This window comes from Rhodoferax sp. LS1P39 (genome assembly GCF_056521425.1).
Genome location: NZ_JBWMAV010000013.1, coordinates 80,908 through 136,294 on the forward strand (window position 1 = coordinate 80,908; position 55,387 = coordinate 136,294).

A 55,387-nucleotide genomic window follows, 5' to 3' on the forward strand; every position below is an offset into this window, starting at 1 on the left:
ACCACCCCAGGCAAAGCCGCGAACTGCGCCGCAATCACCCGCTTCTTCCCGGGCTCAAAAGGCTCAAGTTTTTCCATAATTTGCCAAAGCGAGATCCGGGATGGCACCGGAGGTTTTGCAATTGATTACCTAGCGGGGTGTTGCATGTTGGACAAAATGGTGGGTGCTGTGGACTTTCAAAGCAAGGCCCTGGTGCTGCGCGCCGAACGCCAGCGCACCATTGCCAGCAATATTGCCAACGTGGATACCCCCGGCTTTGTGGCGCGCGACTTCAACTTCAAGGACGCCATGGGTGCCGCCACCGCCAGCCAGGGGCTGATCGCAGGCCACAGAACCGACAACCGGCACCTGAATCTACCCAGCCTGGACGGCAGCAGCCTGGGCAGCGCCCAAAACCGCGGCTACAGCGCGCAAAGCCAGCCCAACCTGGACAACAACACGGTAGATCTGGACCGCGAGCGGGCCAACTTTGTCGATAACGCGGTGCGTTACGAGGCCACCCTGCGCTTTATCAACGGCACGGCCAAGACCATGCTCAGCGCTATCACCGGCCAATAAGGAGTCTCGCCATGTCCATGTTTTCGATTTTTGGGGTCTCTGGCAGCGCCATCAGCGCCCAGTCGCAGCGCCTGAACGTGGTGGCCAGCAACCTGGCCAACGTCGATGCCGTGGCCGGGCCCGATGGCCAGGCCTACAAGGCCCGCCAGGTGGTGTTCCAGACCACGCTGCTGGGGGCCGAGAGCGCCGCCGGGGTGCGGGTGAAAGAAATTTCCGAGAGCCAGCAGCCGGGCCGCAAGGTGCTGGACCCCACCCACCCCTCGGCCGATGCCGAGGGCTACGTCACCCATTCCAACGTCAACGCGGTGGACGAGATGGTGAACATGATCTCCGCCTCCCGCTCCTACCAGAACAACGTAGAAGTGATGAACACCGCCAAGTCCTTGCTGCTGAAAACGCTGCAAATGGGCCAATAACTTTACTGAAAGCACGCCATGGCCCTGGATGTCACCGCACTGAACGCCGCCAGCAGCTCGCTGGTGGGCACCACCAGCACCAACAGCACGAGTGCCGAAGCCTCGCAAGACCGGTTCCTGAAGCTGCTGGTAGCCCAGCTGAACAACCAGGACCCGATGAACCCGATGGACAACGCGCAGATGACCAGTCAGCTGGCGCAGATCAACACCGTCTCGGGCATCCAGACGCTGAACGACACCATGAAAAGCATGGCCACGCAAATTGCCGCCCTGCAATCGCTGCAAGGCAGCGCCACCATTGGCCGCGAGGTGCTGACCGAGGGCGACACCCTGACGGTGACCAACGGCGTGGGCCAGGGCGCGTTTGATCTGGCCAGCGCCGCCGACGCGGTAAAAGTGGAAGTACGCACCGCCGGGGGCACTTTGCTGGGCACGCAAAACCTGGGCGCGCTGGAAGCCGGTCGCCAGGCCGTTTCCTGGGATGCGTCCAAGTACACCAACTCGGGCGACCTGACATTCAAGGTCATCGCCACCAAGGGGGCCACCGCCGTGACCACCACGTCGCTGGAGCGCAACAAGGTGGTGTCGGTCAGCAACGACAACAACGTTCTCAATCTGCAACTGCAAAACGGTGCTTCGGTGGCTTACAGCGCCGTCAAAGCCATTTTGTAACCCTGCCGTCTACCGCATTTTTAGGAGCCATCCATGAGCTTTCAACAAGGTCTTTCCGGTCTGAACGCCTCCAGCCAAAACCTGGACGTGATCGGCCACAACATCGCCAACGCCAACACCACCGGCATGAAGGCCTCGCGGGCCGAGTTTGCCGAGCTGTACGCCTCGTCGCTGGGCAGCTCGGGCGGCATCAGCCAGGGTATCGGGGTGGAAGTGCAGACCGTGTCGCAGCAGTTCACCCAGGGCAACATCAGCATTACCGGCAACGCGTTGGACGTGGCCATCAACGGCAACGGCTTCTTTCAGGTCGAGCTGCCTAACGGCAACCTGGCCTACAGCCGCGACGGCGCCTTCAAGCTGAACAAGGAAGGCGAGATCATCACCAACTCGGGTGCGCACCTGATGGGCATTACCGCTGCGGCCGATGGCTCGATCCCCACCGGCGGGGCGGTCGGCCCGCTGACACTGCCCACCGGCGGCGAGATTGCCGCCATCCAGACCACCAAGATGGACCTGAGCTTCAACCTGGATGCCGAGGCCGTGATCGCCACCGGGGTCGCCCCGGCCGGCCTGGTGCCGCCACTGGCCACCTATGGCACCTCCATCACCGCCTACGACGGCCAGGGCGTGGGCGTGCCGGTGAGCATTTACTTCACCAAAACCGCCGTCAACACCTGGGACGTGTACTCCAGCGTGGACGGCGCAGCCCCCACCCTGACCACCACCGGCCTGACCTTCAACGGCACGGGCAACACGCCCAACGCTACCATCGGCACGCTGACCCTGCCTTCGCCGACCAACCCGGCCAGCACCTTCAGCGTGGCCATGAACGTGAAAGATGCCACCCAGTACGGGGCCAAGTTCTCCATCGCCAAAGCCACCCAAGACGGCCAAGCCCCCGGCACACTCACCGCCATCAGCATCGACGAGAGCGGTGTGATTCTGGGCACCTACTCCAACGGCAAGGCGCTGGCCGCCGGGCAAATCCAGCTGGCTACCTTCACCAATGTGCAGGGCCTGGCCCCGATTGGCGGCAACGTCTGGCTGTCCACCCCGTCCAGCGGCGACCCCTCGGCCAAAGGCGTACCGGGCACCGGCAACCTGGGCGGACTGCGCTCGGGCTCGCTGGAAGACTCCAACGTCGATCTGACCAAGGAGCTGGTCAACATGATGACCGCCCAGCGCGCCTACCAGGCCAACGCCCAGACCATCAAGACGCAAGACCAGGTGATGTCCACCTTGGTCAATCTGCGCTAATCCACGCCAACCTAGCCGCGTAGCCCGCCATGGACCACATCATTTACACCGCGATGACGGGGGCCAACACGGCCGCCAACCGGCAGGCGGTGCTGGCCAACAACCTGGCCAACGTCTCCACCAACGGGTTTCGCGAAGAACTGGCCACCTACCGCTCGGTGCCGCTGAACGGCCCCGGCTCCAGCACCCGCGTGTTTGCGCTGGAAACCACCACCGGCCACTCCAACCTGCCCGGCCCGGTGCAGCGCACAGGCCGCAACCTGGATGCCATGGCCCAGGGCAATGCCTGGTTCACCGTGCAGGGCCTGGACGGCACTGAGGCCTATACCCGAAGCGGCATTTTTGAAATATCGCCCACCAACACCCTGGTCACACCCACCGGCCTGCCGGTGCTGTCGGACGGTGGCGCGCCCATCGACGTGCCCCAGGGTGCCGACATCACCCTGGGCACCGACGGCACCATCAGCGCCAAGGTGGCGGGGCAAGCCTCCACCAGCCTGGGGCGGCTGAAGATGGTCACCCCCGATGCCGACAACACCTTGAAGCGCGGCGACGACGGCCTGTTCCGCGGTGCTACTGGCGACCCGCTGCCGCAGGATGCCAACGCCAAGCTGCTGGCCGGGGCCATCGAGGGCAGCAATGTCAACGCCGTGGCCACCATGGTCGGCATGATCCAGACCGCCCGCCAGTTCGAGACGCAAATGCGCCTCTTGCAAACCGCCGAAACCAATGACAAAAGCGCCAGCCAGTTGCTGAACGTTCAAGGCTAAATTAAGGAGCCCCCATGATCAATTCACTCTGGATCGCCAAGACCGGCATGGAAGCCCAGCAAACCCAGCTGGATGTCATCTCGCACAACCTGGCCAACGTCTCCACCACCGGCTACAAACGCGCCAACGCGGTGTTTGAAGACCTGATCTACCAAAACCTGCGCCAGGTGGGGGCCAACAGCACCGAGCAAAACCAGCTGCCCACCGGCCTGCACCTGGGCCTGGGCGTACGCACCGTGTCCACCACCCGCTCGTTTGCCCAGGGCAGCCTGCAGCAGTCGGGCAACACGCTGGACGTGGCCATCAACGGCAATGGTTTCTTCCAGATCAACCAGCCTGACGGCACCATCGGCTACACCCGCGACGGCTCGTTCCAGGTGGATTCGCAGGGCCGTCTGGTGACATCCGCCGGGCTCACCGTGGCCAGCGGCGTGACCATTCCGGTCAACTCCCAAAGCGTCACCATCAGCACCGACGGCAGCGTCACCGTGGTGCTGCCGGGCAACCCCACGCCGCAACCGGCGGGCAATATTGCCATGGCCAACTTCATCAACCCGGCCGGCCTGGAGCCCAAGGGCGGCAACCTGTATGCCGAAACCGCCGCCTCCGGCCAGCCCACCACCGGCACGCCGGGCGTGAGCGGCATGGGCGTGGTGCGCCAGGGCTTTGTGGAAACCAGCAACGTCAACGTGGTGCAGGAGCTGGTCACCATGATCCAGACCCAGCGCGCCTACGAGATGAATTCCAAGGCCGTACAGACCTCGGACCAGATGCTGCAAAAGCTGGCCCAGTTGTAGGAGATTGACGATGCGCACCGCCCTCACTGCTGCTGCCTTCGCAGGGCTTTTCCTGTTGAGCGGCTGCGAAACCCTGGCCCCTTCGCCCAAGGTGGATTTCGCCCAGTCCACCGCGCCCCGTCCCATGCCCGCCGCCCCGGTAGCCGCCAACGTTCGGCCCACCGGCAGCCTGTTTGCGTCGGCCGCCTACCGCCCCGTATTTGAAGACCGCCGCCCGCGCCTGGTGGGCGACAACCTGACCATCCAGATCGTGGAGAACATCAGCGCCAGCCAAAAGTCCACCAGCACCGTGGGCCGCACGGCAGATACCTCCGCCGGCATCACCGGTCTGCCCTTCCTGAAGGCCCCGCTGCTGGACAAGTTCAACATCGGTGCCAATTCCAGCAACGACTTCTCGGGCAAGGGCGGCACCGAGAGCGCCAACACCTTCACGGGAGCCATCACCGTCACCGTGGTCGAAGTGCTGCCCAACGGCCACCTGGTGGTGGCCGGTGAAAAGCAGATCGGCGTGAACCAGAACGTGGATGTGCTGCGCTTCTCCGGCACCGTAGACCCGCGCGCGGTACAGCCCGGCAGCGTGGTGGCCTCCACCCAGGTGGCGAATGCGCGCATCGAGTCCAAAGGCCGCGGCCAACAGGGCGAAGCCCAGGCCATGGGCTGGCTGGGGCGGTTCTTCATGAATGTGATGCCGTTCTGATACCTCCCCTGACCGGGTGGGGCATTTGAATGAAATCGGCACCCCGTGCTTATGGATTAAGCACGAGCAGCTACTGAAAAAATAGCAAACCCAATTGACCGGAAACCACCGCCTTTTCCGCCGTTCCAGTCCGCAGACGCACCGCAAAATAATGCTAAAGGTTCCTCCATTCCGGTCGAACCAGACGTAGAACAGGTTGTTCGCCATGCCATTTTTCCGCCTCCTGCCAATGCGCCGTGCCGCGACATGGGGCATGGGGCTGTGCGCGGCCTTGCTGCTGGCGCTGCCCGCGCAGGCTTTGCGCATCAAGGAAGTGGCCGCCGTACAGGGCGTGCGCAGCAACCAGTTGACCGGCTACGGGCTGGTGGTGGGGCTGGACGGCACGGGCGACCAGACCACCCAGATGCCCTACACCTCGCAAAGCCTGTCCAGCTATTTGCAGCAAATGGGCATCACCCTGCCCGCCAACCTGGCATCGTCGCTGCAGCTGAAAAACGTGGCGGCGGTGATCGTGACCGCGCAGTTGCCTGCGTTTGCCCAGCCGGGCCAGACCATCGACATCAGCGTGGCCAGCATGGGCAACTCCAAGTCGCTCAAGGGCGGCCTGCTGATCGCCACGCCGCTGCGCGGGGCCGACGGCGAAATCTACGCCATGGCCCAAGGCAATATGGTGGTGGCAGGTGCCGGTGCTGCTGCGGGCGGTAGCAAGGTACAGATCAACCACCTCAGCGCAGGCCGCATTCCCGGTGGTGCGCAGGTAGAGCGCAGCGTGCCCACGCCGCTGCAAGAAGGCGACTTCATCACCCTGGACCTGAACTCCAGCGACTTCCAGACCGCCCGCCGCGTGGCCGCCGCCGTCAACAACAAAATGGGCAACGGCCTGGCCAACGCGATGGATGGCCGCACCGTGCGGGTGCGCGCACCCAACGACCCGAACGCCCGCGTCAACTTCCTGGCCGACCTGGAAGAGCTGACCATGGAGTCGTCCGCCCCGGCGGCCAAGGTGGTCATCAACTCGCGTACCGGCTCCATCGTGTTGAACCAATCGGTCACGCTGGGCCCCTGCGCGATTGCGCACGGCAATTTGTCCATCAGCATCAGCACCACGCCGTCGGTGAGCCAACCCAATCCCTTGTCGCAAGGGCAGACGGTGGTCACCGAAAAAAGCAACATCCAGATCAAGCAGGAGCCCGGCATCCTGATCCAGGTGCCGCCCGCGCCCCAGTTGGCCGACGTGGTGCGCGCCCTGAACGCCCTGGGTGCCACGCCGCAGGACCTGCTGGCCATCCTGCAAGCCATCAAGGCCGCAGGCGCTTTGAACGCTGAACTGGAGGTGATCTAAATGGCACTGACCCAAGTTTCCAACAGCAATGTGCTGGCCGCCGATGCCAAGTCCCTGAACGCGCTGAAGCTGCAGGCCGGGCAAGACAGCCCCGCCGCCATCAAGGAAACAGCCAAGCAGCTGGAGTCGCTGTTCATGCGCGAGCTGATCAAGAGCATGCGCGAGGCCACCACCAAATCCGGCCTGTTCGACAGCCCCCAGGGTGACCTGGGCAGCGACCTGCTGGACCAGCAGTTGTCGGTCACCATGTCGGGCCAGCCCGGCGGCCTGTCAGAGGTCATCGTGCGCCAACTCAGCCGCCAGACCGTGCCCGCCGACGGTGCTGCACCCAAGATGCTGACCCCCACCGCGCCGGTAGCCCCCATCAAACCCGCCAGCGTCAGCCAGACCGGTTTTGTCGAGCAGCACAACGCCGCCGCCACCGCCGTGGAGCGGGCTACCGGCATCCCTGCCAGCTACATGCTGGGCCAGGCCGGGCACGAAACCGGCTGGGGCCGCCGGGAAATCAAGAACCCCGACGGCAGCACCTCGTTCAACCTGTTCGGCATCAAGGCCGGAGCGGGCTGGACCGGCAAGACCACCACCATCACCACCACCGAGGTGGTCAACGGCGAGGCCCGCAAGGTCAGCGCCAAGTTCCGCGCCTACGACTCCTACCAGGACTCGTTCAACGACTACGCCCGGCTGATCAACAACAGCCCGCGCTATGCGGTGGCGCGCCAGCAAACCAGTTCGTCCCAGGCCTTTGCCACCGAGCTCAAACGCGCGGGCTATGCCACCGACCCCGACTACGCCGCCAAGCTGAACCGGGCCATCACCGTGACCCAGCAGCTGCGCCGGGCCTACGCCTAAAAGCACGCCATGAGCAACCTTCTCAACGTCGGCGCGCGGGCCCTGCTGGCCAATGAAGTGGCCTTGCAGACCATTGGCAACAACATTGCCAACTCCAGCACGGTGGGTTATTCGCGCCAGAACGTCATACTGCAAACGGTGGAAGGCCAGTTCACCGGCGGTGGCTACATCGGCAAGGGCGTGGACGTACTGACCATCCAGCGCAACCACGACGAGTACCTGACCCGCCAGGCCGCGCTGTCCAAGTCGGTGGCGGCCTCCGACATCACCCGCGCCAACAAGCTGCTGCAGCTGGAAGACATCTTCAAGGGCGGCACCAACGGCCTGGGCGCGGCGGTTACCGACATGATGAACGCGTTCTCCGACGTGGCCAGCGCCCCCACCGACCTGACCGCCCGCACCGTGGTGCTGACCCGTGCCGACGAGGCCGCCGCCCGCTTCAACGATGCCGCCACCCAACTGGCCAACCTGCAGACCGGCCTGACCACCGAGTTGGTCAACGCGGCGGCGGCGATCAACACCATCACCACCAACCTGGCGGCTGTGAACGGACAGATCCAGAAAGCCCAGGGCAGCGGCCACGCGCCCAACGACCTGCTGGACAAGCGCGACAATCTGATCAGCCAGCTCAACCAGTACATCCAGACCACCCAACTCGATGCCGACGACGGCACCGTCACGGTATTTGCCGCCAGCAGCCAGCCGCTGGTGCTGGGCACCAAGGCCTCGGCGCTGCAGGTACAACCCAACCCCCAGGACGCATCGCAAAGCCAGATCACCATGGTGCTGGGCAGCCAGACCGTGGTGCTGTCGGAAAGCATGCTGGGCGGCGGCTCGATTGCCGGGCTGCTGAAGTTCCAGAACGAAGACCTGGCCCAGGGGGCCAACCTGCTGGGCCGCATTGCCACCAGCATCACCACCGTGGTCAATGCCCAGCACAAGCTGGGGCTGGACCTGGACGGCAACCCCGGCGGCAACCTGTTCAGCCCGGTGAGCATGCCCAATGGCGCGGCGGCCACGTCCAACACCGGCAGCGGCAGCGTGGGCATCAGCGTGGACGCGCCCACCGTAGCCAAGTTGCAGGCCTCGGACTACAAGATCACCTTTACCTCGGCCGTGGCTTTCACCGTACAGCGCCTGTCCGACAACACCGTGGTCAACCCCGACCCCGTAACCGGCAGCTATGACGGCCTGGCGATTGCCGTGGGTGGCGCACCGGTAGCGGGCGACAGCTTTTTGCTGCAGCCGTTTCGCGCCGTGGCCAACAAGATCAGCACCGCCTTCGGCTCGCCGCGCCAACTGGCCGTGTCCAGCCCGGTGCAGGCCGCCATGGGCATTACCAACACCGGCAGCCTGGCGGTGGCCAATCTGGCAGCCAAGTCGGTGCCGATACCAGCCAACATCACGCTGAATTTCACCGGCACCAACACCTACACCCGCAGCGACACCGGGGCCACGGTCTACACCTATAGCCCCGGCACGCCGATTGCGTTCGACCCGGCCAACCTGGCATCGGGCTGGTCGCTGACCCTGTCGGGGGCGGCCCAAAACGGCGACACCTTGGTTCTGGGCCCGGCCAATCTCGCCTACGCCAAGCTCAACGCCGGCAATGCCGACGCACTGCTGGACCTGCGCGATGTGGCCCTGTTCGACGGCTCCAGCCTGGCCGACGGCTATGCCGCGCTGATGTCGCAGGTGGGCGTGAAGGTGCAAAGCGTGCAGTACACCGCCGAGGTGTCCAAGTCGATTGCCGACAACCTGGAAACCTCGCGCACCGGGGTCTCGGGCGTGAACCTCGACGAAGAAGCCGCCAAGCTGCTGCAGTACCAGCAGGCCTACCAGGCATCGGCCAAGATGGTCCAGATCGCCCAAACGATTTTTGACAGTCTGATGGCCAGCGTGGGCCGTTAGGAGAACTAGATGAGCAACAGCTTCACCCGCCTGGCCAGCGCCACAGGCTACGACAACGCGCTTCGCAACCTGACCACCCGGTACGCCACCATGTCCGCGCTGCAAGAAAACCTGACCTCCGGCAAGAAAATCCTGCGCTCCAGCGACGACCCCACCGGGGCCGCCCAGGCCGAGCGGGCCAACACCCGCATCGACCGCATCAAGACCGAGCAGCGCGCGCTGGACACCCAGGTCAGCGCCATCACCCAGGCCGAGGCCACGCTGGGCAATGCCGGTGACCTGCTGCGCGAGTTCCGTACCCTGGTGGTGCAGGCGGGCGACGGTGCCAACAGCCCGGTGGAGCGCGAAACCATTGCCAAGCAGCTGGTCGGCATCCGCGACGAGCTGATCACCCTGGCCAACAAAAAAGACAGCAACGGCATGCCTTTGTTCAACGGCCTGGGCAGCACCTCGGCCCCGTTTGAAACCAGTGCCAACGGCGTACCGCCCGACCCCGATTACAACTACAACGGCCTGCCCGGCCAGACCGCCGCCAGCACCGTGGCCATCCCCTTTACGCTGGATGGCCGCGCCGCCTGGATGGACGTGCCCGAGGGCAACGGCGTGTTCACCGTCAGCCTGGGAGCGGCCAACACCGGACGGGCGTTTACCGACATTGGCGTGGTCGTCAATGCCCCCCTGATGGCCGCCCAGGGCACCGACTTCACGGTGAACTTCACCGCGCCCGTGCCACCCGCCACCGGGGCCACCACCTACACCGTCACCAACAACACCACCGCCACCACCTCGGCGGCACAGACCTATACCGAAGGCCAGTCCATCGTGATGGGCGGCATCGCTATGGTGGTGCGCGGCACCCCGCTCAATGGCGATACGCTGGAAGTCAACGCCAACGTCACCGCCAACCGGCCCAGCATTTTTGACGTGATGGACCGCACTATCGCCAGCATGTACGCCGTGGGCTCCACCACCGTCGGCGCCAACAGCAACGATGCCAATTTCAACCAGGAACAGGCGATTTCGCTGGCCCAGCTCGATACCAGCATGGAAAAAATCAGCGCCAGCCGGGGCAAGGCGGGCGACCTGCTGACCCGCGCCGACCGCATCACCGACACCCAGGCCGATAACACCATCCAGGCCAAGACCGACAAGTCCAACGCCGAAGACATCGACATGATTGCCGCCGCCGCCGACCAGACCAACCAGCAAACCGCCTACCAGGCCGCATTGAAATCCTACGCCTCGATCCAGAAGCTATCATTGTTCAACTACATCAGTTGAACGGGTTCGTCCCGCGTTAGCCATGGCCTCTTCCGTCCTGGGCAGCATCACCCTGGGCTACCGCCCGCTGTGGAATGCTGCGCGCAGCTTGGCAGCGGTGCAGCTCTTTATCGAAGGCCGGGCCGATGCCAGCATCGACTCCGAGCGGCTGGTGGGCAGCCTGCAAGACCAAGGCAAACCCGGCGCGCCGCCGCTGCTGCTGTCGGTCAAATCCCCCGCCCTGCTGCGCGACCTGCTAGACCACGCCCCGGCACGCACCGCCGCCCCCTATTGGATTGAGGTCCGCGGTGAATGGATGGGCAGCCACGCCATGCCGCAGCGGGTGCAGCGCGCCCACCAGCGTGGCCTGCGCCTGGTGTGGCGGGCCGAATCCGACCAGCCCCCCGGCCCCGAGCTGGCCCCCTGCTTTTTCACCCAATTGCTGCGCCTGTCGCCCCAGGCCGCGCTGGCCGCCCTGCAGGCCGCCGCACGCAACCGCGCAGGCACTACGCCCACCGGAACCAGCCCGGTGCAGCCCGGCATGCTGTATGAAGGCATCGCCAGCCGCCTGCTGATGGAGCACTGCCTGGACCAGCAGCACGCCACCGCCCTGCTGGGCTGGCCCGACGAAGACATCCTGCACGCCCTGCAGCGGCAGGCCACCGCCCCCGACTACCAGGCCATGGTGCAACTGGTGCAGGCCGTGGACGACGACGTATCGGTCGAAAAACTCGAATCCCTGCTGGGCATGGAACCCATCCTGACCTTCCGCTTCCTGGCCTACGCCAATTCGGCCGCCGTGGGCCTGCGCACCGAGGTCGAATCCCTGCGCCACGGCCTGATGCTGCTGGGCACCAGCCCGTTCAAGCGCTGGCTGGTCGAGCAACTGCCCCAGGCCTCGCGCGACCCCAACCTGCGCCCGGTCAAGGCCGCCATGGTGCTGCGCGCCCGGCTGATGGAAAACCTGATGGACTCCGGTGCCGAGCACCAGCTGGCCCGCGAAATCTACCTCTGCGGCCTGTTCTCGCAGATCGACGTACTGATGGGCGAAACCCTGGGCAGCGCCCTGCACCGCGTCCCCCTGAGCAGCCGCATCTACAACGCCACCGTGCGCAACACCGGCCCCTACGCCCCCCTGCTGCACATCGCCAGCGCCCTGGAATCCGACAACGGTGCCGCCATCCGCACCCTGTGCCACGAGCACGGAATGGACCTGGAAGATGTCAACCGGGCGCTGCTGCGCAGCCTGGGCTAACTGCCCGGTGTCTCCCGGCGAGAAAGCAGGTCTTTGGTGAGCTCTGTGCGCAGCGCGCTGGCGCATGCGCGGACCGCTTCATAGTCGCCTGGGGAAAGTGCCGAATCTGACCCGCGTGCCGACACCACCTCGGCAATCTGGGTCTGGAGCGCCTTGTACGCATTCATGGCGTCTTCCGTCAACAGCATGCCGCCGGGCACGGCATCCTGGGCCCCAAAGTACCAGCCGCGCAGCCCGGTGGAGAAATCGATTAACGCCTGGCAATCCACCGATGGGTCCTGGGGCCACTTGGGCAACACCTTGGTCTGCTTCCAGAGATCACTGTACGAGGTGATCCGCAGGCTGCGCAGTTCGGTGTCCACCGCGCCCAAGAACGCCAGCGACCTCTTGAAATCTTCCAGTTGCTTGGCCAGCTCGGCCTTATGCGACTCTTCCATCTGCCGCAGCGCCGAGTCATGCTGCTTTTGCAGCACCCCCACCGCCTCCTTGCCCAGGTAGGCCATCACCGCAGCGGCGGAGGCGGCCACGCTGCTGACGAGAGACAACAGATCGACGAGTGTCATGGGGCCTCCTTTCGGCCCTCCTGCGGACCTGGCTTGGCCCATCGAAAATAGCGCTAAACGCCGCGATTTACAAGCAGCCTCTACCCTCCATTCCGCACCCGCGCAAACACCTTCCAGAACGCCGCGTCCTGCGTGTTCGCAAAATTGATGCGCATCAGGCTGCTGGGTTGGCGGTTGGCGTGGAACAGGGCTCCGGGGGCCAGCATGTAGCCCTCGTCGAGCATGCGCTGGGCCAGGGCGTCGGTATCCACGCCGGTCTCGACCCAGCCGAACAGCCCGGCGGGCTCGGAGGCGAAGCTGCAGCCTGCGGCCAGGGCCAGCTTGGTGCTGCGGGTGCGGGCCTGGTCGAGGCGGGCGCGTACGCCTTCGGAGTGGCGGCGCAGCTGGCCCTGGTCGATGCACCAGGCAAGGGCTTTCTCCAGCAGGGACGGGGTGGTCAGCGTGGCCAGCAGCTTGGTGTTGGTGAGGCGGTCCACCAGGGCGGTGGGCGCGGCCAGAAAGCCCACGCGCCAGCCGGGGGCCAGGATCTTGGAGAAACCGCTGGCGTACAGGGTGCGCTGCAGGCCGTCCAGTACACACAGGCGGGTGGCGTGTTCGGGAGCCAGGTGGCTGTAGGTGTCGTCTTCCACGATGTAGAAGTCGTGCGCGTTGGCCAGGGTCAGCACCCGGTGCGCGCTGCCCGGAGTGAGGCAAAAGCCGGTGGGGTTGTGCAGCACGCTCACGCTCACAAACAGCTTGGGGGCATGTTCCTCGCAATAACGGGCCATCACCTCCAGGTCCGGCCCGTCGGCATTGCGCGGCACCGGCAGGATGCGCATGCCCATGGCTTCCAGCCGGGCGAATTCCACCGCCCAGCCGGGCTCTTCCACCATCACGCAGTCCCCCGCGCGCAGCAGGGTGCGGCTGGCGATATCCAGCGCGTGGGTGGCCCCCACGGTGGTGATGATCTGCTCGGGCGCGGCGGGTACGTGCAGACCGAGCAGCTTTTTGGACAGGCTTTGGCGCAGGCCCAGGTCGCCCGCCGGGTCGCCGTAACGGCGCGAAAAGTCGGCCGTGCCTGCTGCCACCCGGCGCACGGCTGCGGGCATGAAGCTGTTGGCCAGCCAGTCGGGGGGCAGCACGCCCATGCCGGGCTGGGGGGTGTCGCTGTCGCCCTGGAACATGCCGCGCATCAGGGCGGTGGCATCGATGGGGCGGCGGGGCGGGTTTGCTATATTTTGTGTAGCTTCTCGTGCATACATATCGGGCGCAGAGGCCATTTCTCGCACATAAAACCCCCGGTTCTTGCGGGCCTCGACCAGGCCCAGCGCCAGCAGCCGGTCGTAGGCCGCCACCACGGTGGAGGCGCTCACCTGGTGCTGCTGGGCACACTGGCGCACCGAGGGCAGGCGCGCACCGGTAGCCAGCAGGCGGCTGCGGATGCGCTCGGCGAAATGGCTGGCGAGCTGCTCGGTGAGCGACTGGTCAGAGGTCTTCATCAGCATGGTGGCGGCTCCTGTGTGCTGGCCTTAGAGGCAATACAGTCTGAAAACTGATTGGATAAAGTGTACTGCTAGTGTGCTGGTATTGCGACTACATTGAATGCACTATGACCCTGCACACCGCCACCCTGTCTGTACCGATGCACCACGCCGAACGCCGTGGCCTGTGGCTGGGCCTGCTGGGCGTGGTGATTTTTGCGCTGACCCTGCCGATGACGCGGCTGGCGGTGGGCACACCTGCCGACCCGCAGATGTCCGGGGTGTTTGTGGCCATGGGCCGTGCCGCCCTGGCGGGCGGTTTGTCAGCCCTGTTTTTGTGGCTCAGCCGCGCGCCCTGGCCGCAGCGGCAGGACTGGGTGCAACTGCTGTGCACCACCTCGGGTGTGGTGTTTGGTTTTCCTCTGCTTACGTCCATCGCCATGCGCCACGTGGAAGCGGTACACGCCAGCGTGATCATTGGCGTGCTGCCGCTGGCCACGGCGGTGGTGGGGGCCGTCATGTACCGCCAGCGCCCGTCAACCGGCTTCTGGCTGTGTGCCCTGCTGGGCAGCGCGATGGTGGTGGCGTTTGCCATGCTGCATTCGGGGCAAACCGGTCTGCACATCCAGCCCGCCGACGGCCTGCTGCTATTAGCCATGCTGCTGGGTGCCGTGGGCTACGGCTTTGGCGGGCGCCTGGCGCAGCGCATGCCCGGCGAGCAGGTGATTTGCTGGGTGCTGGTGCTGGCTCTGCCCGTCACCCTGCCGGTGGCACTGTGGACGCAGCCCGCGCAGCCGGTAGCCCTGCACGCCTGGGCCGGCTTTGCCTACCTGGCGGTGTTTTCGCAGTGGCTGGGCTTTTTTGCCTGGTACCGGGGGCTGGCGCTGGGCGGCACGGTGCGCGTCAGCCAGGTGCAACTGGTGCAGCCGTTTTTGAGCATGCTGTTTGCCGTGCCCCTGCTGGGCGAAACGCTGGACGTGGTGACGCTGGGCTTTGGCCTGGCGGTGATTGCCACCGTGTTCGCCAGCAAGCGCATGCCGGTTCGTTGATTTTCAGGAGTTTGTATGGATACCCAACTCTTCGCCGCGCTGACGCTGTTTGCCTTCGTCAGCTCCATCACCCCCGGCCCGAACAACCTGATGCTACTGGCCTCGGGCGTGAACCACGGTTTTCGCGCCACGCTGCCGCACATGGCGGGCATTTCCACCGGCTTCTTTATTCTGCTGGCCTCGGTGGGCCTGGGACTGGGCCTGCTGTTTGCGCAGGTGCCGCAGCTCTACCTGGTGCTGAAATGGCTGGGCGCGGCCTATCTGCTGTATCTGGCCTGGGGCGTGGCCACCGCCGGGGCACCGAAAGATGCCGAAGCTAGCCACCCGCTGGGTTTCTGGGGCGCGGCGGGCTTCCAATGGGTGAACCCCAAGGCCTGGGTGATGGCCGTGGGCGCGTTCAGCAGCTATGTGCCCGCCCACAGCGGCAGTGCCGTGGTGGTGGGTGCGGCGGCGTGGTTTGCCATCATCGGCATCCCGGCCATCAGCCTGTGGGCGCTGTGCGGCAGCCGCCTGCGCCACTGGCTGCGCATCCCGCGCTACCGCCGTATTTTTAATGGCGTGATGGCGGTTTTACTGGTCGCCTCGCTCGCGCCTATGCTGGCTTAGCTGACAATCTACCTCTACCCCTTTTGACCAAAGACCACCATGAGCAACCCCTGGACCCTTGCCGCCCGCACTGAAAAAATGAACTCGTCGGTGATCCGCGAAATCCTCAAGGTCACCGAGCGCCCCGGCATCATCAGCTTTGCAGGCGGCTTGCCCTCGCCCAAGACCTTTCCGGTAGCCGAATTTGCGGCGGCCTGCGAAAAAGTGCTGCGCGAAGACGGCAAGGGCGCGCTGCAGTACGCCGCCAGCGAAGGCTACGGCCCGCTGCGCGAGATCGTGGCTGCAGGCCTGCCCTGGAACGTGGAACCGGCCCAGGTGCTGATCACCACCGGCTCGCAGCAGGCGCTGGACCTGATCGGCAAGGTGCTGATCGACAAAGACAGCAAAGTGCTGGTGGAAACGCCCACCTACCTGGGCGCGCTGCAGGCCTTTGCACCCATGGAGCCCAACGTGGTGGGCGTGGCCAGCGACGACCACGGCGTGGACCTGGACGACCTGGCCGCCAAAGCCCCCGGTGGCCGCTTTTTGTACGTGCTGCCCAACTTCCAGAACCCCACGGGCCGCACCATGACCGAGGCCCGCCGCGCCACGCTGATCGAGCGCGCCGAGCACCTGGGCCTGCCACTGGTAGAAGACAACCCCTACGGCGACCTGTGGTTTGACACGCCCCCGCCCGCGCCGCTCACAGGCCGCAACCCCGAGGGCTGCATCTACATGGGCTCGTTCTCCAAAGTGCTGGCCCCCGGCCTGCGCCTGGGCTACGTGATCGCCCCCAAGGCCATGATGCCCAAACTGCTGCAGGCCAAGCAGGCCGCCGACCTGCACAGCCCCAGCTTCAACCAGCGCATGGTGGTGGCGGTGATGCAAGACAACTTCCTGGCCCGCCACGTGCCCACCATCCGCACGCTGTACAAAGCCCAGCGCGACGCCATGCTGGCCGCCTTAACCCGCGAAATGCCTGCGGGCACGCACTGGAACGTGCCCGACGGCGGCATGTTCCTGTGGGCCCGCCTGCCCGAAGGCGTGCACGCCGTGGACCTGCTGCCCAAAGCGGTGGACAAGGGCGTGGCCTTCGTGCCTGGCTCTGCGTTCTACGCCGACAACGCCGACCCGCACACCATCCGCCTGTCGTTCGTCACCGCCAGCGTGGAGCAGATCAACATCGGCATCAAGGCGCTGGCCGACGCGATCAAAAATTTGTAGCACACCCCCAGGCTGCAGTGCTTCGCATCTTTCTCCAACCCCCTTGCAGGGGGCGATACCAGTGGCCTGGCAAAGCCAGTTCCACGGTATCCCTGGGGGGGGCGTTCAGCCTGTTGCGCCGCGCTTGAATACCCGCATTGACCCGACTCACCATGACTCCGCATACCCGCCCGTTCCAACAAGTCGACGTTTTCACCCCCACCCCCTACCAGGGCAACCCGCTGGCGGTGGTGCTGGACGGTGCAGGCTTGAGCGACGCACAGATGCAGCGCTTTGCCAGCTGGACGCACCTGTCGGAAACCACGTTTCTGCTGCCGCCCACCGACGCGGGCCGGGCGGCGGGGGCGGACTACCGGGTACGCATCTTCGACCCGAAAAGCGAGTTGCGCTTTGCTGGCCACCCCACACTGGGCAGTTGCCACGCCTGGCTGCAGGCGGGCGGCCAACCGCGTGCGGCCAAGATGGTGGTGCAGGAGTGCGCGGTGGGGCTGGTGCCGATCCGCCGAGAAAACGACAAATTGCTGTTCGCCGCCCCGCCGCTCAAACGCAGCGCACCCAGCGCCATGGTGCTGGCCCAGGTGGCCGCCGCGCTGGGCCTGAAGCCGCGCGACGTGGTGGCCGCGCAGATGCTGGACAACGGCCTGCCCTGGCTGGGCATTCTGCTGGACGGCCCGCAGACCGTGCTGCAACTGGCCCCGGACCACCTGGCGCTGAAAAACACCGACCTGGTGGTCGGCGTGGCCGGGCTCTACCCGCAAGACGATGCCCCCCAGCTCATCGCCCGCTCCAGCCGCGAAGCCCGCGCCTTTGGCCGCAGCGCGCCGGTGGATGAGGGGCCTGCGCCGCAGATGGAAGTGCGCGCCTTCGCCGCCGCCGTGGACGTGTTGGAAGACCCTGTCACCGGCAGCCTGAACGCCAGCCTGGCCCAGTGGCTGATTGCAGACGGCTATGCGCCCGAGCAGTACCTGGTGAGCCAAGGCACCTGCCTGGACCGCGCAGGCCGGGTGCACATCGAACGCGATGCACAAGGCCAGGTGTGGGTGGGTGGTGCGTCGGTCACCTGCATCCACGGCAGCGTATTTTTATAAGCGACGTATATAAGCAATAGGCTTGTAGCTATAGATTCAGGAGTAATCTGGAGTGGTCACGTTTTGCGATGTGTCGCCGTATCGGCCAAAAGCTGGGAAATCCCGAATTTCCTAGGTTCCATGCGCGAAAAACCACCCATGGCGCTTGCAATCCGCTTTTGAGCGCCGAAGATAGCGGGTTGTTTAGCTGGCATGGATTCCCGATGACTTCCCGTTTTCCCCACCAAGACCCACCGCCATCGCACAAAGCCCTCTGTGCGTTGGATTTGGGTGTGCCCGGCCATGCCGATGCGGCGGAAACTGCCTTCCCACAGGACAGTTTGCAGGCCTTGCTGGGCGCATTCGTCACCAGCGCGCAGGCCATGCCGTGGGCGGCTTACCGTGCGGGCGACAAACTGCATCTGATCGGGCAGGGCGGCCTGGCCAGGGATTGGCCAGTGGCGATTGCCCAAGAGACATTCCAGGCTTTTTGCCGCGACCAGGGCCTGCACCGCTGGGCCACCGGCCAGGGCGAAACTGCGCTGGGCTGGGTGTTGGCACCGCAGAGCGAAGCGAGCAACCTGCGCGTGGCAGAGCTGGCGCGCAAGCTGGGCCTGCGCCTGCAAACCGATGCCCTGGCCCGGGCCCATGCCAGCCAGCGGGTGCTCTTCGAGATCACCTACCTGGCCAGTTCCACGCGAGACCGTGGAACGTTTTTGCAAGGTGTACACCGCCAACTGTCGACCCTGATCGACGCTGAAAACTTCTATCTGGCGCAGTACGAGAGCCAGACCGACAAGCTCAGTTGGCCGTACTACGTGGACCACACCGATGAGGAGGTCATGGATGCCGAGGCCTACGAGCCCATCGACCGCCAACACCTCTCGATGACCGGTTATGTCCTGACCACCGGGGAGCCACTGTTTGTCAACGCCATGGACATCGCTTTAGCGGAAGAGCAAGGGGTGTTCCATTGCAGGGGCCACCGCCCGGAATTCTGGATGGGGGTGCCGCTGAAAAACGCCTCCGATGAGGTGTTCGGCATGCTGGCGATGCAGGTCTACGACGTGGCACGGATCTACAGCGTCGAGGACCGCGAGCTGTTTCTGGTGGTGGCGCGCCACGTGGCGATGGCGCTGGACCGGATTCTGCACCGCGTGCACCTCGAAGAAACCGTGGCCCGGCGTACGCTGGAGCTGTCCACCCTGAATGACGCGCTGCGGCACGAGGTGGCTGACCGCGAACGCGCAGAACACTTGCAGCGCGCTTTGTTCCAGATCACCGAATTGGCCAGCCAGCCGGGCGACATGGCCGAGCTGTTCCGTGGCCTGCACGGCATCGTGGGCGAGCTGCTGTTTGCCCGCAACTTCTACATCGCGCTGTTCGACGATGCCACCACCGAGGTGACTTTTCCGTACTACGTGGACGAATTTCTGGACAAAGTGCCCAAGCCCCGGCGCGGTGAGCGCGGTGTGACGGAATACGTCATCCGCCAGCGGCGGCCTTGCCTGATCGACCCCCAGGAAGTCCTGCGGCTGGAGAGCCTGGGGGAGATTGCTGCGCACCGGGGCACCAACCTGTCGCATTCCTGGCTCGGTATTCCGCTGTTCGATGGCGACGTGGTGCGCGGCGTGCTGGCAGTACAGAGTTATTCGCCCGACATCCACTATTCCTTGCGCGACCAGGAGCTGCTGACCTTTGTCTCACGGCACATCGACACGGCCTTGTCCCGACGCAGCGCGGCCGAAGCCATCCACACCGCCAACACCCGGCTGGAGGCGAGGGTGCAGGACCGCACCCGCGAGCTGGACCATGCCAATGCCCAGCTGCAGCACGAAAACGGCCATGACTCGCTGACCGGTCTGCCCAACCGCGCGCATTTGCAGCAGCGCCTGCACAGCGCTTGGCAGGCGTTCTGCGACCATGGCCAGGAACTGGTGGTGATGTTCATCGACCTGGACCGCTTCAAGATGGTCAACGACAGCCTGGGCCACCACTCCGGCGACCTGCTGCTGGTCCAGGTCGCCGATCGCCTGCGCAAATGCATGCGCGACAGCGATTTGCTGGCCCGCCTGGGCGGTGATGAATTCGCGGTGCTGGCCTTTGGTGCGCCGCCGGACGTCACCGCGGCCATCGCCGAACGGATTCTGCAGGCCTTCGAGCTACCGTTCCACATCGATGGGCACGCCGTGTTTTCGTCGTGCAGTGTCGGCGTGGTCGGTGCCGACAGCCAGTTCCACCACGAACCCGCCGACCTGCTGCGCGATGCCGATACCGCCATGTACCGGGTGAAAAACGCCGGGCGCGACAGCTATGCGCTGTTCAGCCAGGAAGTGCGCCGCGAGGTGTCCGACCAGATGGAGCAGGAGAACGCCCTGCGCAATGCGCTCAAGCGCAACGACGAACTGCTGCCGTATTTCCAGCCGATCATCGATGTGCAGACCGGCACCACGGTGGCGTTGGAGGCCTTGATCCGCTGGCACCAGCCCGGCGGCAACATCGTCGCGCCCGGCGAGTTTTTACCGGCGCTGGAAGGTCTGCGGCTGATCGGTCGGCTGGATTTCTACATGCTGCACAGTGTGGTGGCGATCCTGGCGCAACCTGAGCATGCGCATTGGCCGACCGTGCATGTGAACTGCTCCAGCTACAGCATCACCCGCACCGAATTCTCCAGTGAAGTGCTCAGTTTATTGGCCGATTACGGCGTGGCACCCTCGCGCATTTGCCTGGAGCTGACCGAAGGTGCCCTGGTGGCCGAACCGGAGCTGGCGCGCCAGGCCATGAAACACCTGGCGGACAACGGTGTGTCGGTGGTGCTAGACGATTTCGGTGCCGGCTTCTCGTCGCTGAGCTATGTGCACCAGTACCACTTCAGCGGCCTGAAGATTGATAGGTCCTTCATTTTGGAGCTGACCACCAGCCCGCGCAGCCGCGCCATCGTGCGGGCCATTGTGCGCATGGCCGAATCGCTGGACCTGAGCATCGTCGCCGAAGGGGTGGAGGATGCCGAAACCCTGGCCTTACTGCGTGACATGGGTGCCGGCCAGGCGCAGGGCTACTACTTCTCTAGGCCGGTGCCCCAGGAAGCGCTGGACCTCCGCCTGCTGGCTGCCGTGTAGGTAAACGGTTTGCGGGGCCAGGGCTGCCGCTTAGCGGTCCGTGCGCTTCACATACTGCTTGCTCCAGAACAACTGGTGCAGCGGCAGCCGTGCGTCCAGCAGTGCAGCCCAGTTGCTGAAGCGCGCTCCGGGTTTGGGCAGCTCGCTCTGCCAATGGTCGAGCTGCCGGGTGGGTTCGCGGTGGAGGCGCTGAAGAACACCGGCCAGGTGTGGGTGGGTGGCGCGTCCGTCACCTGCATCAGCGGCAGCGTGTTGCTGTAAGCACGTGCGTTAAGACATTTGCTTTCAAAAATCTGTCATCTTCCAGCCCCACCCGGCGTTATGGTCCCACCTGGCGCATTTGCCGGATTGAAAAGGATACAACCATGTGGAAACGTGTCTCGTTGGTCTGGGCTGTCGTCAAGGGCGATGCCCGCTTGCTGTGGTTCGCCTTGCAGCACCCGCAGTCGCCGCCCTGGCTGAAGTGGGGCACGGCAGGCATCGTGCTGTACCTGCTGTCACCGGTGGACCTGGTGCCCGACTTCATCCCCATCGCAGGCTTGCTGGACGACCTGGTGCTGGTGCCGCTGGCCATGGGCTGGCTGCTGAAAAAGCTGCCCACCCACATCTTTGACGACATCACCCGCCGCGCCCGGGGCGGCGCGCAGGGTGCAAACGACGTGGTGCAGCGCTGACGCAGCACCTTGTCACTATCAACTTGATAGCTTCTCGCGCTTATCTAATAAGCGTGGGGTGCCGATTCAATGCCTAATTGCGGCGCTGCAACGCGATTAAGGGAAAACCCTTACACTCGGGTTAACCCTTAAATCTATTGCAGAGGCCCCCATGATCGCTACTTCTTTTTCTCTGGCTGGCCCTTCGGCTCCCACCACCGTCCGCGCAGCCAGCCCAGCATCTGCACAGCACGCCACCCAGCCCGGCAAAAAGCCTTTCGCCTGGTTCGCCGCACTGAACCGCGCCAGCCTGTGGCTCAGCCAGTCTCGCACCACCTGGGCTACTGCAGGCCATACACTGAACTAAGCGCTGGGCGGCTGGTCCCACGGCGGCTCGGGCGGAAAGCGCTCGGCCAGAAAATCCAGCAGGGCCCGCAGCGCAGCAGGCATATTTTTGCGTGAGGCGTACACAGCGTAGATGCCCAGCTCACGCTGCTGCACCGCAGGCAGCAAGGCCACCAGCTGGCCGCTGTGCACCAGCGGCGCGGCCATGAAAGTCGGCAACAGGGCCACTCCCACACCGGCCACGGCGGCCTGCAGCAGCGAGGTGGACTCGTTGGCACTGAGGTTGCCGCCCACCGCCACCGACGACGGCTGGCCATCCAGTTCAAAGTTCCACAGCGTTTTGCCATAGTACGAATGCGTCAGGCAGTTGTGCGCGGCCAGGTCTTCCATGCGCCGGATGGGTGGGTGCGTGCGCAGGTAGTCGGGTGCGGCGCAGACCATGGAGCGGCACACGGTGAGACGGCGGGCAATCAGGTTGGGGTCGAGCGCATGGCTGATGCGCACCGCCAGGTCGATGCGCTCCTCCACCAGGTTCACCGCCCGGTCCAGTAGCACCAGATCGACCGACACGGCGGGGTAGCGCTTCACGAAGTCGGCCACCGCCCAGGTCAGGTGCGTCTGGCCGAAAGACGTGCTGACGGTGATCCGCAGCAGCCCCTGGGGCGTGGTTTCGGGCACCGCCACCGCCTGCTGCATGTCGGTAGTCAGCGCCAGCACCGCGCGGCAGCGCTGCAAGGTCTCGCTGCCCGCCGGGGTGACGCTGAGCTTGCGGGTGGTGCGGTGCAGCAGCCGCGCCCCGGTCCAGCCCTCCAGCTCGGCAATGAACCGCGACACCACCGGGCGCGACAGGCCCAGCGCATCGGCCGCCGCCGTCTGGCTGCCCGCGTCCACCACGGCCACAAAGACCTGCATCGCCTTCAAGGTATCCATATTATTCGACCGGTTTTGACAACAAACTAGGGCAAATTCTAGGGTTTTTCCAATCAATAAACACAACTAACATTCCACCCATCGCAACACACACCTGTTTGGAAACCCCATGACCACTACTTCCACCGCTGCCCGCTGGGCCCTCACCGCCCTTGCCGCAGCCACCCTGGCCGCCCCGGCCCTGGCCGCAGGCCCGCTCAAGCTGGATGTCTACAACCCCGGCCATGAGGCCATCTTCCCCGTCTCGTCGGTGCTGGTCACCGGCGAAAAAGACGCGGTGCTGATCGACGCGCAATTCGGCGCATCGCAGGCCGCCAAAGTGGTGGACAAAATCCGCGCCAGCGGCAAAAACCTCACCACCATCTACATCAGCCATGGCGACCCCGACTTCTACTTCGGCCTGGAAACCATTAGCAAAGCCTTCCCCGCCGCCAAGATCGTCGCCACATCGCACACCGTACAGCACATCAAAGACAGCGCTGCGGGCAAGCTGGCCTACTGGGGCCCCATCCTCAAGACCGACGCGCCCAGCACCACCGTGCTGCCCGAGGTGCTGGCCGGCCACACGCTGACGCTGGAAGGCAAAAAGCTGGAGATCAAAGGCGATGCGCAACCGGACCGCAGCTTTGTGTGGATTCCGTCGCTGAAGGCGGTGGTGGGCGGCATTCCGCTGGCCAACAACCTGCACGTGTGGATGGCCGACACCCAGACCCCCGCGTCCCACACCGGCTGGCTGGCCACGCTGGCCCAGATCCAGAAGCTCAAACCGAAAGTGGTGGTGCCCGGTCATTACCTGGAAGGCCCGTCCAAGCCGCTGAACGCCGCCCGGTACACCGCCGACTACATCAAGGCTTTCGACAAGCACACCGCCACAGCCAAGAACTCGGCGGAGCTGGTCGAAGCCATGAAGAAGGAATTCCCCACCGCAGGCGAAGTCAGCTCGCTGGAGCTGAGCGCCAAGGTGGCCAAGGGCGAAATGAAGTGGTGACCCCGCGCGGCTAAATCCAGCCAATCACTACAAAAACAATAGCTTCTTGCGCTTATCCAATGGGCGCAAGCGGCTATTTTTATGCCTGAATTTCCACCGCCAAGCGTACGGTGCCGGTAGGCTCCAGCACCCCACCCGCGCCAAAGCTGCGCTCGATGATCTGCACCCGGTCCCGCCCATGGTGCACCAGCGTGCTGGCGCGGGTGCCGTAGTGCGGCATGCAGATGAAGGTGGCCGACAGGGCGCGTTCCAGTTCCAGGCTGACCCCGGTGGCGGGCAGATCGGCATCCAAGGCCAAGCGGGTGTCGGCCAGCAGCGGCCACAGGTCGGCCTCCAGCGCCGGGGCGATGGTGGGCGACGCTGCTGCATGGTGCGTATTCAGCACCCGGGTCAAACCACTGCGCAGCCGCACCAGCTTGGGCCAGGGGGTATTGAAATCGGCATTCGACACCGCCCACACGCCGGGTGAGGGCTGGAAATGCCGCCGCTGGCGGCTCTCGAACGCCACCAGCTGCTGGCCGTCGAACAGCAACAGGTTGAAGCCGTTGAAGGCATCCGAGGTCGCGGCCAACTGCTGGGCAAAATCTTCTGCGCTGAGCTTGCTGTGCAAGAAACCGGTGACGATGCCGCCGCGCGAGGGCGCATCCGAGCGCATGTCCGCCGGGTCGCGCACATTGGTCAGCGCCGCCAACCGCCCGCTGGGCCGGTGCACGCCCATCCAGGTGCCTCCCCCCTGCAAGTCCTGCCCGGCCACGGTGTGCCCGTCGGCCCAAGCGTGCAGCGCCGTGGTGGGCCGGGCATAAAACTCATCGCGGTTGGCAGCAATGGTCAGCGGCGCGGGGGCATCGGGTTGCCATTGGAAGGCGAGGAGGCACATGGGAAGGCGGTGCGCTTCAAGTCAGTGAAAATCGATCCCCCGGCATCGCATCCTTGGGGTTGGGGCCAAAGCGGTTGCTGCCGGGCTGGCTGTCGCGCACGGCGAACACCAGCAGCACGATGGCACCCACCACAGGGACCAGCGCGATCAGCAGCCACCAGCCGCTGCGGTCGATGTCGTGCAGCCGCCGCACCGCCACCCCCAGCGAGGGCAGCAGCATGCCGAGGCTGAAAATTCCGCCCAGCACGCCCATGCCGGCATGCCGGTTGTACGAGCCCGCCAGCCCGTCGGCGATGCCCAGCGCGATGGAAATCAGGCCGTAAAACAGAAAGAAGTACCAGTATTCGCTGCGTTGCGCGCGTCCGGAAAACACGGCGTATTTCTTTAGGGCTTCGACAAACCAGTCCATCGTTTTCTCCCGCTGCGCTCAGGCGAAATGCCTGCTGAAATTATGGCCGGAAGCTTCGAATATTTTTGTGACGCATGAACACAAAACGCCGCCCGGCGCTACAAAAACCGTAACTGCTTACGCTGATGGAACAAGCACGGGCGGCCATTTTCGTCTCGAAACCCAGCGCGGCTCAGCGCAGTACCAGCACCGGCGTGTGCGAATGCGTCAGCACGTGCTGGGTTTCGCTGCCCAGCAGCAGGCGCTTGATGCCTTTGCGGCCATGCGAGGCCATGATGATCAGGTCGGCGCTGTACTTGCTGGCGGCGCTGATGATGCCCTCGGCCACCAGGTCGGACTGCACCACCACGGTGTGCACGTTCACGCCCTTGGCCTGCGCCTCGCCCTTGTAGGCATCGACCACCAGCTTGCCCTCGTCCAGCCACTGCTGTTCGATGCGGGCCGAGTCGTCCATGCTGACCGGGATGGAGCCCTCAAAGTAGCTGCGCGCATAGTGCGGCACGATCTTGACGATGTACAAGGCTGCCCCCGTGAGCGCCGCCAGGTCGATGCCGCTGGCCACGGCCTTATGGGACAAGTCGTCGCCATTGGTGGCCACAAGAATGTTGGTGTACATGCTGTATCTCCTGGAGTTGATACCAGCAGATTAATCCCATTTATTAGTTTTGGCGTTGATCTGTATCAAAAGCGGCTCTGTCCTACACCGATACGCTTGCCGCATGTCTGCCAACCTTGCGATTCCACTGCCCACGCGCCCTATAGCCCCCGTGTGGCTGGACGATCCCACGGAATGGGCGGCCTTCACCCAGCCGTCGGCGCAGTGGCCCCACTGCCAGGAATCGCAGCTGCTGATCGACGGCATGCACTGCGCGGCCTGTGCGCTGGCGGTGGAGCAGGCCTTGCGTGCCGTGCCGGGCGTGCAGCTGGCCGAGGTGGGGGCGGCCTCGCGCCGCGCGCGGGTGGTCTGGTCGGCGGCGCACACCCAGCCCTCGGCCTGGTTGGCGGCGGTAGAGCGCGCCGGGTACCACGCCATTCCCGCGCTGGATGCCTCCGAACGGGCACGCCGCAAACAAGAGCAGCGCCGGGCGTTGTGGCGCTGGCTGGTGGCGGGTTTTTGCATGCTGCAGGTGATGATGTACGCCATGCCCGCCTACGTGGCCGGGCCGGGCGAAATGACCGCCGACATGGCGCAACTGCTGCGCTGGGCCTCGTGGGTGCTGACGCTGCCGGTGGTGGTGTTTTCCTGCGGGCCGTTTTTTGCCAATGCCTGGCGCGACATACGCCAGCACCGCGTCAGCATGGACCTGCCCGCCGCCTTAGGCATGGCGGTGACCTTTGCCGTCAGCAGCGCCGCCACCTTCGACCCGCAAGGCGTGCTGGGGCACGAGGTGTACTTCGACTCGCTGACCATGTTTGTGTTCTTTTTGCTTACCGGCCGCTGGCTGGAGCTGCGCCTGCGCGACCGCACCGCCGGGGCTTTGGAGGCCTTGATCAGCCGCCTGCCCGACAGTGTGGAGTGCTGGGACGGCACAGCCTTCGTGCGCGTGGCCGTGCGGCGGCTGCAGGTAGGCGACCACCTGCGCGTACTGCCGGGCGAGGCTTTCCCCGCCGACGGCACCTTGCTGCAAGGCCGCACCCAGGTGGACGAGGCGCTGCTCACCGGCGAGTCCACCCCGCTGGGCCGCGCGGTGGGCGAGCCGGTGCTGGCCGGTAGCTACAACCTCAGCGCCCCGGTGGAGCTGCACGTAGACCGCCTGGGCGAAAACACCCGCTTTGCCCAGATCGTGGCGCTGATGGCCCAGGCCGCCAGCCAGAAGCCCCGGCTGGCGCAACTGGCCGACCGGGTGGCGCGGCCCTTTTTGGTGGGCGTGCTGCTGGCCGCCGCGCTGGCGGGCGTGCTGTGGTGGCCGTCTGGCCCCGGCCATGCGCTGATGGTGGTAGTGGCGGTGCTCATAGTGACCTGCCCCTGCGCGCTGTCGCTGGCTACCCCGGCAGCGCTGCTGGCTGCGGCGGGGCGGCTGGCCCAATCGGGCGTACTCGTGCGCCGCCTGCAGGCGATGGAAAACCTGGCACAGGTGGACACCGTGGTGTTTGACAAGACCGGCACACTGACCCAAGGCGGCATGGCGGTGGTCGCTATCCGCACCCGGGGCAGTATGCCGCCCGCCGTGGCGCTGGGGCTGGCCGCCGGGCTGGCCGGTCAGTCGCTGCACCCGGCATCGCGGGCGGTGGCCGCCGCCGCCCAGGCCCAGGGCGTGGTACCGGAGCAACTGCGCCAGGTGGAAGAAGTGGCCGGGCACGGCATGCGCGGCATGGATGCCTTGGGCCGCGTCACCTTCGGGTCCGCCACCTGGTGCAGCGTGCCCGCCGGGTTCGAGGTGAACGAGGCCGTGCGGCAGGTCTATCTGGGCGACGGGCTGGGCTGGCTGGCCACGTTTGATTTGTCCGAAGACGTGCGACCCGACGCGGTGCAGGCCATCCAGGCGCTGCAGGCCGCCGGGCTGCGGGTGGAGCTGTTGTCGGGCGACCACCCTGCCGCCGCGGCGCGGGTGGCGGCGCAGGTCGGCATCACCGAGGTCACCCAGGTGCGCGGCGGCTGCACGCCCACCGACAAACTGCTGCACCTGCAAGCTCTGCAACGCCAGGGCCACCATGTGGCCATGGTGGGCGATGGCCTGAACGACGGCCCGGTGCTGGCCGCCGCCCACGTGTCCTTTGCCTTTGGGCAGGCGGTGCCGCTGGCGCAACGGCAGGCCGACCTGGTGGTCACCGGCGACACGCTGGGCCGGGTGCCGCAGACGCTGCTCTTGGCCCGGCGTACATTGCGGGTGGTGCGGCAAAACCTGGCCTGGGCCGCAGGCTACAACGCAGTGTGCGTGCCGCTGGCCCTGGCCGGTTGGCTGCCCGCCTGGCTGGCCGGGCTGGGCATGGCGCTGAGTTCGCTGCTGGTGGTGCTGAATGCCGCCCGCCTGTCCCGCAACTAGGATTTATATGAAAACAGCCTCCCGTGCTTATTCCCTCAGCGTGACGAGCTACAAAATATGTAGCATTTACTAGAAGGCCTGTTGATGGACATCCTGTACCTCCTGATCCCCCTGTCCGTCGTGCTGGTGCTGCTGATCCTGGGCGGGCTGTGGTGGGCGATTTTTCAAGGCCAGTTTGAATCGGTCGAGCAAGAAGGCGAGCGCATTCTTCACAACGATTGACCGGCTATGCGCTGGCGTGGATAACTTCTACGCAAGTGGTTATACTGAATTTTATAAAATTCAGTATAACCATGCTGCATACCTCACAAAGCACCGCCGCCCAGACCGCATTTGCCTCCATCAGCAGTGCAAACATGCTGGACACCGTGCGCAGCATCGCAAGCCTTCCCGGCAGCTTCTCACTCAAAAAAATCAAAGAAAAGCCTTACTGGTACTACCAAACTGCGGATTTGACGGGTACACAAAAGCAATTTTTTCTGGGTCCGGCAACCGATGAGCTGAGTGCATTAATTGATCTGCATCGCAATGGGAGCGATAAAAAGCTCCACCTGAAACGCTTGTCCCAACAAGCCGTTTTTGCGGGCTGCACCTCCATCACGCCAACCCACGCCAAGATACTGTTGCGGCTGGCCGATGCGGGCTTTTTCAAAGCGGGCGGAATCCTGGTGGGGACGCACGTTTTCATGGGCTACCAAAACTATCTTGGCGTTCGCTGGGTGTCAGACGCGCAAACTTTGGATCTGGACTTTGCCCACGCAGGGAAAAATGTGTCCATTGCCATTCCCTCGGATGTGCAGATGGACATGGGGAGTGCCATTGAATCTCTGAAAATGGGATTTGTCCCGGTGCAGAGTCTCACAACCTATGTGAAATCGGATGAAACCGATCTACAGATCGACTTTGTGACCTGCTTGCACCGGGGTGGTGACACCCCCGTATTGGTCAAGGCACTCAATGCCACCATGCAGCCGTTGAAGTTCATGGAATTTTCGATGGAGTCACCGATCCAGATGACGCTGCTGTCCCAGCAGGGGCCGATTTTGGTCAATGTTCCGCCACCCGAAAAGTATGCTGTCCACAAGCTGCTGGTGCATGGCGAGAGGCCACAAAAAATGCGCGTCAAAGCCCAGAAGGACTTAGAACAAGCTGCAGCCCTGATTGAGTACCTTGGCGAAAACGACCCAGACGCGCTCAACGAAGCCTGGCTGGACTTAATGGGCCGAGGACCCGGCTGGAGATCCCGTGCAATGGATGGACTCCAGGCGCTACAAGCAGCGCACCCCGGCATATCCACACGTGCGTTGGCGGAATAAGCGAAAACCAGCTAAGGACAGGCATACCGTTCGCACAAGACTTGACCTGTATCAAGGCGCGCAGCCGCCATCGCTTCGACACTGCCAGGAACACAAACGAGGGTTCCATGGCTTATACAAATACACAGACCGATCCCCCCGAGGTCTACAGCGACACGGCGGTACGGCAGTTTTCCCTGATGGCCGTGGTCTGGGGGGTGGTGGGCATGCTGGTGGGGGTGGTCATTGCCTCGCAACTGGCCTGGCCGGAGCTGAACTTCGGCATTTCCTGGCTCAGCTACGGGCGGCTACGGCCCCTGCACACCAACGCGGTGATTTTTGCGTTTGGCGGCTGTTCGCTGATGGCCACCAGCCTGTTTGTGGTGCAGCGTACCTGCCAGGTGCGGCTGTTTTGCCCGCCGCTGGCGGCGTTCGTGTTCTGGGGCTGGCAGGCGGTGATCGTTGCCGCCGCCATCAGCCTGCCCATGGGCTACACCACCGGCAAGGAATACGCCGAGCTGGAGTGGCCCATCGACATCCTGATCACGCTGGTGTGGGTGTCCTACGCCATCGTGTTCTTTGGCACCGTGGGCCGCCGCCGGGTGCAGCACATCTACGTGGCGAACTGGTTCTTCGGGGCCTTCATCATCGCCGTGGCGCTGCTGCATGTGGTGAACAGCGCCGAGGTGCCTGCGGGCTGGATGAAGTCGTACTCGGCCTATGCCGGGGTGCAAGACGCGATGGTGCAGTGGTGGTATGGCCACAACGCGGTGGGTTTCTTTTTGACCGCTGGTTTCCTGGGCATGATGTATTACTTCATCCCCAAGCAGGCCGAGCGGCCGGTGTACTCGTACCGCCTGTCCATCGTGCACTTCTGGGCGCTGATCTTCACCTACATGTGGGCCGGTCCACACCACCTGCACTACACCGCCCTGCCCGACTGGACGCAGTCTCTGGGCATGGTGTTCTCGCTGATCCTGCTGGCCCCCAGCTGGGGCGGCATGATCAACGGCGTGATGACGCTCTCCGGCGCCTGGCACAAGCTGCGCGACGACCCGATCCTGCGCTTTTTGATCGTCTCGCTGTCGTTCTACGGCATGAGCACCTTCGAGGGCCCGATGATGGCCATCAAGACCGTCAACGCGCTCAGCCACTACACCGACTGGACCGTAGGCCACGTGCACTCGGGTGCTCTGGGCTGGGTGGGCCTGGTGTCCATGGGTTCGCTCTACCACCTGATTCCGCGCATGTTTGGCGGCAAGAAGATGCACAGCGTGCCCGCCATCGAACTGCACTTCTGGCTGGCCACCGTGGGCATCGTGCTCTACATCGCCGCCATGTGGATTGCCGGTGTGATGCAAGGCCTGATGTGGGGCGCGGTGAACACCGACGGCACCCTGACCTACACCTTTGTGGAAAGCGTCAAAGCCACCTACCCGTTCTACGTGGTGCGCATGCTGGGCGGCCTGCTGTACCTCATCGGCATGCTGGTGATGGCCTGGAACGTGTGGATGACGGCCACCCGGGGCCGCTCGGTGCTGGTGCCCGTGCCTTCTTCTTCGCTGGCCCACGCTTGAAAGACCCCCATGGCTGACAACAAGAAACCCATCGCGTTTTTCTCGCACGAAAAGATCGAGACCAACAACTTTCTGATGATCGTGCTGATTCTGCTGGTGGTCGCCGTGGGCGGGCTGGTGGAGATCGTGCCGCTGTTCTTCCAGAAGTCCACCACCGAGCCGGTCACCGGCCTCAAGCCCTACACCCCGCTGCAGCTGATTGGCCGCGACGTATACCTGCGCGAGGGCTGCTACAACTGCCATTCGCAAATGATCCGCCCGTTCCGCGCCGAGACGCTGCGCTACGGCCACTACTCGGTGGCCGGTGAGTTCGTGTACGACCACCCGTTCCAGTGGGGCAGCAAACGCACCGGGCCCGACCTGCACCGCGTGGGCGGCAAGTACAGCGACGAATGGCACCGCATCCACCTGAACAACCCGCGCGACGTGGTGCCCGAGTCCAACATGCCCAGCTACCCCTGGCTGGAAACCGCCCTGGTCGACCCCACCGTGGTCGCCCCGCGCATGCGGGCCCTGCGCAGCGTGGGCGTGCCCTACACCGATGCCGAGATTGCCGGTGGCGCCGAGGCGGTGAAAAACAAGACCGAGCAAGACGCACTGATCGCCTACCTGCAGGTCATGGGCCGGGCCCTGACCGACCAGCTGGCGGCCAAGGCGGCCGAAAGCACCGCGGCCCCTGCCGCCCCGGCTGCGGCTGCCGCCCCCGCCGTCCCCGCCAGCGCCCCCTGATTCAGAAAGCCCACCATGGATGTCACCACCTTGCGCGTCATCGCCACTGTCAGCAGCTTCATCACCTTCCTCGGCATCTGGGCGTGGGCGTTTTCGCGCCGCAACAAAGCGCAGTTTGACGATGCGGCGCAGCTGCCCTTCCTCCAGGACTGACCCAGAAAGATTCTTATGAGCGATTTCAACAGCGACTTCTGGTCGATTTTCGTGAGCGTGGTGTCGGCGGTCAGCATCGCCGCCTGCCTGCTGCTGCTGTGGGTCACGGCCCGCAAGAAGGTGCCGTTCCAAAGCGACAACACCACCGGCCACGTGTGGGACGAAGACCTGCGCGAAATGAACAACCCGCTACCCCTGTGGTGGGTGGGCCTGTTCATCCTGACGGTGCTGTTTTCCATCGGCTACCTGGTGGTCTACCCCGGCATGGGCAGCTACAAGGGCACCTTGGGCTGGACCCAGGTGGGCGAGTACAACGCCGAAGTGGTACAGGCCAACCGCGAACTGGAGCCGCTGTACGCCCAGTTCACCGCCCTGCCGCCCGAGAAGCTGGCCGGCAACACCCAGGCCATGGCCGTGGGCGAGCGCCTGTTCATGAACAACTGCGCCCAGTGCCACGGCTCGGACGCACGCGGCAGCAAGGGCTTTCCCAACCTGACCGACGGCGACTGGCTGCACGGCGGCAGCCCCGAGAAGATCGCCGAAACCCTGCACCAGGGCCGCATCGGCATGATGCCGCCCATGGCCGCCGGGGTGGGCACGCCCGACGACGTGAAGAACGTGGCCAACTATGTGCTCAGCCTGTCGGGCAGCCCGCACGACTCGCTGCGCGCCGCCCTGGGCAAGTCCAAGTTTGGCCTGTGTGCGGCCTGCCACGGCGTGGGGGGCAAGGGCAACCCGGCCCTGGGCGCGCCCAATCTGTCCGACGACATCTGGCTGCACGGCTGGGGCGAGGCCGCCATCATCGCCATGGTCAACAACGGCAAAACCAACCAGATGCCCGCCCAGACCGCCACACTGACCGAAGCGCAGATCCGCGTTTTGACCAGCTACGTGTGGGGTTTGTCGAACAAGCCGACACCCTAGTACTCAGGCACGTAAATAAAGGAACAAAATGAAAGTGATGATTTCGCGCGCAGGCCTAGGCGCAAAACGCAGACATAGCTCTGGCTATGGCGAGGCTTTGCAACGACGGTATGGGTGCGAAAGCGCGCTTTCATGTTCCGATACTTGCGTGGCTGAGTACTAAGCCATGCGTAAAACCATCCCCATCACCCCGGTCGCTGCCGATGGCGAGCTGGTGTCGCTGTACGCGGCCCAGGCCAAGATCTATCCGCGCTCGGTGCAGGGCCTGTTTGCCCGCTGGCGTTGGGGCATGGTGTTTCTCACGCAACTGGTGTTTTACGGCCTGCCCTGGCTGCAGTTTGGTGAGCGCCAGGCGGTTCTGCTGGACCTGGCGGCGCGGCGGTTTTACCTGTTTGGCCTGGTGCTGTACCCGCAGGACTTCATCTACCTGACCGGGCTGCTGGTGGTGTCGGCCCTGTCGCTGTTTTTGTTTACCGCCGTGGCCGGGCGGCTGTGGTGCGGCTTTACCTGCCCGCAGACGGTGTACAGCGAGATTTTCATGTGGATCGAGCGCCGTATCGAAGGCGACCGGGGCGCGCGTATCCGCCTGGACGGCAGCCCCCTGTCGGCCCAGAAAATAGGCAAAAAGTGGGCCAAACACGCGGTGTGGATTCTGCTGTCGCTGTGGACCGGCTTTACCTTTGTGTCGTACTTCACCCCCACCCAGGAGCTGCTGCAGGAGTCGCTGGACCTGAGCTTTGGCTCGTGGGAGGTGTTTTGGGGCCTGTTTTACAGCGCCGCCACCTATGGCAACGCGGGCTTCATGCGCGAGCAGGTGTGCAAGTACATGTGCCCCTATGCCCGCTTCCAGAGCGCCATGTTCGACAAGGACACGCTCATCGTCAGCTACGACACGGGCCGGGGCGAGCCGCGCGGTGCCCGCTCCCGCAAGGCCAATAATGATGCATTGGCGGTGCTGGGCCTGGGCTCGTGCGTGGACTGCACCCTGTGCGTGCAGGTCTGCCCCACCGGCATCGACATCCGCCAGGGCCTGCAGTACGAATGCATCAACTGCGCCGCCTGTGTGGACGTGTGCGATGGCGTGATGGACAAAATGGGCTACGCCCGGGGCCTGATCCGCTTTGCCACCCAGAACGGCATGGCCGGGGGCTGGAACGCCCGCCAGATCCTGCGCCGGGTGCTGCGGCCCCGGGTGCTGATCTACACCGCGCTGCTGTGGACCATTGCGGCCGCGCTGCTGGCCACGCTGCTGCTGCGCACCCCGCTGAAGGTGGACGTGGTGCGCGACCGCGCCGCCTTGTCGCGCATCGTGGGCGGGGGCCAGCTGGAAAACGTCTACCGGCTGCAGGTGATGAACGCTACCGAGCTGCCCCAGCGCTACACCTTGTCGGCCCACGGGCTGGCCGGGCTGGTGGTGGCATCGGAGACCGAGGTGGAGGTGGGTGCCGTGGCGTCGCGCTGGGTGGCGGTGCGCCTGCACATCCCCTACGGCTCGGCCACGCCCGGCTCGCACCCGGTGGTGTTCGACATCGCCAGTGCCGACGGCAAGCACCGCATATCCGAAAAATCCACGTTCATCGTGCCCCGATAAGGAGAGAAGCCATGTCTGACAACACCCCTAAACCCTGGTGGAAATACGGCCATGTCTGGCTGGTGATCTCCGGCCCGCTGGTGGTGGTGGTGGCCGGGGTGGTCACCGCCTGGATCGCATTCACCCAGCAAGACCCGGTGCTGGCCCAGGACTACTACCGCCAGGGCTTGAACATCAACCAGACCCTGGCCACCCAGGGCTCGCTGGCCCCCGCCATCCAGGGGCGCAACCACGCCGCCACGCCGCCTGGCGCGGTGCGGCCCAAATAAGCGGAGCACGCAATGGCACCCCCGCGTTGGATCAGTGTGTTGTGGCCGGCTTTTTTAGGCGCCTGCCTGCTGGAGGGCCTGGTGTTTGCCGTGGTCGACCCGAACAGCCTGCAATGGCAGGGGCAGTCGCTGGAATGGTCGCGGCAAGGCGTGTACAGCCTGGCCTTTTTTACCTTCTGGGCGGTGGCAGCGGCGATCAGCAGCCTGACCCTGCTGGTCAGTCAGCCGGTGAACAATGTGCCTACTGGCAGGTCTGCAGATTGACGATGCGCTTGAGCGCGTCGGTGTCCAGGATGCGGATGTGGCGCTGCTTGACTTCGACAATGCCGTCCTCGGAGAACTTCGAGAACGTGCGGCTCACTGTTTCCAGCTTCAGGCCCAGGTAGCTGCCGATTTCTTCGCGCGTCATGCGCAGCACCAGCTCCAGCGGCGAGAAGCCGCGTGCGTGCAGGCGCTGCACCAGGTTCAGCAAAAAGGCCGCCAGCCGCTCCTCGGCCCGCATGCTGCCCAGCAGCAGCATCACGCCGTGCTCGCGCACGATTTCGCGGCTCATGATCTTGTGCACATGGCGCTGCAGGGCGTTGACCTCGCGCGACAGCTCTTCGATGCGCTCAAACGGCATCTCGCACACCTCGGCATCCTCCAGCGCCACTGCATCGCAGGTGTGCTGGTCGTTGACGATGCCGTCCAAGCCGATGATCTCGCCCGCCATCTGGAAGCCGGTGACCTGGTCGCGCCCGTCCTCGGTGGTGACCGAGGTCTTGAAAAACCCGGTGCGGATGGCATACAGCGCGGTAAATGTCTCGCCGTTGCGGAACAGCGTAGCCCCGCGTTTGACCTTGCGGCGCACGGCCACCAGGCCGTCGATGCGGTCCAGCTCGTCCTGGTTCAGGCCGAGCGGCATGCACAGCTCACGCAGATTGCAGTTCGAGCAGGCGACTTTGATGGCGATAGGTGTCATGCACGTAGTATGGACTTTTTGTGTGGCCTTATTCTCAACACATCGATCTGCAGGGGTGTTGATCCAGGTCAAGGGAGGCCCGGACCCTTCGCGGCACATTGCAGGGATGCAACAAAAGCGCTCGCCATGACCCATGTATTACCCCGCGTCCCCACCGAACTTCTGCAGCGTTTTGACGTGCCGGGGCCGCGCTACACCTCCTACCCCACCGCCGACCGCTTCGTGGAAGCCTTCACCGGCGAGGACTACGCCCGCGCCCTGCGCCTGCGCCGCAACACCGCCACCGCCCTGCCGCTGTCGCTGTACGTACACATCCCGTTTTGCGAGTCGCTGTGCTACTACTGCGCCTGCAACAAGATCATCACCAAGCGCCACGCGCGCGGCGCGGCCTACCTGCAGTACCTGGAGCGCGAGATGCTCTTGCACACCGCCCAGCTGGGCACGGGCCGGGCGGTCAGCCAGCTGCACCTGGGTGGCGGCAGCCCCACGTTTTTGAGCGATGCCGAGCTGGCCCAGCTCATGGCCCTGTTGCGCCGCCACTTCAGCCTGGCCCCCGGCGGTGAATACGCCATCGAGGTCGATCCGCGCACCGTGGATGCGACCCGGCTAGCCGCCCTGGCCGCCCTGGGCTTCAACCGCCTGAGCTTTGGCGTGCAGGACTTCGATGCCGACGTACAAAAGGCCGTGCACCGCGTGCAACCCGCGCAGCAGGTGTTCGACCTGGTGGCCGAAGCCCGCCGCCTAGGCTTTGAGTCCATCAACACCGACCTGATCTACGGCCTGCCGCGCCAAACGCCCACCTCGTTCGCCCACACGCTGGAACAGATCGTGGCGCTGCGCCCCGACCGCATCGCGCTGTACGCTTACGCCCATTTGCCCGAGCGCTTCAAGCCCCAGCGCCGCATCCTGAACGCCGAGCTGCCCACCGGTGCGGCCAAGCTGGCCATGCTGTCGCAGGCGCTGGACGCACTCATGGGCGCGGGCTACGTCTACGTGGGCATGGACCATTTCGCCCTGCCCAACGACGCGCTGGCCGTGGCCAAGCGCCAGGGGCGGCTGCACCGCAATTTCCAGGGTTACAGCACCCAGCCCGACTGCGACCTGATCGGCCTGGGCGTGTCGGCCATTGGCCGCATCGGTGCCACCTACAGCCAGAACGCCAAGACCCTGGAGGCCTACTGCGACATGATCGACCAGGGCCAGCTGCCGGTGGTGCGCGGCCTGGCCCTGGGCCGCGACGACGTGGTGCGCCGGGCCATCATCATGGCCATCATGTGCCAGGGCATGGTGCAGTTTGAATCCATCGAACTGGCCTACCTGGTGGACTTCAAAACCACCTTTGCCGCCGAGCTGCAGGCCCTGCAGCCCCTGGTGCAAGCGGGCATGGCCACGGTGGATGCAGGCAGCATCCAGGTCACCGCCACCGGCTGGTTCTTTGTGCGCGCCGTGGCCATGGTGTTCGACCGCTACCTGCAAGCCGACCAGAACCGCGCCCGGTTTTCCCGGATCATCTAATGCCCACACGCGCTGCCCCCACCCCACCCCAACCCTCCCCCGGCGGGGGAGGGGGCCATACATGTTCACCCTCCCCCTCCGGGGGAGGGCCGGGGTGGGGGCCAGATGTCCTGCCTGACTCCCTCTCCCCGTCGGGGAGAGGGTTGGGGTGAGGGCTTGACCCCATGCTCACAAACCTAGCCTGGACCGCCCTGCTCATGGGCCTTGCTGGTGGCCCGCACTGCGCAGGCATGTGCGGCGCGGCCTGCGCGGGCGTGGTACGCGTGGCCGGGGCCCGCCAAGGCATGTTGCAACTGCAGGCCGGGCGCTTGCTGGGCTACACGTTGGCGGGGGCATTGGCCGCCGCTGCCGTGCAGAACCTGGCTTGGCTGGTAGACCAATCTGCCGCGCTGCGCCCGGTGTGGACGCTGTTCCACGTGGCCGTACTGGTCTGGGGCGGCACGCTCTTGGTGCTGGCGCGACAACCCCTGTGGGTGGATGGCATGGGCCGCAACCTCTGGGCCAGCCTGCGCCCTCGGGTGGCGGGCCGGTCGTGGATCATGGTGGCCGGTGCCGCCTGGGCACTCATGCCCTGTGGCCTGCTGTACTCCGCCCTGCTGGTGGCCTCGCTCAGCGGCGGCCCGCTGGAGGGCGCGCTGTGCATGGCCTTGTTCGCGGTGGGCAGCAGCATCACCCTGGTGGCCGGGCCCTGGCTGTGGGTGCGCCTGCAGGCCTGGCGCAGCCCCCAGCGTAAGGAATGGGGCATGCGGGCGGCGGGTGCGGCGCTGGCGGGTGTGGCCGTATGGGCCTTGGTGCACGACATGGACCCGCAGGTTTTGGCGTTCTGCCAAAGCCTGTGGTGAAATTCGGCCCATGCACACTCCACCTCGCTTCTGGGCCGACCTCACCACCCGCGACTTCGCGCAGCTCGATGCGGCCCGCACCGTGGCCGTGCTGCCCGTGGCCGCCACCGAGCAGCACGGCCCGCACCTGCCGCTGAGCGTGGACACCACCCTGGTCGATGGCGTGATCGCCGCCGCGCTGCCGCTGCTGCCGGTAGATGCCTCGGTGCTGGTGCTGCCCACACAGCAAGTCGGCTTTAGCCCTGAGCATGTGCGCTTCCCCGGCACGCTCACCTTGTCGAGCGAAACCCTCATCCGCGTCTGGACCGAGCTGGGCGCTTGCGTGGCCCGCAGCGGTGTCAAAAAGCTGTTGATCTTTAATTCCCACGGCGGCCAGGTCAGCCTGATGGACATCGTGGCCCGCACCCTGCGCACCGAACACGACCTTCTGGTCTACAGCGCCAGCTGGTTCAACCTGCCGCTGATTGATGCGAACGCATTGTTCAGCCCCGAGGAGCACCGCTTCGGCATCCACGCGGGCGACACAGAAACCTCGATGATGCTGGCCCTGCGCCCCCACACCGTGCGCATGGCGCTGGCCCGCAACTTCCCATCCACCTCGCAAGACCGCGCCGCCCAGTACCCCATTTTGGGCAATGGCAAAAGCGCCAAGCTGGGCTGGCAAATGCAGGACTACAACGCCATGGGCGCAGCAGGCAACGCCGCCGCCGCCACCGCAGAGAAAGGCCAGGCCCTGGTGGATGCATCGGGCCAGCAACTGGCGCTGCTGCTGCAGGAGATAGCCGACCTGCCGCTGTCCACACTGGTGGATGGGCCGGATCTGGGATAAATCAGGATTTAGGCCTATTTTTCAGGCATTTAATCTGCCCTTACCGCCCATTCCATGGGCGGTAGCAGCTCCTATTTTTTACATCAAAAATAGGAGCGCTTGCTTACAGCAACCCGTAGGCCAGCATGCCTGCCGTGCCCCACATCATCAGCGCCACCAGCCCGTCCAGCGCGCGCCACAGGGCGGGCGACTGCAGGCGCTGCCCCAGGACCAGCGCGCTCAGCCCCAAACCCACAAACCACAGCACCGACCCGCTGGCCGCGCCCAGCCCAAAGAAGGTGTTGCCCGGCGTGCCCCAGGCCAGCGAGGCCGTGCCGATCAGCACCAGCGTCTCCACAAGAGCGTGCGGATTCAGCCAGGCCACGGCCAGCGCCGCGCCGACCGCCTGCTGGCGGCTCATGGCGGCCACCGGCTCAGCGACGGCCTGGTGCGCAGCCGACCCGGCGCGAAAGCGGCCCCAGGCCTTCCAGCCGTAGAGCAGCAAAAACACCACGCCGCCGCACACCATTACCGCCTGCACCCAGCGCGGCAGGCCGCCCAGCTGCGACAGCCCCAGCACCCCCAGCCCGATCAGCGCCACGTCCGACGCAATGCTCACCGCCACCGTCAACCCCACATGCTGGCCGCGCAGCCCCATGCGCAACACATGGGCGTTTTGCGGGCCAATGGCCACGATCAGCGACAGGCTGAGCAGCAAACCGGCGGTGAATGCGGGGGTGAGGAAAAAGCTGGACATGGCGGGCTCTCGAAAAGGAATGCCCAGAGTGTCCAAGCTTTGCGTAGCTTGTTAAAGTTAACTAAATTAAACTTGCATTGCACAAGAAATTTTTAACCATGCTCGATGCCCGTCAATTGGAAGCCCTGGCCGCCGTACTCGAACACGGCGGCTTCGGCCCCGCCGCCCAGGCGCTGAACCTCACCCTGGCCGCCATCTCCCTGCGCATCAAGGGCCTGGAGGCGGCCATGGGCCAGCGCCTGCTGGTGCGCGGCAAAACCGTGCGCGCCACGCCCGCCGGACAGGCGCTGCTGGCCCACATCAAACAACTGCGCATGATGGAGGCCGACCTGCTGGGCAATGTGCCCCGCACCAAAGGGGCGGCCAACGCCTGGCAGACCCTGGGCGTGGCCGTCAACGCCGACTCGCTGGCCAGCTGGCTGCTGCCCGGCGTGGCCGCCAGCCTGGCGCGCCACCGCCTGCTGCTGGACGTGGTGATTGACGACCAGGACCACACCCACGAGGCCCTGAAGAACGGCGACGTCGTCGGCTGCGTCAGCACCCTGGCGCAACCCATGCGCGGCTGCCTGGCCGAACCCCTGGGTGTGATGCGTTACCGCTGCGTCGCCGCGCCCGCCCTGGTGCAGCAGTGCCGCACCAAGACCGGTGCCGTGTCGGTGCACCGCCTGCTGGCCACCCCCGCCATCATCTTCAACCGCAAAGACGGCCTGCAAGACGCCTTTCTGGCCCAGCACTTCGCCCTCACCGCCCCCCGATACCCCCGCCATTTCGTGCCTGCGGTGGATGCGTACGACAGCGCGCTGGCGCATGGCATGGGCTGGGGCATGGTGCCGGACCAGTTTCTGGTGAATCGGGAGGGGCGGTTGCCGTTGGAGGAGCTGCTGCCAGGGAGTGCGGTGGAGGTGGCGCTGTATTGGCACCACTGGGAGCGGGAGCCGCTGGTGGCGCAGCGGTTGACGGGGGCGGTGAAGGGGGCGGCGAGGGGGTTGGGGGTTTAACAATGAAGCTGAGCTGCGTATGGAAACTAACTGACGCACATCGCTCAAGCGATTAGTCAGGGATTGACTCGGTAAAGCGGGATGTGCTGCCATTCTTGAAAACACAAAGACTCTACAAGCAGCCCGATGATCTCATCGCGCTCAGACCGAACACGTGACCTATATCGTTCTCGTGACTTCTCATCTCGCTTCAAATCTTCTTTCATCGCCGCCACAATATCTGATATCGAATTCGCCGCTGCTGAAGCTAATGACCGGGATGCCGTCCATGCGAGAGCCACGTGAATTCGCTCTGCGTAATACTGGCCCATTCGCATATGAGTTACGAAAGCCGTCAAATCTTTGACGCGAACCTGAAACTCATAGAAATCAGCCGTCTCTATTGAGTTATCAAGCAAAAATAAGATCCGACTAAAAATCGGATTGAACTGACTCAAAAGAATGTAGGGATCTCGATATTTCCGGAAAAGTCCAAGCTTCAGCGGATGGATTGGCGCGGTCGGATTATGAGCATCAAGAAGATGATGATTGGGACAAAGTGGAAGAAGATTATTCTCATCATTATTAGAGCCATTTCCATCAATATGATGAATATGCGGATTCGGTTTTCCGCAAACAGCACAAAGGTTACTGAATTCGCGGAGAACACGATTTTTTAGGGCGATGGGTATGGGTTTTCGACTCACTTTAAGATACCTAACATTTGAATTCAATGGTCCCCAAAGGCGGTCCACTGGAATGAATCATTGGGCATCATCACCGCTTGCTTTCAATGAGTTCGGCGATTTCTCTCGCAATTTCCTCTACTGTGTGCGTCGCAGTGCTGCGCGCCACCTTATCTGCCAAGGACGGGCTGTACGCTACGACCTCCTGCTTCGATATGTTGTGCCAGATCGGCAGAAGAACTTGCTCACCTGACACTGAACGGGTGACTATTCCGTCGAGTTCATAGTTGGTCCATCCCTTAGAGATAAAGGAATGAGAGAGGACAACCAAGCCGACTCGGCTATTCGCCAAACCTTGGTCTATTTTTCTTCGCAAGCTATCGCCGATACGAAGTTCAAATTCGTCATACCAAACGTTGAGACCCTCCGCCACCAGCGCCGCCGCCAACGGCCTGACGACTGCCTCTTTGTCCTCCGACGCATGAGATATGAAGACATCATGTTCGCGTACGACGGAGTCGACACCAGGCGGGTCGTCTTGTTGCACCAAACTTGGTACGTTCATCAGAGGAAGCGATCTCGCCGTAGGTAGAGCGCCTGGCAACACCCGCACAGAAGAACGAACCGTTCCACGAAGTCCATTCATGTCGACAGTAACGTGCCAACGCCCTGAACTTGGAACTTGCATGCGATACGGAGACTGTTTGATTAGACCGCCGACGTAGCGGTGTTGCCTCCCCGACTTGAAGTTGCTGAAATTGGATGAGTCCATCAACCTCACATTTGCAGCGCTTCCCGATAGCGTGACCTCAACAATCTGCCCGGAAGTCAATTGACCAAGATCGTAGTGGTTGAAGTTCATTCAGAAGGCTCCAAGGTTTTCTGTGACACCAAGTGATGTGCACCACAAACCTAGAGGTTCATATTGGCTGCCGAGACTTAGTTCGCCCATCGAAATCTCCTGAAAATAGCTTGCAGGCTGGTCTCCCGCAGGGTAAGCCAGTTTTTATACAGGTATAAAAATTTCGACAAACCCCGCAACAAGCCGACGGCCCACTATAGCCCGGCGAAGCCGCGCGGCTCTTCGCACATCAATATCCTTCCTTCCAACGTTGCAGGTGGGCGATGCTCTTCTTTCCGTAGCTGCTCACGCCGTTGGAATGGGCGCTAGAGCCTCTTTTTGCTTAAAGGTTCTGATGGATTTTCGTGGGGCGTATGCATTGCTGGATGCCACAGTCGCCGCTGGTCGGGCGCACTGCCCGGCTGGGGATCGCAGTAGCAGTTCCTCGAAGACCTTACAACACCCAATCAACCAGAAAAGTCCATACCGTCAATAAACCCGATCCGACAGTGAGAACACAGAAAACCCAATGCAATCCAGGAATGCCACCGATTGCAGTAAGTTCGTTTGACTGGAGTCCAGCCTGTGACTGTTGCGACAAGTAATCGCCATGCCTCAACTCTGGCGGTGGCACAACAGCCCAGGGACGATGCCGAGAGGAAGCATGAAATTGGTACGCGTCATAAGCCAGGTAGCCAAAATACACCGTTAAAACTAAAAACCCAAATGTAGACATGACCATCTCCTGGATAGTAAGTATCCACTACAAAAACAATAGCCACTCCCGCATACAGAATATGCGCAGAGTGGCTATTTTCCCTCTAGCTCAGCGGCCAGCCAACCCTCAGCGGTCCAACCCCCCCAGGCAGATGTACTTCATCTCCATGAACTCATCCAGCCCGTACTTGGACCCCTCGCGCCCCAGGCCCGACTGCTTGACACCGCCGAACGGTGCTTCCGCCGTGGAGATCAAACCGGTGTTCACGCCCACCATGCCCGACTCGATCTGCTCCGACACGCGCATCACGCGGCCGATGTCGCGGCTGTAGAAGTAGGCGGCCAGGCCGAACTCGGTGTTGTTGGCGCGCTCAATCACCTCGGTTTCGGTGTCGAACACGAAGATCGGCGCCAGCGGGCCAAAGGTTTCGTCCTGGGCGAACAGCATGTCTTCGGTGGCACCACCAATGACGGTGGGCTCAAAGAACAGGCCGCCCAGCGCATGCGGCTTGCCACCGGCCAGCACCTTGCCGCCCTTGGCCACCGCATCGGCGATGTGTTCTTTCACCTTGGCGACGGCCTTGGCATCGATCAGCGGGCCTTGGGTGCTACCGGCATCCACGCCGTTGCCCACCTTGAGCGCCTGCACCTTGGCCACCAGCTTGGTGGTGAAGGCTTCCAGCACGCCGCGCTGCACGTAGATGCGGTTGGCGCAGACGCAAGTCTGGCCGGTGTTGCGGTACTTGGAAATCATCGCGCCGTCCACGGCGGCATCCAGGTCGGCATCGTCAAACACGATGAAGGGCGCGTTGCCGCCCAGCTCCAGCGACAGCTTCTTGATGGTGTCGGCTGACTGGCGCATCAGCGTGCGGCCCACTTCGGTGGAGCCGGTGAAGGTGAGCTTGCGCACGATGGGGCTGCGCGTCATCTCGCCGCCGATCTGGCTGGCAGAGCCGGTGAGTACCGACAGCAGGCCCTTGGGCACACCGGCGCGGTCGGCCAGCTCGGCAAAGGCCAGGGCCGAGTAGGGCGTTTGCGTGGCGGGCTTGACCACCATGGAGCAGCCTGCGGCCAGCGCCGGGCCCGCCTTGCGGGTCAGCATGGCGGTGGGGAAGTTCCAGGGCGTGATGGCGGCTGTGACACCGATGGGCTGCTTGATGGCCAGCAGGCGGCGGTCACCGGTGGGCGCGGGAATGGTGTCGCCGTAGATGCGGCGGGCTTCGTCGGCAAACCACTCGATGAACGATGCCGAGTAGACGATTTCGCCCTTGGCTTCGGCCAGCGGCTTGCCCTGCTCGGAGGTGAGGATCAGGGCCAGGTCGTCCTGGTGCTGCAGCATCAGGTCGTTGAGGCGGCGCAGGATGGCGGCGCGCTCTTTACCCGACACATTGCGCCAGGCGCGCTGGGCCACTTCGGCGGCGGCAATGGCGCGCACCGTCTCGGCCGTGCCGCACATCGGCACCGTGCCCAGCACCTCGCCGGTGGCGGGGTTGGTCACCGGCACGGTTTCACCGTTGTCGGCATCGACCCAGGCACCGGCGATGAAGGCCTGCTGGCGCAGCAAGGTAGGGTCTTTGAGGTTCAGAGTGGTGGTCATCAGGTGATTTCTTTATGCGGTCATGGCGGCTGCGAGGATGTCCAGGCCTTCGGCCAGCACAGCATCTTCAATCGTCAGCGGGAACAGGAAGCGGATCACGTTGCCGTACACGCCGCAGGTCAGCAGCAGCAGACCGGCTTTCTGGGCGCGCTGGACGATGAGCTTGGTGAAGTCGGTGTCAGGGGTGCCGTCGACCTTGGCAAATTCCACGGCGGCCATGCAGCCCAGGCCGCGCACGTCGCTGATCTGCGGCACGGTGGCGCGCAGGCTGTTGAGGCGGTCGGTCAGCACCTTGCCCAGGCGTTCGGCGCGGGCGCTGAGCTGCTCGTCGGCAATCACGTCCAGCACGGCGTGGGCCGAGGCGATGGCCAGCGGGTTCCCGGCGTAGGTGCCGCCCAGGCCGCCGGGGGCGGGTGCGTCCATGATTTCGGCGCGGCCACACACGGCCGACAAAGGCATGCCACCGGCCAGGCTCTTGGCCATGGTCATCAGGTCGGGCACCACGCTGTGGTGGTCCATGGCAAACAGCTTGCCGGTGCGGGCAAAGCCGGTCTGGATCTCGTCGGCAATCATCACGATGCCATGCTGGTCGCACAGGGCGCGGATGGCGACCATCAGTGCCGGGGGCATCACGTAGAAGCCGCCTTCGCCCTGGATGGGTTCGATGATGATGGCTGCTACCTGGTCGGGCGCGATGTCGCACTTAAACAGGTTCTGGATGGCGTGCAGGGTGTCGTCCACCGTCACGCCGTGCACGTCCATCGGGGCGGGCACGTGGTAAATGCTGCCGGGGAAGGGGCCAAAGCCCACTTTGTATGGCACTACTTTGCCAGTCAGCGCCATGCCCATGAAGGTGCGGCCATGGAACGCGCCGGTCAGCGCAATCACGCCGGGGCGGCGGGTGTGGGCGCGGGCGATCTTGATGGCGTTTTCGACCGCTTCCACACCGGTGGTGAAGAAGGCGGTTTTCTTGGCGTGGCTGCCGGGGGTGAGGGCGTTCAGGCGCTCGGCCAGGTACACCGAGCTCTCGTAGGGGACGACCTGGTAGGCGGTGTGGGTGAAGTGGTCGAGCTGCTCGCGGATGGCGGCAATCAGGCGCGGGTGGCGGTGGCCGGTGTTGAGCACGGCAATACCGGCGGCAAAGTCGATGTAGCGGTTGCCTTCCACGTCCCAGATTTCCGAGTTCAACGCGCGGTCGGCGTAGATGGGGAAACCAATGCCCACGCCGCGCGGGGCGGCCGCGGCACGGCGCTGGTCGAGCTGGGCGTTGGTGGGGGTGGCAGACTGGGTAACGGCAGAGGGGGCGACGGCGGTGTTCATGGGGTGTCCTTGAGTGGAGCCCGCAGTTTAAAATTTATTTGGCTCCACAAATAGAACCAATTACAGTTAGTTAATGGAACCAATCCGCCACGTTCTACCCGACTTCATGCTGCGCCAGTTTGACGCGGCCAGCCCGCACAACGACCACCGCCAGCTCTACGGCATCCTGCAGCGCGGCATCCGCACGGCGGTACTGGCCGCAGGCACCCAGCTGCCGCCCAGCCGCGTACTGGCCCAGGCGCTGAAAATCGCCCGCAACACCGTGGTGCATGTCTACGAGCAACTGGCGCTGGAAGGCTATGTGCAGGCGGGCGTGGGCCGGGGCACCTTTGTGGCCGCTGTGGGGCCGCGCCTGGTGGACCGCAGTGCCGCGCCCCGGCAAGCGCGGACGGAGTTGCTCTCGCGCCGGGGCAGCCAGTTGGTGCGCGAAGCCGGGGCGGCCCCGCTGCAGTGGGGCGCGTTCACCCCCGGCGTGCCCGAGGTGCGCATGTTCCCCACCGCCATCTGGAGCCGCCTGCAGGCCCGCGCCGCCCGCAGGCAAACCCCGGCACAGCTCACCTACGCCACCGGCCCGGGCGACGCGGGGCTGCGCCAGGCCGTGTCCGATTACCTGCAGGGCACGCGCGGCGTGGTGTGCAGCCCGGAGCAGGTGGTCATCACCAGCGGCACCCAGCAGTCGCTGCACCTGGTGGCCCAGTTGCTCACCGACCCCGGCGACAAGGTGTGGCTGGAAGACCCCGGCTACTGGGGCGCACGCAGCGTGTTCCGCGCCCACGGGCTGGACCTGCAGCCGGTGGCGCTGGATGCCGAAGGCATGGCCCCCAGCCCGGCGCAACTGCGCCAGCCGCCGCGGGTGATGTTCCTCTCGCCCTCGCACCAATATCCGCTGGGCGCGCTCATGGGCCATGGCCGCCGCCAGCAGCTGCTGGACTACGCGGCCGTGCACGGCGTGTGGGTGGTGGAAGACGACTACGACAGCGAATTCCGCTACGGCACCCGCCCGCTGCCCGCGCTGCAGGGCCTGGACACGCAAGGCCGCGTGGTCTACCTGGGCACGTTTTCCAAAACCCTGTACCCCGCCCTGCGCATCGCCTACCTGGTGCTGCCGCCCGACCTGGTGGACGGCTTCGCCCAGGCACTCAACGAGCTGTTCCGCGAGGGCCAGACCGTGCAGCAGGCGGTGCTGGCGCAGTTCCTCAGCGAAGGCCACTACGCCACCCACATCCGCCGCATGCGCGCCATCTACAGCGCCCGCCACGACGCGCTGATCCACGCCATAGTCCAAGAATTCGGCAGCCAGTTGCCCATCCTGGGTGGCGATGCAGGTTTGCACCTGGTGCTGGGCCTGCCGCCTTATGTAGACGATGCCGCCGTAGCCCAGGCAGCCCTGCGTGCAGGCATCAGCACCCGGCCTTTGTCGCTGTACCACCTGCGCCAACCGGCGGCCACCAAGGGCCTGCTGCTGGGCTACGGCGCGGTGCCAGAGGAAGAGATCGGCCCCAGCTTTGCGCGGCTGGCGCAGGTGGTGCGGGGGTTTTTGTAGCGGGCGCGTGGGCCAACACCTGCCTGGCAATGGGGATACGGGAATTTGGGGCATAAAAAATGGCTTATCCGCCAGTCGAATAAGCGTTTGTAGCTATCAAGAAAATAGCATTTATGCTTCCCAGTGCTGGCGGGCAGCGCAAGGCCTCGCCGGGCTATAGTGGGCAGTCGGTTCGACTTCCATCTCTGGGTCCATTCCAGACCCTGCCACCCGTTCAACACACCCTCTTCACATGCCAATGCCTTCTGAGTCTCCGGCCTGGATCAAACGCTTTTCACCCTATCTCGAAGTCGTCAACACCACGCTGCAGATCGTCGCGCTCATTGCAGGCGGGGCGTGGGCGCTGTGGACCTGGAACCAGACCAGCGCCCCCGGGCTGGGAACCCGGCTGCAGGTGTCTGGTGATTTAAAGCGCACCTGGAGCGAGGCCTCGCAGGCCTGCGTCGGTGAGCTGACGGTGTCTGCTGAAAACATCGGACAAAGAAACATCACCGTGGCCCGCGCCGAATACGAGCTGGTCAAAGCGGCACCGGCCCGCCTGGGTACCACCGAGAAGTTCAAGCTCGTCGGCACACTGCCCGCGGAGTCCGAGCTTTTGGCCAAGGGCGAGTTCAGCAGCAACTTCGTCGTCCACACCTACCCGCCCAAGGTCACCTCACAGCAGACGCTGGTGTTCCTCCTGAGCGCAGAGCAGAAGGAAGAGGTTTGGTTCCGGGTGGAACTGTTCGATGCAGACGGCGAGTCACTGGGCAACCAGTTTGGTGCCATCGATGCCTGCGAACGCGAGGCCAAGAGCACGACTGATAAGTAAGTAGGCTGCGCATCGTCTTGGAAGGCATCAGCGTGCGGGCGCGGTCGCCAGCGTCCACGTCTTCATGCACTTTCACGCGCTACGTGAAGCCCACGTTCTTCAAAGGCAGCTCTCTGCAGCCTGCGCCCTCGGGTGGCACGGCCAAAGAAGCCCGGGTGTCCAGGCCGATCCATGCCATTTTTAGAAAATCAGGTCCATATTGGGGTATTGAAAATGGCTGCTTGTGCTTATCCGACGTGCACGAGCAGCTCCTGTTTTTAACTATCAAAAATGTAGCGCTACAAACCTGCATAACCGGTGTGCACCGTTACTTTTTGAAAGAAAGTTGTCGCTAGGGGGTGGTGCCGCACCGGGCTATAGTGGTCCATCGCTTAGCTGCAGGGCATGCACCGCCTGCCGCGTGTTCCACACCACACTCGCACTACATCCCATGCAGTACATCCACGCGATAGAAGACCTGGAAGCACTTTTCGGTTCGGTCGGCGAAGCCTCGGTACGCAAGGAAGTGCCCACGCTCCACCCGGCCTACCAGGCATGGATTGCGCAGTCGCCGTTTGCCGTGTTGGCCACCCGCGGGCCGGACGGGCTCGACACCTCGCCGCGCGGCGACCCGGCCCCACTGGTGCGCGTGCCCAACGAACGCACCTTGCTGCTGCCAGAGCGCCGCGGCAACAACCGCATCGACAGCCTGCGCAACATCCTGTACGACCCACAGGTGGCGCTGATCTTCTTCGTCCCCGGCGTGCGCGAGACGGTGCGTGTCAACGGCAGCGCCAAAATCAGTGCCGACCCCGTGCTGCTGGAGCCGTTTGCGGTGCAGGGGCAACTGCCCAAGTGCATCATCGAAATCACCGTGCAGACCGTGTTCTTCCAGTGCGCGCGGGCGCTACTGCGTTCGTCCCTGTGGTCCCCGGACCCCGCGGTGGGCCGTGCCGCCGTGCCCACCGCAGGCCAGATACTCGCTGCGCTGACCGGCAACGGCATAGACGGCGAAAGCTACGACCGCGAGCTGCCCGAGCGGCAGGCGAAATCGCTGTATTGACGCGGTTGCCGAAGGCCAAATCCCTACCCGTCCGCATGCCAAAAGCCACCCCACCCAAACTCCTCGCAGGCGGCAATCCGCAGATCGCCAAGGCGGACGGCGACGCGCCCGTGCAGGCCTACATCGCCGCCATACAGGGATGGCAGCAAGATGTCGGGCAGCGGCTAGATGCCTTGATCACCCGCACCGTGCCCGGCGTGCACAAGGCGGTGCGCTGGAACTCGCCCATGTACGGCATGCCGGGCCAGGGCTGGTTCGCCAGCTTCCACGTGTTTACGCACTACGTGAAGCTCACCTTCTTCAAAGGCATCTCCCTGCAGCCCACGCCCTCTGGTGGCACGGCCAAGGAAGCCCGCTGGGTGGACATCTGCGAGGGCCAGCTCGACGGGCCGGAGCTGGAGGCGCAATTGGCCCAATGGATGCAGCAGGCAGCGGCGATGCCGGGCTGGGGCAAGTCCTAGGGTGCTCCTCCAAGTCGATGCTTTTTGGGGTAATTTTTGGTGTTGAAAATGGGCCCGAAAACCTGAAATAGTCTGCTGCACAAACCACACCCAAGCGCGGCGATAGTTTTGCGGAATTTGCACGAAGGAGCACAGCATGGTGGTACGCATTGTCCAACTGGGCAGCCCCAGAGACCCGCAAGAAGGCGCCCGCATCGGCACGGTGCGCAGACCTCCACGTGGGGTGCCGAAGGCGGAATTTTCCAGCGGCAACTGGTACGACGTGTGGTACCCCAACCTGGCCCCCAGCGCCGACACCATGAAGCTGGGCCAGGCCGCCGAAACCTCTGAGCAGTGGCGCGCTTTCGAGAAGAAGTACAAGGCCGAAATGGCCACCCCCGACAACACCCGCACCCTGGCCCTGCTGGCCACGCTGTCCCACCAAAGCCACTTCTCGGTGGGCTGCTACTGCGTGGAGGAGGCACATTGCCACCGCTCGATCCTGCGGCATTTGCTGGTGGTGGCTGGGGCCGATGTGCGGTAGCGCTGCGCTACTGTTTTGGTAGTTAAAAATAGGAGCTGCTTGTGCCGATTGGATCAGCACAGGAGGCCGATTTGGCAGATGAAAAACGACCTGAAAGTTTGAAACCAACGCAATACCCATCCCTGCTCGCGCCCTAAGCGCGATGCCCGGCAAAGCCGGGCCGATCCCGCTCCCCGGGGTCCCCATCTGTGTGCGCCGAGGAGCACAGCTTTGGGCGGATCAGGGCTGGCGTTGTTTGAGCGCCAGCGAGTTTAGCCAGACCCCGCCCAAAGCGAGCACCGCAGGTTCTCCGGCGCGATAGCGACGGGGCGCAGACAGTTGGGGCGCCTTTCTTTGGGTTACCTTTCTTTGGCGTTCAAAGAAAGGTAACTGCGCCGCCGGGCGCACTACCCGGCCGGGGATGCTCATGGCACCCAGAAGACGCCATTCCGCCACCCTCCGTCACGGAGAACCACCCGGAGGGGTCAGAGCCCCATTGCGGGTCACGATCGCGCATTTGCCGCCAACAGCCGTCGCGCAATGGGGATCTGACCCCACCTCCTGCCCCCGCCAAGCTACCCCAGCAGCCGCTGCTCGAACGGGTAGTCGGACAGCAGCTCGATGCTGCCGTCGTTGCGGATGTAGATCTGCTCTTCGAGCTTGGCACCTTCGCCGCCGTCTTCGTGGCCGATGTAGCTCTCGATGCACAGGGTCATGCCGGGCTCGAACACACCGTCGTAGCCTTTGGCATCGCTGTCTTCACGGTGCACGATGTACGGGTACTCGCCGCACATGCCCACGCCGTGCGCCAGCGCAAAGTAGCGCCGGGCCTGGTAGGGCTTGGGGATTTTCCAGGCGCGGGTGGTGTACTCCGAGAAGCTCATGCCGGGCTTGACCAGTTCCATGTTGGTGTGGATCTGCTCGTAGGCCAGCTGGTAGACGGTTTTTTGCGCGGCGTTGGCCGGACCTTTGCCGCACAAAAAGGTGCGCGAAAAGTCGGCGTAGTAGCCAAAGCGGCCCACCACGTCGGTGTCCAGGCCGACCAGGTCACCGTCTTCGATGACGCGGGTGCTGCACTCGTGGAACCAGGGGTTGGTGCGCGGGCCGGAGCTGAGCAAACGGGTTTCGATGTAGTCGCCGTCGGTGGCGATGATGTGCTGGTGCAGGTGCGACCAGAGTTCGTTTTCCTTGATGCCGGGCACCAGGGCGGCTTCCAGGTTGCGCACGCCCTGCTCGGCGGCGCGCAGCGAGGCGCGGACCATCTTGATCTCGTTGTCCACCTTGATGCAGCGGGCGCGTTCCAGCGGCTCTTGCGCATCCGACAAGATGTAGCCGTAAGCCTGCAGCGCGAAGGCGGCGGCAGAGGTGGCGCTTTCCAGGGCGATCTTCTTGCCGCCGCCGCACTGCTGGATCAGCTCGTGCAGCTCGGCGGCCCAGCGCTTGGTCACGTCACCCAGATTGTCGTTGCAGAAGTAGTACGAGATGGCGGTGGCCGGGCGCACTTCGTCGATGGTGTCCAGGCCGTCGGCCAGGAAGTCGCAACCGGCGTACTCAAACATTACCACCTTGCCTTCGGCGGGCACGAACAGGTAACGCGCCGGGTTGCGCATGGAGTAGACCTGCATATTGCGCGAACCGCTGGCATAACGGATGTGCGTGGGGTCGAACAGGATGCATGCTGTCAGGTCGCGTTTCTTCAGCTCGGCCTTGACGCGGGCCATGCGGTCGCGCTGGATTTGTGCAATCTCGGCGGCGGTGGGTTCGCAGTCTTCGAGGCGCTGGGTGGGACGGATAAGGGCCATGGTGGGGGGCTTTCGGTTTGTTATAAAAGAAGAAATCAATCGATCAAGCTGTCGTTGCGCACTAACTGGCTTTCAGCGATGAGGTGGGCCTCCGACACGCGGCCATACAGTTGGCGGGTGCGCTCCAGGCGGCCCATCACATTGGGCTTTTGCGAGTAGGCAAAGATGGCGGTGTGGCGCTGGATGCTGCCGCTAACCGGGGTAACGCGGTGCAGCGAGAAGCGGCCCTTGAAGAACTGCACGTCGCCGGGGCGCAGCGTGAGCACCTTGACCACACTGCGGTCTTCGCCACGCACCACCCTGCCCACGCCCTCGTAGTTTTCGCCCTCGGGCGAGCGGATGTTGGGGCAGTATTCAAAGTCGCCGCCGTGCTCGGCCTTTTGCGTCATCATGGAGACGATGAACTCGTTGGTGTCGTAGTGCCAAGGCTGCTGGGTGCCGTCGGGCAGCACGTTTTGCACCAGGCCTGCATACGGGTCGGCGTATTCCCACACCCGTTCCTGCTGCAGGCAGGCGGCCACGAACAGCTTCATGGCCTTGGCCACGTAGATGCGGTGGATGATGAAGTCCGCCGGGATCATGTCGCGGGTGACGAAGCCGCTGGTGCGGTCCATGAAGAAGCGGCGCGGGTCGCTGGCGGGCAGGCTGGGGTCGTCGTTGGTGAAGTAGGCGTTGGTCTGCTGGCGCGGCGAGAAGAAGGTCTTCTGCGCCAGCACGCGGCCTTCTTCGGTTACGCGCTGCATGGCTTCGGGGCGCAGAAAGCCGGGCAGCACGTAGCTGCCCTCGGCGGCCAACTGCTGGCGGCACATCTCCACCAGTTCTTGCATGCGCTGCGAGCCGGGGGCCTGCAGCGGGTAGCGCTCAGTGTCGACGATGTCGCTCAGGTCCATGCATTCGGCATCGGCCAATGCGAGGGTGGGGAAAGTGCTCATACAAACTCCAGGTTGAAAATCTTCAGACAGCGTGGTCTTCCAGGATCAGGTCGGCGCCTTTTTCGGCCACCATGATGGTGGGCGCGTTGGTGTTGCCCGAGGTGACCGCCGGGAACACCGAGGCATCCACCACCCGCAGGCCCTGGATGCCATGCACCCGCAGCCGGTGGTCCACCACATGGCGCACCGGGTCTGGGCCCATCGCGCAGGTGCCGCAGGCGTGGTAGACCGAGCCGCTGCGCTGGCGAAAGTCTTCCAGCAGGGCTTCGGGCGAGGTGGCGTCGGGGCCGGGGAACAGCTCGGAGGCCACCACGCCCGACAAGGGCGCGCTGGCGGCAATGCGCCGCAGCAGCTGGCTGCCCTCTTGCACATCGGCCAGGTCCTCGGGGGTGGACAAGAAGTTGGTGCGGATCACCGGCTTGGCCAACGGGTCGGCAGACTGGATGGTGATGCTGCCGCGGCTGGTGGGACGGCAGGTGTTGAAGGACATTAAAAACGCCGAGTACGGGTCGGGGTTCATCAGCTTGGCCTGGGGCTTGGCGTTGGCGGTGTAACTGATGGGGTTGAAGTACACGTGCATATTGGGCCGCGCCAGCTCCGGGCGGCTGCGCACAAAGGCCCCGGCCTGGTTTACGCTCATGGCCAGCGGGCCCTGCTTGCCCAGCAGGTACTGCAGGGCGGCCTTGACCTTGCCGCTGAACGGGTACAGCGTGTCGTTGAGCGTGGGCACCTTGGACTTGAAGTAGTACGACACACACACGTGGTCCTGCATGTTCTGCCCTACAGCGGGCGCGTGGCGCACCAGGGGGATGTTCAGGCCCTGGAGCAAGCCCGCGTCGCCCACGCCCGAGAGCTGCAACAGCTGCGGCGAGTTGATGGAGCCGCCGGACAGCACTACTTCCTTAGCGGCGCGCAAGGTGTGCAGACTGCCTTTGTGCAAAAACTCCACGCCCACAGCGCGGGTGCCCTCGAACACCACCCGGGTCACCTGGGCGCGGGTCTGCAGGCTGAGGTTCTTGCGTTTGAGCGCCGGGCGCAGAAAGGCGTTGGCGGTAGAGGCCCGCACGCCGTCGCGGATGGTCATTTGCCACAGGCCCGCACCTTCGGTCTGCGCGCCGTTGAAGTCGGCCGTGGTGGGGTAGCCCAGGGCGTTGCAGGCGGCCATGAAGGTGTCGCACAGCGGGTGCACCTTGCTGCTGAATTCGCTGACCCGCAGCGGCCCGCCGCTGCCGTGGTGCTCGGATGCGCCCCCCACATGGTCTTCAGACTTCTTGAAGTACGGCAACACCGACTTCCAGCCCCAGCCGGGGTTGCCTGCGGCCTCCCAGTCGTCGAAGTCTTCGCGCTGGCCACGGATGTAGACCATGGCGTTGATCGAGCTGGTGCCCCCCAGCACCTTGCCGCGCGGCCAGTACAGGCGGCGGTTGCCCATGGCGGGCTCGGGCTCGGCGTGGTACATCCAGTTGAAACGCGGGTCGGCAAAGGTGCGGCCATAGCCAATCGGCACCTGGATCCAGGGGCTGCGGTCCGAGCCCCCGGCTTCCAGCAGCAAAACCCGGTCTTTACCGCTGGCGCTCAGGCGGTTGGCCAGCACGCACCCGGCGGACCCTGCACCGACGATGATGTAGTCGTATTCGTTCATGCGCCGCAGGTTAGCGGGCGGCTACGGTCTGGGCAAACCACGAATTCGCGGCCCCAGCCTTGAGAAAAATGGTGTGGCTGGAGGCAGTGCCCCCACCCCGACCCTCCCCCGGTGGGGAGGGGGTAGTTGCCTTGCCCCCTCCCCTCCCGGGGGAGGGCTGGGGTGGGGGCCGGATGTTTATGGGCTCTTAAATGGCAGGCGCAAACTGCCCCGCCAGCCAGTCGCGGAACAAGCCCACGAGTGCCCGGCTTTCGGCATCGCGGGCCAGGTTGACGAACCAGTAGCCGTGCGGCCCGGCCACCTTCACGTTGCTCAAGGGCCTCAGGCTGCCCTCGGCCAACTCCCTGGGCACCATGGCCTCGTCCACGATGGCCACCCCGGCCCCGGCCACGGCGGCGTTGATCACCTGGTCCAGCGTGCTAAAGCTCAGGCCAGGTTTGGGATTCACCTCGGTCAGGCCCTGGGCGGCGCACCAGTGCTCCCACATGGGCATGCGCACATTGCCGTCGGTGATGTGCAGCAGGGTGGCATCTTCCAGGCGCGGGGGCTGGTCGCCATTCCACAGCACCGGGCTGGCCAGCATCACGTGCTGCTCCACCATCAGCAGGGAGCAGTCGCCATCGGCCCAGGCCTGGTCGCTGAAGGCGATGACGCAGTCGCAGTGGCGCACATCGCGCGGGGCGTGCACGTCGTGGGTGCTGATGGACAGGTCGATGTGGGGAAACTGCCGCCTAAAGTCCGGCAGGCGCGGTGCCATCCAGCGGGTGGCAAAGGTGGGCGGCAGGTTGATGGCCAGCTGCTGGCGCAGGTTGTGGTGCTGCAGGTTTTGCACCACGGTGTCGATGTGCTGGAACGCGGTATCCACGGCGGTGGCCAGTTGGCGCCCGGCCGGCGTGAGCTGCACGCCGCGGTGGGTGCGGGTGAACACCGGCACGCCCAGCCACTCTTCGAGCTGCTTGATCTGCCGGCTCACCGCCCCCTGGGTGACAAACAGGCTCTCGCCCGCCTGCATGAAGTTCTCGGTACGGGCCGCAGCCGCGAACACGCGCAGCG

The 55,387-nt window shown here is 64.4% G+C and carries 55 protein-coding genes and 1 pseudogene (1 of these 56 cut by a window edge); 39 read left to right on the top strand and 17 right to left on the bottom strand.

What is annotated here, in order from left to right; translation table 11 throughout:
- Positions 1 to 144: 144 nt before the first annotated feature.
- From flgB to AC097O_RS18640, 12 genes are all read left to right on the top strand, one after another.
- The gene (flgB, locus tag AC097O_RS18585; protein WP_479594360.1) at positions 145 to 558 is read left to right on the top strand and encodes a flagellar basal body rod protein FlgB; all 414 of its coding nucleotides are present in this window, start codon (positions 145 to 147) and stop codon (positions 556 to 558) included.
- 11 nt (positions 559 to 569) lie between these two features.
- Positions 570 to 974 carry a flagellar basal body rod protein FlgC gene (gene flgC / locus AC097O_RS18590; protein ID WP_315190907.1) on the top strand — a complete coding sequence of 135 codons (405 nt, stop codon included), beginning with the start codon at positions 570 to 572 and terminating at the stop codon, positions 972 to 974.
- Between the two features lie 18 nt (positions 975 to 992).
- On the top strand, positions 993 to 1,646 hold the full coding sequence (locus tag AC097O_RS18595; protein ID WP_479594361.1) for a flagellar hook assembly protein FlgD: 654 nt from the start codon (positions 993 to 995) through the stop codon (positions 1,644 to 1,646).
- Between the two features lie 33 nt (positions 1,647 to 1,679).
- Positions 1,680 to 2,903 (top strand): flagellar hook protein FlgE, encoded by a 1,224-nt coding sequence (gene flgE / locus AC097O_RS18600; RefSeq protein ID WP_479594362.1) that lies wholly within the window; start codon positions 1,680 to 1,682, stop codon positions 2,901 to 2,903.
- 29 nt (positions 2,904 to 2,932) lie between these two features.
- Positions 2,933 to 3,673, top strand: coding sequence for a flagellar basal-body rod protein FlgF (gene flgF / locus AC097O_RS18605; RefSeq protein WP_479594363.1), 741 nt, complete (start codon positions 2,933 to 2,935; stop codon positions 3,671 to 3,673).
- A gap of 14 nt (positions 3,674 to 3,687) precedes the next feature.
- Positions 3,688 to 4,470, top strand: coding sequence for a flagellar basal-body rod protein FlgG (flgG, locus tag AC097O_RS18610; protein WP_315245442.1), 783 nt, complete (start codon positions 3,688 to 3,690; stop codon positions 4,468 to 4,470).
- 10 nt (positions 4,471 to 4,480) lie between these two features.
- Complete coding sequence (locus AC097O_RS18615; RefSeq protein ID WP_479594364.1) at positions 4,481 to 5,167, top strand: flagellar basal body L-ring protein FlgH; 687 nt, start codon at positions 4,481 to 4,483, stop codon at positions 5,165 to 5,167.
- A gap of 229 nt (positions 5,168 to 5,396) precedes the next feature.
- The gene (locus AC097O_RS18620) at positions 5,397 to 6,509 is read left to right on the top strand and encodes a flagellar basal body P-ring protein FlgI (protein WP_479594365.1); all 1,113 of its coding nucleotides are present in this window, start codon (positions 5,397 to 5,399) and stop codon (positions 6,507 to 6,509) included.
- On the top strand, positions 6,510 to 7,361 hold the full coding sequence (gene flgJ / locus AC097O_RS18625; RefSeq protein ID WP_479594366.1) for a flagellar assembly peptidoglycan hydrolase FlgJ: 852 nt from the start codon (positions 6,510 to 6,512) through the stop codon (positions 7,359 to 7,361).
- A gap of 9 nt (positions 7,362 to 7,370) precedes the next feature.
- Positions 7,371 to 9,272 (top strand): flagellar hook-associated protein FlgK, encoded by a 1,902-nt coding sequence (gene flgK / locus AC097O_RS18630; RefSeq protein WP_479594367.1) that lies wholly within the window; start codon positions 7,371 to 7,373, stop codon positions 9,270 to 9,272.
- A 9-nt stretch (positions 9,273 to 9,281) separates the two neighbouring features.
- On the top strand, positions 9,282 to 10,553 hold the full coding sequence (flgL, locus tag AC097O_RS18635; protein ID WP_479594368.1) for a flagellar hook-associated protein FlgL: 1,272 nt from the start codon (positions 9,282 to 9,284) through the stop codon (positions 10,551 to 10,553).
- Positions 10,554 to 10,575: 22 nt separating this feature from the next.
- Positions 10,576 to 11,787, top strand: coding sequence for an HDOD domain-containing protein (locus AC097O_RS18640; RefSeq protein ID WP_479594369.1), 1,212 nt, complete (start codon positions 10,576 to 10,578; stop codon positions 11,785 to 11,787).
- Here the strand turns inward: AC097O_RS18640 and AC097O_RS18645 are convergent.
- Together AC097O_RS18645 and AC097O_RS18650 are read right to left on the bottom strand one after the other, a co-directional pair.
- Positions 11,784 to 12,350 (bottom strand): hypothetical protein, encoded by a 567-nt coding sequence (locus AC097O_RS18645; RefSeq protein WP_479594370.1) that lies wholly within the window; start codon positions 12,348 to 12,350, stop codon positions 11,784 to 11,786. The genes AC097O_RS18640 and AC097O_RS18645 overlap by 4 nt on opposite strands.
- Positions 12,351 to 12,430: 80 nt before the next feature.
- Complete coding sequence (locus tag AC097O_RS18650) at positions 12,431 to 13,834, bottom strand: aminotransferase-like domain-containing protein (RefSeq protein WP_479594371.1); 1,404 nt, start codon at positions 13,832 to 13,834, stop codon at positions 12,431 to 12,433.
- Positions 13,835 to 13,938: 104 nt separating this feature from the next.
- Here AC097O_RS18650 and AC097O_RS18655 point away from each other — a divergent pair, with 104 nt between their 5' ends.
- From AC097O_RS18655 to AC097O_RS18675, 5 genes are all read left to right on the top strand, one after another.
- The gene (locus AC097O_RS18655) at positions 13,939 to 14,859 is read left to right on the top strand and encodes a DMT family transporter (protein WP_479594372.1); all 921 of its coding nucleotides are present in this window, start codon (positions 13,939 to 13,941) and stop codon (positions 14,857 to 14,859) included.
- Between the two features lie 15 nt (positions 14,860 to 14,874).
- A complete protein-coding gene (locus AC097O_RS18660) occupies positions 14,875 to 15,465 on the top strand; it encodes a LysE family translocator (protein WP_479594373.1) in 591 nt (196 codons plus the stop codon).
- A gap of 39 nt (positions 15,466 to 15,504) precedes the next feature.
- Positions 15,505 to 16,668 carry an aminotransferase-like domain-containing protein gene (locus AC097O_RS18665; protein ID WP_479594374.1) on the top strand — a complete coding sequence of 388 codons (1,164 nt, stop codon included), beginning with the start codon at positions 15,505 to 15,507 and terminating at the stop codon, positions 16,666 to 16,668.
- A 152-nt stretch (positions 16,669 to 16,820) separates the two neighbouring features.
- Entirely contained in the window at positions 16,821 to 17,756 is a 936-nt protein-coding gene (locus AC097O_RS18670; RefSeq protein WP_479594375.1) for a PhzF family phenazine biosynthesis protein, read from the top strand.
- Positions 17,757 to 17,959: 203 nt separating this feature from the next.
- Positions 17,960 to 20,854: a sensor domain-containing phosphodiesterase gene (locus tag AC097O_RS18675; RefSeq protein WP_479594376.1), complete on the top strand. Its 2,895-nt coding sequence runs from the start codon at positions 17,960 to 17,962 to the stop codon at positions 20,852 to 20,854.
- Between the two features lie 69 nt (positions 20,855 to 20,923).
- On the opposite strand, the pseudogene AC097O_RS18680 reads toward AC097O_RS18675, so the two are convergent.
- Positions 20,924 to 21,040, bottom strand: a pseudogene (locus AC097O_RS18680) (magnesium transporter CorA); the annotation flags it as partial.
- 179 nt (positions 21,041 to 21,219) lie between these two features.
- Between AC097O_RS18680 and AC097O_RS18685 the strand changes: the two are divergent.
- On the top strand, positions 21,220 to 21,528 hold the full coding sequence (locus AC097O_RS18685) for a YkvA family protein (RefSeq protein ID WP_479594377.1): 309 nt from the start codon (positions 21,220 to 21,222) through the stop codon (positions 21,526 to 21,528).
- Positions 21,529 to 21,679: 151 nt separating this feature from the next.
- Positions 21,680 to 21,874, top strand: a complete 195-nt coding sequence (locus tag AC097O_RS18690; RefSeq protein ID WP_479594378.1) for a hypothetical protein — start codon at positions 21,680 to 21,682, stop codon at positions 21,872 to 21,874.
- Here AC097O_RS18690 and AC097O_RS18695 read toward each other — a convergent pair.
- On the bottom strand, positions 21,871 to 22,782 hold the full coding sequence (locus AC097O_RS18695; RefSeq protein WP_479594379.1) for a LysR family transcriptional regulator: 912 nt from the start codon (positions 22,780 to 22,782) through the stop codon (positions 21,871 to 21,873). The two genes, AC097O_RS18690 and AC097O_RS18695, sit on opposite strands and share 4 nt — an antisense overlap.
- 109 nt (positions 22,783 to 22,891) lie before the next feature.
- Between AC097O_RS18695 and AC097O_RS18700 the strand changes: the two genes are divergently transcribed.
- Positions 22,892 to 23,770: an MBL fold metallo-hydrolase gene (locus tag AC097O_RS18700; protein ID WP_479594380.1), complete on the top strand. Its 879-nt coding sequence runs from the start codon at positions 22,892 to 22,894 to the stop codon at positions 23,768 to 23,770.
- Positions 23,771 to 23,849: 79 nt separating this feature from the next.
- On the opposite strand, the gene AC097O_RS18705 is transcribed toward AC097O_RS18700, so the two are convergent.
- The 3 genes from AC097O_RS18705 to AC097O_RS18715 form a co-directional block, all read right to left on the bottom strand.
- On the bottom strand, positions 23,850 to 24,647 hold the full coding sequence (locus AC097O_RS18705) for an NRDE family protein (protein WP_479594381.1): 798 nt from the start codon (positions 24,645 to 24,647) through the stop codon (positions 23,850 to 23,852).
- 16 nt (positions 24,648 to 24,663) lie between these two features.
- On the bottom strand, positions 24,664 to 25,056 hold the full coding sequence (locus AC097O_RS18710) for a DUF805 domain-containing protein (protein ID WP_479594382.1): 393 nt from the start codon (positions 25,054 to 25,056) through the stop codon (positions 24,664 to 24,666).
- A 172-nt stretch (positions 25,057 to 25,228) separates the two neighbouring features.
- A complete protein-coding gene (locus AC097O_RS18715; RefSeq protein WP_479594383.1) occupies positions 25,229 to 25,672 on the bottom strand; it encodes a universal stress protein in 444 nt (147 codons plus the stop codon).
- A 103-nt stretch (positions 25,673 to 25,775) separates the two neighbouring features.
- On the opposite strand from AC097O_RS18715, the gene AC097O_RS18720 reads away from it, so the two are divergent.
- The 10 genes from AC097O_RS18720 (at position 25,776) to AC097O_RS18765 (ending at position 34,842) form a co-directional block, all read left to right on the top strand.
- Positions 25,776 to 28,040 (top strand): heavy metal translocating P-type ATPase, encoded by a 2,265-nt coding sequence (locus AC097O_RS18720; protein WP_479594384.1) that lies wholly within the window; start codon positions 25,776 to 25,778, stop codon positions 28,038 to 28,040.
- Between the two features lie 84 nt (positions 28,041 to 28,124).
- Complete coding sequence (ccoS, locus tag AC097O_RS18725; RefSeq protein ID WP_315190988.1) at positions 28,125 to 28,262, top strand: cbb3-type cytochrome oxidase assembly protein CcoS; 138 nt, start codon at positions 28,125 to 28,127, stop codon at positions 28,260 to 28,262.
- 71 nt (positions 28,263 to 28,333) lie between these two features.
- Positions 28,334 to 29,356 (top strand): GSU2403 family nucleotidyltransferase fold protein, encoded by a 1,023-nt coding sequence (locus AC097O_RS18730; RefSeq protein ID WP_479594385.1) that lies wholly within the window; start codon positions 28,334 to 28,336, stop codon positions 29,354 to 29,356.
- Between the two features lie 107 nt (positions 29,357 to 29,463).
- On the top strand, positions 29,464 to 30,912 hold the full coding sequence (ccoN, locus tag AC097O_RS18735; protein ID WP_479594386.1) for a cytochrome-c oxidase, cbb3-type subunit I: 1,449 nt from the start codon (positions 29,464 to 29,466) through the stop codon (positions 30,910 to 30,912).
- Positions 30,913 to 30,921: 9 nt separating this feature from the next.
- The gene (ccoO, locus tag AC097O_RS18740; RefSeq protein ID WP_479594387.1) at positions 30,922 to 31,641 is read left to right on the top strand and encodes a cytochrome-c oxidase, cbb3-type subunit II; all 720 of its coding nucleotides are present in this window, start codon (positions 30,922 to 30,924) and stop codon (positions 31,639 to 31,641) included.
- 15 nt (positions 31,642 to 31,656) lie between these two features.
- Positions 31,657 to 31,794: a CcoQ/FixQ family Cbb3-type cytochrome c oxidase assembly chaperone gene (locus AC097O_RS18745; protein WP_315190997.1), complete on the top strand. Its 138-nt coding sequence runs from the start codon at positions 31,657 to 31,659 to the stop codon at positions 31,792 to 31,794.
- A gap of 15 nt (positions 31,795 to 31,809) precedes the next feature.
- Positions 31,810 to 32,718 (top strand): cytochrome-c oxidase, cbb3-type subunit III, encoded by a 909-nt coding sequence (gene ccoP, locus AC097O_RS18750; RefSeq protein WP_479594388.1) that lies wholly within the window; start codon positions 31,810 to 31,812, stop codon positions 32,716 to 32,718.
- A gap of 166 nt (positions 32,719 to 32,884) precedes the next feature.
- Positions 32,885 to 34,309: a cytochrome c oxidase accessory protein CcoG gene (gene ccoG / locus AC097O_RS18755; protein WP_479594389.1), complete on the top strand. Its 1,425-nt coding sequence runs from the start codon at positions 32,885 to 32,887 to the stop codon at positions 34,307 to 34,309.
- Between the two features lie 11 nt (positions 34,310 to 34,320).
- Positions 34,321 to 34,578 (top strand): FixH family protein, encoded by a 258-nt coding sequence (locus AC097O_RS18760; RefSeq protein ID WP_479594390.1) that lies wholly within the window; start codon positions 34,321 to 34,323, stop codon positions 34,576 to 34,578.
- A 12-nt stretch (positions 34,579 to 34,590) separates the two neighbouring features.
- Positions 34,591 to 34,842: a hypothetical protein gene (locus AC097O_RS18765; protein ID WP_479594391.1), complete on the top strand. Its 252-nt coding sequence runs from the start codon at positions 34,591 to 34,593 to the stop codon at positions 34,840 to 34,842.
- Here the strand turns inward: AC097O_RS18765 and fnr are convergent.
- Positions 34,820 to 35,539: a fumarate/nitrate reduction transcriptional regulator Fnr gene (gene fnr, locus AC097O_RS18770; protein ID WP_479594392.1), complete on the bottom strand. Its 720-nt coding sequence runs from the start codon at positions 35,537 to 35,539 to the stop codon at positions 34,820 to 34,822. The genes AC097O_RS18765 and fnr overlap by 23 nt on opposite strands.
- Before the next feature lie 126 nt (positions 35,540 to 35,665).
- On the opposite strand from fnr, the gene hemN reads away from it, so the two are divergent.
- The 3 genes from hemN (at position 35,666) to AC097O_RS18785 (ending at position 38,725) form a co-directional block, all read left to right on the top strand.
- Positions 35,666 to 37,054, top strand: coding sequence for an oxygen-independent coproporphyrinogen III oxidase (gene hemN / locus AC097O_RS18775; protein ID WP_479594393.1), 1,389 nt, complete (start codon positions 35,666 to 35,668; stop codon positions 37,052 to 37,054).
- A gap of 164 nt (positions 37,055 to 37,218) precedes the next feature.
- On the top strand, positions 37,219 to 37,896 hold the full coding sequence (locus AC097O_RS18780; RefSeq protein WP_479594394.1) for a sulfite exporter TauE/SafE family protein: 678 nt from the start codon (positions 37,219 to 37,221) through the stop codon (positions 37,894 to 37,896).
- Between the two features lie 10 nt (positions 37,897 to 37,906).
- Entirely contained in the window at positions 37,907 to 38,725 is an 819-nt protein-coding gene (locus AC097O_RS18785; RefSeq protein ID WP_479594395.1) for a creatininase family protein, read from the top strand.
- Between the two features lie 103 nt (positions 38,726 to 38,828).
- Here the strand turns inward: AC097O_RS18785 and AC097O_RS18790 are convergent, their stop codons facing one another.
- Positions 38,829 to 39,461: a LysE/ArgO family amino acid transporter gene (locus tag AC097O_RS18790; protein WP_479594396.1), complete on the bottom strand. Its 633-nt coding sequence runs from the start codon at positions 39,459 to 39,461 to the stop codon at positions 38,829 to 38,831.
- A gap of 98 nt (positions 39,462 to 39,559) precedes the next feature.
- Here AC097O_RS18790 and AC097O_RS18795 point away from each other — a divergent pair, with 98 nt between their 5' ends.
- Entirely contained in the window at positions 39,560 to 40,459 is a 900-nt protein-coding gene (locus AC097O_RS18795) for an HTH-type transcriptional regulator ArgP (protein ID WP_479594397.1), read from the top strand.
- Between the two features lie 56 nt (positions 40,460 to 40,515).
- Here AC097O_RS18795 and AC097O_RS18800 read toward each other — a convergent pair whose 3' ends face one another.
- The 4 genes from AC097O_RS18800 to gabT form a co-directional block, all read right to left on the bottom strand.
- Positions 40,516 to 41,145 (bottom strand): HNH endonuclease signature motif containing protein, encoded by a 630-nt coding sequence (locus tag AC097O_RS18800; RefSeq protein ID WP_479594398.1) that lies wholly within the window; start codon positions 41,143 to 41,145, stop codon positions 40,516 to 40,518.
- 70 nt (positions 41,146 to 41,215) lie between these two features.
- Complete coding sequence (locus AC097O_RS18805) at positions 41,216 to 41,986, bottom strand: DUF1883 domain-containing protein (protein WP_479594399.1); 771 nt, start codon at positions 41,984 to 41,986, stop codon at positions 41,216 to 41,218.
- Positions 41,987 to 42,809: 823 nt separating this feature from the next.
- Positions 42,810 to 44,279 carry an NAD-dependent succinate-semialdehyde dehydrogenase gene (locus AC097O_RS18810; protein ID WP_479594400.1) on the bottom strand — a complete coding sequence of 490 codons (1,470 nt, stop codon included), beginning with the start codon at positions 44,277 to 44,279 and terminating at the stop codon, positions 42,810 to 42,812.
- Between the two features lie 12 nt (positions 44,280 to 44,291).
- Entirely contained in the window at positions 44,292 to 45,599 is a 1,308-nt protein-coding gene (gene gabT, locus AC097O_RS18815) for a 4-aminobutyrate--2-oxoglutarate transaminase (protein WP_479594401.1), read from the bottom strand.
- A gap of 73 nt (positions 45,600 to 45,672) precedes the next feature.
- Here gabT and pdxR point away from each other — a divergent pair, with 73 nt between their 5' ends.
- The 5 genes from pdxR (at position 45,673) to AC097O_RS18840 (ending at position 49,979) form a co-directional block, all read left to right on the top strand.
- Entirely contained in the window at positions 45,673 to 47,142 is a 1,470-nt protein-coding gene (gene pdxR, locus AC097O_RS18820) for a MocR-like pyridoxine biosynthesis transcription factor PdxR (RefSeq protein WP_479594402.1), read from the top strand.
- Between the two features lie 238 nt (positions 47,143 to 47,380).
- Positions 47,381 to 47,953, top strand: a complete 573-nt coding sequence (locus AC097O_RS18825) for a hypothetical protein (RefSeq protein ID WP_479594403.1) — start codon at positions 47,381 to 47,383, stop codon at positions 47,951 to 47,953.
- 430 nt (positions 47,954 to 48,383) lie between these two features.
- Entirely contained in the window at positions 48,384 to 48,995 is a 612-nt protein-coding gene (locus AC097O_RS18830) for a pyridoxamine 5'-phosphate oxidase family protein (RefSeq protein WP_479594404.1), read from the top strand.
- Positions 48,996 to 49,030: 35 nt separating this feature from the next.
- Positions 49,031 to 49,456: a DUF1801 domain-containing protein gene (locus tag AC097O_RS18835; protein ID WP_479594405.1), complete on the top strand. Its 426-nt coding sequence runs from the start codon at positions 49,031 to 49,033 to the stop codon at positions 49,454 to 49,456.
- Between the two features lie 136 nt (positions 49,457 to 49,592).
- The gene (locus tag AC097O_RS18840) at positions 49,593 to 49,979 is read left to right on the top strand and encodes a DUF488 domain-containing protein (RefSeq protein WP_479594406.1); all 387 of its coding nucleotides are present in this window, start codon (positions 49,593 to 49,595) and stop codon (positions 49,977 to 49,979) included.
- 554 nt (positions 49,980 to 50,533) lie between these two features.
- Here AC097O_RS18840 and AC097O_RS18845 read toward each other — a convergent pair.
- The 4 genes from AC097O_RS18845 to AC097O_RS18860 all read right to left on the bottom strand — a co-directional run.
- Positions 50,534 to 51,760, bottom strand: coding sequence for a M24 family metallopeptidase (locus AC097O_RS18845; RefSeq protein WP_479594407.1), 1,227 nt, complete (start codon positions 51,758 to 51,760; stop codon positions 50,534 to 50,536).
- 35 nt (positions 51,761 to 51,795) lie between these two features.
- Complete coding sequence (locus tag AC097O_RS18850) at positions 51,796 to 52,692, bottom strand: HalD/BesD family halogenase (RefSeq protein ID WP_479594408.1); 897 nt, start codon at positions 52,690 to 52,692, stop codon at positions 51,796 to 51,798.
- A 22-nt stretch (positions 52,693 to 52,714) separates the two neighbouring features.
- Entirely contained in the window at positions 52,715 to 54,334 is a 1,620-nt protein-coding gene (locus AC097O_RS18855; protein WP_479594409.1) for a GMC family oxidoreductase, read from the bottom strand.
- 187 nt (positions 54,335 to 54,521) lie between these two features.
- A protein-coding gene (locus AC097O_RS18860; RefSeq protein ID WP_479594410.1) for a LysR substrate-binding domain-containing protein crosses the window boundary here: on the bottom strand, positions 54,522 to 55,387 show its 3' portion. 28 nt of this gene lie beyond the right edge of the window; 866 of the gene's 894 nt are visible here — the last part of the coding sequence; the start codon falls outside the window, past its right edge; its stop codon occupies positions 54,522 to 54,524.

What these genes read in the sequence shown, in the direction of transcription:
- flgB (WP_479594360.1), top strand. Translation starts at nt 145, where the DNA reads ATGTTGGACAAAATGGTGGGTGCTGTGGACTTTCAAAGCAAGGCCCTG.
- AC097O_RS18855 (WP_479594409.1), bottom strand. Translation starts at nt 54,334, where the DNA reads ATGAACGAATACGACTACATCATCGTCGGTGCAGGGTCCGCCGGGTGC.
- fnr (WP_479594392.1), bottom strand. Translation starts at nt 35,539, where the DNA reads ATGACACCTATCGCCATCAAAGTCGCCTGCTCGAACTGCAATCTGCGT.
- AC097O_RS18660 (WP_479594373.1), top strand. Translation starts at nt 14,875, where the DNA reads ATGGATACCCAACTCTTCGCCGCGCTGACGCTGTTTGCCTTCGTCAGC.
- flgK (WP_479594367.1), top strand. Translation starts at nt 7,371, where the DNA reads ATGAGCAACCTTCTCAACGTCGGCGCGCGGGCCCTGCTGGCCAATGAA.
- AC097O_RS18640 (WP_479594369.1), top strand. Translation starts at nt 10,576, where the DNA reads ATGGCCTCTTCCGTCCTGGGCAGCATCACCCTGGGCTACCGCCCGCTG.
- ccoP (WP_479594388.1), top strand. Translation starts at nt 31,810, where the DNA reads ATGAGCGATTTCAACAGCGACTTCTGGTCGATTTTCGTGAGCGTGGTG.
- AC097O_RS18685 (WP_479594377.1), top strand. Translation starts at nt 21,220, where the DNA reads ATGTGGAAACGTGTCTCGTTGGTCTGGGCTGTCGTCAAGGGCGATGCC.
- flgL (WP_479594368.1), top strand. Translation starts at nt 9,282, where the DNA reads ATGAGCAACAGCTTCACCCGCCTGGCCAGCGCCACAGGCTACGACAAC.
- AC097O_RS18620 (WP_479594365.1), top strand. Translation starts at nt 5,397, where the DNA reads ATGCGCCGTGCCGCGACATGGGGCATGGGGCTGTGCGCGGCCTTGCTG.
- flgE (WP_479594362.1), top strand. Translation starts at nt 1,680, where the DNA reads ATGAGCTTTCAACAAGGTCTTTCCGGTCTGAACGCCTCCAGCCAAAAC.
- ccoN (WP_479594386.1), top strand. Translation starts at nt 29,464, where the DNA reads ATGGCTTATACAAATACACAGACCGATCCCCCCGAGGTCTACAGCGAC.
- AC097O_RS18645 (WP_479594370.1), bottom strand. Translation starts at nt 12,350, where the DNA reads ATGACACTCGTCGATCTGTTGTCTCTCGTCAGCAGCGTGGCCGCCTCC.
- flgG (WP_315245442.1), top strand. Translation starts at nt 3,688, where the DNA reads ATGATCAATTCACTCTGGATCGCCAAGACCGGCATGGAAGCCCAGCAA.
- AC097O_RS18715 (WP_479594383.1), bottom strand. Translation starts at nt 25,672, where the DNA reads ATGTACACCAACATTCTTGTGGCCACCAATGGCGACGACTTGTCCCAT.
- AC097O_RS18720 (WP_479594384.1), top strand. Translation starts at nt 25,776, where the DNA reads ATGTCTGCCAACCTTGCGATTCCACTGCCCACGCGCCCTATAGCCCCC.
- flgC (WP_315190907.1), top strand. Translation starts at nt 570, where the DNA reads ATGTCCATGTTTTCGATTTTTGGGGTCTCTGGCAGCGCCATCAGCGCC.
- AC097O_RS18780 (WP_479594394.1), top strand. Translation starts at nt 37,219, where the DNA reads ATGCTCACAAACCTAGCCTGGACCGCCCTGCTCATGGGCCTTGCTGGT.
- AC097O_RS18850 (WP_479594408.1), bottom strand. Translation starts at nt 52,692, where the DNA reads ATGAGCACTTTCCCCACCCTCGCATTGGCCGATGCCGAATGCATGGAC.
- pdxR (WP_479594402.1), top strand. Translation starts at nt 45,673, where the DNA reads ATGGAACCAATCCGCCACGTTCTACCCGACTTCATGCTGCGCCAGTTT.
- AC097O_RS18840 (WP_479594406.1), top strand. Translation starts at nt 49,593, where the DNA reads ATGGTGGTACGCATTGTCCAACTGGGCAGCCCCAGAGACCCGCAAGAA.
- AC097O_RS18830 (WP_479594404.1), top strand. Translation starts at nt 48,384, where the DNA reads ATGCAGTACATCCACGCGATAGAAGACCTGGAAGCACTTTTCGGTTCG.
- hemN (WP_479594393.1), top strand. Translation starts at nt 35,666, where the DNA reads ATGACCCATGTATTACCCCGCGTCCCCACCGAACTTCTGCAGCGTTTT.
- flgJ (WP_479594366.1), top strand. Translation starts at nt 6,510, where the DNA reads ATGGCACTGACCCAAGTTTCCAACAGCAATGTGCTGGCCGCCGATGCC.
- AC097O_RS18670 (WP_479594375.1), top strand. Translation starts at nt 16,821, where the DNA reads ATGACTCCGCATACCCGCCCGTTCCAACAAGTCGACGTTTTCACCCCC.
- AC097O_RS18785 (WP_479594395.1), top strand. Translation starts at nt 37,907, where the DNA reads ATGCACACTCCACCTCGCTTCTGGGCCGACCTCACCACCCGCGACTTC.
- AC097O_RS18615 (WP_479594364.1), top strand. Translation starts at nt 4,481, where the DNA reads ATGCGCACCGCCCTCACTGCTGCTGCCTTCGCAGGGCTTTTCCTGTTG.
- AC097O_RS18795 (WP_479594397.1), top strand. Translation starts at nt 39,560, where the DNA reads ATGCTCGATGCCCGTCAATTGGAAGCCCTGGCCGCCGTACTCGAACAC.
- AC097O_RS18730 (WP_479594385.1), top strand. Translation starts at nt 28,334, where the DNA reads ATGCTGCATACCTCACAAAGCACCGCCGCCCAGACCGCATTTGCCTCC.
- AC097O_RS18710 (WP_479594382.1), bottom strand. Translation starts at nt 25,056, where the DNA reads ATGGACTGGTTTGTCGAAGCCCTAAAGAAATACGCCGTGTTTTCCGGA.
- gabT (WP_479594401.1), bottom strand. Translation starts at nt 45,599, where the DNA reads ATGAACACCGCCGTCGCCCCCTCTGCCGTTACCCAGTCTGCCACCCCC.
- AC097O_RS18655 (WP_479594372.1), top strand. Translation starts at nt 13,939, where the DNA reads ATGACCCTGCACACCGCCACCCTGTCTGTACCGATGCACCACGCCGAA.
- AC097O_RS18845 (WP_479594407.1), bottom strand. Translation starts at nt 51,760, where the DNA reads ATGGCCCTTATCCGTCCCACCCAGCGCCTCGAAGACTGCGAACCCACC.
- AC097O_RS18805 (WP_479594399.1), bottom strand. Translation starts at nt 41,986, where the DNA reads ATGAACTTCAACCACTACGATCTTGGTCAATTGACTTCCGGGCAGATT.
- AC097O_RS18690 (WP_479594378.1), top strand. Translation starts at nt 21,680, where the DNA reads ATGATCGCTACTTCTTTTTCTCTGGCTGGCCCTTCGGCTCCCACCACC.
- AC097O_RS18825 (WP_479594403.1), top strand. Translation starts at nt 47,381, where the DNA reads ATGCCTTCTGAGTCTCCGGCCTGGATCAAACGCTTTTCACCCTATCTC.
- AC097O_RS18765 (WP_479594391.1), top strand. Translation starts at nt 34,591, where the DNA reads ATGGCACCCCCGCGTTGGATCAGTGTGTTGTGGCCGGCTTTTTTAGGC.
- flgF (WP_479594363.1), top strand. Translation starts at nt 2,933, where the DNA reads ATGGACCACATCATTTACACCGCGATGACGGGGGCCAACACGGCCGCC.
- AC097O_RS18810 (WP_479594400.1), bottom strand. Translation starts at nt 44,279, where the DNA reads ATGACCACCACTCTGAACCTCAAAGACCCTACCTTGCTGCGCCAGCAG.
- AC097O_RS18835 (WP_479594405.1), top strand. Translation starts at nt 49,031, where the DNA reads ATGCCAAAAGCCACCCCACCCAAACTCCTCGCAGGCGGCAATCCGCAG.
- AC097O_RS18760 (WP_479594390.1), top strand. Translation starts at nt 34,321, where the DNA reads ATGTCTGACAACACCCCTAAACCCTGGTGGAAATACGGCCATGTCTGG.
- AC097O_RS18790 (WP_479594396.1), bottom strand. Translation starts at nt 39,461, where the DNA reads ATGTCCAGCTTTTTCCTCACCCCCGCATTCACCGCCGGTTTGCTGCTC.
- AC097O_RS18650 (WP_479594371.1), bottom strand. Translation starts at nt 13,834, where the DNA reads ATGCTGATGAAGACCTCTGACCAGTCGCTCACCGAGCAGCTCGCCAGC.
- AC097O_RS18705 (WP_479594381.1), bottom strand. Translation starts at nt 24,647, where the DNA reads ATGTGCCTCCTCGCCTTCCAATGGCAACCCGATGCCCCCGCGCCGCTG.
- ccoO (WP_479594387.1), top strand. Translation starts at nt 30,922, where the DNA reads ATGGCTGACAACAAGAAACCCATCGCGTTTTTCTCGCACGAAAAGATC.
- AC097O_RS18695 (WP_479594379.1), bottom strand. Translation starts at nt 22,782, where the DNA reads ATGGATACCTTGAAGGCGATGCAGGTCTTTGTGGCCGTGGTGGACGCG.
- ccoG (WP_479594389.1), top strand. Translation starts at nt 32,885, where the DNA reads ATGCGTAAAACCATCCCCATCACCCCGGTCGCTGCCGATGGCGAGCTG.
- ccoS (WP_315190988.1), top strand. Translation starts at nt 28,125, where the DNA reads ATGGACATCCTGTACCTCCTGATCCCCCTGTCCGTCGTGCTGGTGCTG.
- AC097O_RS18745 (WP_315190997.1), top strand. Translation starts at nt 31,657, where the DNA reads ATGGATGTCACCACCTTGCGCGTCATCGCCACTGTCAGCAGCTTCATC.
- AC097O_RS18595 (WP_479594361.1), top strand. Translation starts at nt 993, where the DNA reads ATGGCCCTGGATGTCACCGCACTGAACGCCGCCAGCAGCTCGCTGGTG.
- AC097O_RS18700 (WP_479594380.1), top strand. Translation starts at nt 22,892, where the DNA reads ATGACCACTACTTCCACCGCTGCCCGCTGGGCCCTCACCGCCCTTGCC.
- AC097O_RS18675 (WP_479594376.1), top strand. Translation starts at nt 17,960, where the DNA reads ATGACTTCCCGTTTTCCCCACCAAGACCCACCGCCATCGCACAAAGCC.
- AC097O_RS18665 (WP_479594374.1), top strand. Translation starts at nt 15,505, where the DNA reads ATGAGCAACCCCTGGACCCTTGCCGCCCGCACTGAAAAAATGAACTCG.